General features: G+C 65.8%; 26 protein-coding genes. 14 read left to right on the top strand and 12 right to left on the bottom strand.

Going from position 1 to position 42,182, the window contains the following annotated elements:
- Positions 1-355: 355 nt before the first annotated feature.
- Together Y887_RS14790 and Y887_RS14785 are read right to left on the bottom strand one after the other, a co-directional pair.
- Entirely contained in the window at positions 356-1,741 is a 1,386-nt protein-coding gene (locus tag Y887_RS14790; protein ID WP_046965070.1) for a glutamine synthetase family protein, read from the bottom strand.
- Positions 1,742-1,747: 6 nt separating this feature from the next.
- A complete protein-coding gene (locus Y887_RS14785) occupies positions 1,748-2,503 on the bottom strand; it encodes a gamma-glutamyl-gamma-aminobutyrate hydrolase family protein (protein ID WP_046965069.1) in 756 nt (251 codons plus the stop codon).
- 148 nt (positions 2,504-2,651) lie between these two features.
- Between Y887_RS14785 and Y887_RS14780 the strand changes: the two genes are divergently transcribed.
- The 3 genes from Y887_RS14780 (at position 2,652) to Y887_RS14770 (ending at position 6,744) form a co-directional block, all read left to right on the top strand.
- The gene (locus Y887_RS14780) at positions 2,652-4,031 is read left to right on the top strand and encodes a glutamine synthetase family protein (RefSeq protein ID WP_046965068.1); all 1,380 of its coding nucleotides are present in this window, start codon (positions 2,652-2,654) and stop codon (positions 4,029-4,031) included.
- Positions 4,031-5,347, top strand: a complete 1,317-nt coding sequence (locus Y887_RS14775) for an NAD(P)/FAD-dependent oxidoreductase (RefSeq protein WP_046965067.1) — start codon at positions 4,031-4,033, stop codon at positions 5,345-5,347. The genes Y887_RS14780 and Y887_RS14775 overlap by 1 nt, the downstream gene beginning before the upstream one ends.
- Positions 5,348-5,445: 98 nt before the next feature.
- Complete coding sequence (locus tag Y887_RS14770) at positions 5,446-6,744, top strand: diguanylate cyclase (RefSeq protein WP_046965066.1); 1,299 nt, start codon at positions 5,446-5,448, stop codon at positions 6,742-6,744.
- Positions 6,745-6,899: 155 nt separating this feature from the next.
- On the opposite strand, the gene Y887_RS14765 is transcribed toward Y887_RS14770, so the two are convergent.
- The 5 genes from Y887_RS14765 to Y887_RS14745 form a co-directional block, all read right to left on the bottom strand.
- Positions 6,900-8,180: an MFS transporter gene (locus Y887_RS14765; RefSeq protein ID WP_046965065.1), complete on the bottom strand. Its 1,281-nt coding sequence runs from the start codon at positions 8,178-8,180 to the stop codon at positions 6,900-6,902.
- A gap of 809 nt (positions 8,181-8,989) precedes the next feature.
- Positions 8,990-9,268, bottom strand: coding sequence for a hypothetical protein (locus Y887_RS14760; RefSeq protein ID WP_046965064.1), 279 nt, complete (start codon positions 9,266-9,268; stop codon positions 8,990-8,992).
- Positions 9,258-11,606 carry an FdhF/YdeP family oxidoreductase gene (locus Y887_RS14755; RefSeq protein ID WP_046965063.1) on the bottom strand — a complete coding sequence of 783 codons (2,349 nt, stop codon included), beginning with the start codon at positions 11,604-11,606 and terminating at the stop codon, positions 9,258-9,260. Before Y887_RS14755 ends, Y887_RS14760 begins: the two co-directional genes overlap by 11 nt.
- A complete protein-coding gene (gene fdhD, locus Y887_RS14750) occupies positions 11,603-12,448 on the bottom strand; it encodes a formate dehydrogenase accessory sulfurtransferase FdhD (protein ID WP_046965062.1) in 846 nt (281 codons plus the stop codon). Before fdhD ends, Y887_RS14755 begins: the two co-directional genes overlap by 4 nt.
- 6 nt (positions 12,449-12,454) lie before the next feature.
- Complete coding sequence (locus Y887_RS14745; protein WP_046965061.1) at positions 12,455-14,134, bottom strand: OFA family MFS transporter; 1,680 nt, start codon at positions 14,132-14,134, stop codon at positions 12,455-12,457.
- Between the two features lie 362 nt (positions 14,135-14,496).
- Here Y887_RS14745 and aptA point away from each other — a divergent pair, with 362 nt between their 5' ends.
- From aptA to Y887_RS14715, 6 genes are all read left to right on the top strand, one after another.
- Positions 14,497-15,849 carry an omega-aminotransferase AptA gene (gene aptA, locus Y887_RS14740; RefSeq protein WP_046965060.1) on the top strand — a complete coding sequence of 451 codons (1,353 nt, stop codon included), beginning with the start codon at positions 14,497-14,499 and terminating at the stop codon, positions 15,847-15,849.
- A gap of 237 nt (positions 15,850-16,086) precedes the next feature.
- The gene (locus tag Y887_RS14735; protein WP_046965059.1) at positions 16,087-16,941 is read left to right on the top strand and encodes a plasmid replication/partition related protein; all 855 of its coding nucleotides are present in this window, start codon (positions 16,087-16,089) and stop codon (positions 16,939-16,941) included.
- Positions 16,942-17,326: 385 nt separating this feature from the next.
- A complete protein-coding gene (locus Y887_RS14730) occupies positions 17,327-18,631 on the top strand; it encodes a DUF445 domain-containing protein (protein WP_046965058.1) in 1,305 nt (434 codons plus the stop codon).
- Positions 18,632-18,782: 151 nt separating this feature from the next.
- Positions 18,783-22,877, top strand: coding sequence for a CHASE domain-containing hybrid sensor histidine kinase/response regulator (locus Y887_RS14725; protein WP_046965057.1), 4,095 nt, complete (start codon positions 18,783-18,785; stop codon positions 22,875-22,877).
- A 34-nt stretch (positions 22,878-22,911) separates the two neighbouring features.
- Positions 22,912-23,904, top strand: coding sequence for an HD-GYP domain-containing protein (locus tag Y887_RS14720; RefSeq protein ID WP_046965056.1), 993 nt, complete (start codon positions 22,912-22,914; stop codon positions 23,902-23,904).
- 689 nt (positions 23,905-24,593) lie between these two features.
- Positions 24,594-26,030 carry a DHA2 family efflux MFS transporter permease subunit gene (locus Y887_RS14715; RefSeq protein ID WP_046965055.1) on the top strand — a complete coding sequence of 479 codons (1,437 nt, stop codon included), beginning with the start codon at positions 24,594-24,596 and terminating at the stop codon, positions 26,028-26,030.
- A 171-nt stretch (positions 26,031-26,201) separates the two neighbouring features.
- On the opposite strand, the gene Y887_RS14710 is transcribed toward Y887_RS14715, so the two are convergent.
- The 4 genes from Y887_RS14710 to Y887_RS14695 form a co-directional block, all read right to left on the bottom strand.
- Positions 26,202-26,624, bottom strand: a complete 423-nt coding sequence (locus Y887_RS14710) for a hypothetical protein (protein ID WP_046965054.1) — start codon at positions 26,622-26,624, stop codon at positions 26,202-26,204.
- Entirely contained in the window at positions 26,621-27,607 is a 987-nt protein-coding gene (acuI, locus tag Y887_RS14705) for an acrylyl-CoA reductase (NADPH) (RefSeq protein WP_046965053.1), read from the bottom strand. Before acuI ends, Y887_RS14710 begins: the two co-directional genes overlap by 4 nt.
- Positions 27,608-27,722: 115 nt before the next feature.
- On the bottom strand, positions 27,723-28,577 hold the full coding sequence (locus Y887_RS14700) for an oxidoreductase (protein WP_046965052.1): 855 nt from the start codon (positions 28,575-28,577) through the stop codon (positions 27,723-27,725).
- Between the two features lie 234 nt (positions 28,578-28,811).
- The gene (locus Y887_RS14695; protein ID WP_046965051.1) at positions 28,812-29,387 is read right to left on the bottom strand and encodes a TetR/AcrR family transcriptional regulator; all 576 of its coding nucleotides are present in this window, start codon (positions 29,385-29,387) and stop codon (positions 28,812-28,814) included.
- A gap of 132 nt (positions 29,388-29,519) precedes the next feature.
- Here Y887_RS14695 and Y887_RS14690 point away from each other — a divergent pair, with 132 nt between their 5' ends.
- Together Y887_RS14690 and Y887_RS14685 are read left to right on the top strand one after the other, a co-directional pair.
- The gene (locus Y887_RS14690) at positions 29,520-30,602 is read left to right on the top strand and encodes an alkene reductase (RefSeq protein WP_046965050.1); all 1,083 of its coding nucleotides are present in this window, start codon (positions 29,520-29,522) and stop codon (positions 30,600-30,602) included.
- A 51-nt stretch (positions 30,603-30,653) separates the two neighbouring features.
- On the top strand, positions 30,654-31,442 hold the full coding sequence (locus Y887_RS14685; protein WP_046965049.1) for an SDR family NAD(P)-dependent oxidoreductase: 789 nt from the start codon (positions 30,654-30,656) through the stop codon (positions 31,440-31,442).
- A gap of 225 nt (positions 31,443-31,667) precedes the next feature.
- Here the strand turns inward: Y887_RS14685 and Y887_RS14680 are convergent, their stop codons facing one another.
- A complete protein-coding gene (locus Y887_RS14680) occupies positions 31,668-36,677 on the bottom strand; it encodes an NAD-glutamate dehydrogenase (RefSeq protein WP_046965048.1) in 5,010 nt (1,669 codons plus the stop codon).
- A 277-nt stretch (positions 36,678-36,954) separates the two neighbouring features.
- Here Y887_RS14680 and Y887_RS14675 point away from each other — a divergent pair, with 277 nt between their 5' ends.
- From Y887_RS14675 to Y887_RS14665, 3 genes are read left to right on the top strand one after another with little or no spacing between them, the layout of a single operon-like run.
- A complete protein-coding gene (locus Y887_RS14675; RefSeq protein ID WP_046965047.1) occupies positions 36,955-37,614 on the top strand; it encodes a TetR/AcrR family transcriptional regulator in 660 nt (219 codons plus the stop codon).
- A gap of 14 nt (positions 37,615-37,628) precedes the next feature.
- Complete coding sequence (locus tag Y887_RS14670) at positions 37,629-38,945, top strand: efflux RND transporter periplasmic adaptor subunit (RefSeq protein WP_046965046.1); 1,317 nt, start codon at positions 37,629-37,631, stop codon at positions 38,943-38,945.
- A gap of 12 nt (positions 38,946-38,957) precedes the next feature.
- Positions 38,958-42,128 carry a multidrug efflux RND transporter permease subunit gene (locus Y887_RS14665; protein ID WP_046965045.1) on the top strand — a complete coding sequence of 1,057 codons (3,171 nt, stop codon included), beginning with the start codon at positions 38,958-38,960 and terminating at the stop codon, positions 42,126-42,128.
- The last annotated feature ends 54 nt before the right edge of the window (positions 42,129-42,182 follow it).

The following is a 42,182-nucleotide window of genomic DNA, read 5'->3' as shown; positions in this document are numbered from 1 at the left end:
TCAGGGCGGGGGGACGTCGCCCTTACAAAAATTTCTGCCGGACTTGCGCACCCGCAGCGCCGCAGGCGCGCAGGGCGCGAGGACGGGGTGTGCTTTCTTTTGGTTACTTTCTCTTTGCACAAGCAAAGAAAAGTAACTCGCGCCCGACAGGGCGTGAAAGCTCTGCTTTGTGTTCAACTGTCCAGAACATCCCAATGGACGTGAAGCCCTGCTCTGTTTTAAACCCCAGAACCGCGCAAGCACACAAACCACGCCACGCTTCAACATCACCCAGCGCCGCACCCTCATCCGCCCTTCGGGCACCTTCACCCGGCGGGAGAAGGGAAACGCCCGGCACGGGTCTCGATCGCACAGCTCACACGTTCAACAACAGGAACTCCCGCTCCCACGAACTGATGACCCGAAAGAACGTCTCGTATTCCTTCCGCTTCACCGAGATATAGGCCCGCACAAACCGCCGCCCCAACATCGCCTGCAACGCATCGCACCTCTCCAGCCCATCCAGCGCCTCGCCCAAGGAACGCGGCAGATCGTAGCCCTGCTCCTTGCCGTTGCTGCTGATCGGGGCGGTCGGCTCCAGCTTTTCGCGGATGCCCAGTAACCCGCAGGCCAAGGTCCCCGCCATCGCCAGATACGGATTGGCATCGGAACCGGCAAACCGGCTTTCCACCCGCATGTTCTGCGGCGCGTCGATCGGCACCCGCAACCCGCAGGTACGATTGTCGAAGCCCCACAGCACATTGCTGGGCGAGACCTCGCCGAACATCAGCCGTCGGTACGAATTGACGTTGGGCGCCAGCAGCCCCATCGCCAGCGGAATGTATTTCTGCAGCCCGCCCAGATAGTGCGCGAAGGTGTCGCTGAACCCGCCCTCGCGCTTGCCGCTGAACACGTTCTTTCCAGTGCCGGCATGCAGCAGGCTCTGGTGGATATGCATCGCACTGCCCGGCTCGGTTTCCATTGGTTTTGCCAGAAACGTGGCGTACACGCCGTGTCGCAACGCGGCTTCGCGCATGGTGCGCTTGAACAGAAATACCTGGTCGGCGCGCGACAAGGCATCGGCGTGGGTGAAATTGACTTCCAGCTGCGCGGCGCCGGATTCGTGGATCAAGGTATCCACGTCCAGCTCCATCGCATCGCAATAGTCGTACATCAGATCCAGGATCGGGTCGAACTCGTTGACCGCATCGATCGAGTACGACTGCCGCGCGGTTTCCGGGCGTCCGGAGCGTCCGGCCGGCGGCAGCAAGGGGAAATCCGGATCGGTGTTCTTCTGCACCAGGAAGAACTCCAGCTCCGGCGCCACCACCGGTTGCAGCTTGACCTGCGCATACGCATCGAGCACGCGACGCAGCACATTGCGCGGTGCCAGTTCGTGCGGCTGCCCGTCCTTGGTGTAGCAATCGTGGATCACCTGCGCGGTGGGGTCGGCAGCCCACGGCACCATGCGCACGGTGGACGCGTCCGGGCGCAGATGCATGTCCGAATCCGATGGCGAGGTCAGCGCGTAGTAATCGTCCGGAAAATCGCCGGTGACGGTGGTGGCGAAGATGCCCTCGGGCAGACGGGTGCCGTAATCGTGCGAGAACTTGTCGGCCGGAATGATCTTGCCGCGCGCATTGCCGGTGATGTCCGGCACCAGGCACTCGACCTCGGTGATGTGGCGGTCCTTGAGCCAGCGGCGCAGTGCGCTTTCCGGCTGCTTGGGCGTGGATGTGCGCGAACGTGTGCGGATCGACATACAACCTCACTGACCGCGCTGAGCGGCATAACGGCGACAGGCCTCGCCGAAGGACTGAAAGATGGCACGGTAGAACGGATGCTGTGTGACACGCCATTCCGGATGCCATTGCACGGCAAGCAAAAACCCCGGCCCCGGGCCGCGAAAGGCTTCGATCAGGCCATCTGGCGCGGTCGCTTCGACCAGCAGGCCATCGGCCAGCGTGGCGATGCCCTGCCCATGCAGGGAATTGACCCACACCTCGGCCGCGTCGCTCATCCCGGCCAGCCAGCCGCCGGGCTGCAGCTGCAGCGGATGCGCGGGGCCGTATTGCACCTCCAGCGGCGCGCTGCGGTCTTCGCGATGGTCGGCCAGTCCTGGCACCGCATGCACGCGTTGATGCAGGCGCCCGCCAAGCGCGACATTGACCTCCTGCAGGCCACGGCAGATCGCCAGCACCGGCAGGCCGCGCGCCAGCGCCTGCGGAATCAGCCCAAGGCTGGTGGCATCGCGCGCCGGATCGTGCGGATTGCCCTCCCAGCTGGATTGGTCGCTGTAGTGGCGCGGTTCGATATTGCTGACCGCCCCGGTGAGCAGCACGCCGTCCAGTCGATCCAGCCACACCCCGGCATCCAGGCTGGGCTGCAGGCTCGGCAGCAGCACCGGCATGGCCCCGGCCGCGTCCACGACCGCACGGATGTATTTTTCGCCGGCCGCCAGAAACGGATGCGGCCCTTGCGCGATGCGATCGGTCGGCAATCCGACCAGCGGCACGACAGCCATGCAGACATCCCGATGCGGTGCGTTGAACGGCAGATGCGCTCGAACTTACCGCGCCGCTGCCGCCATTGCCACTGGCCGCGCCCTTGCATGGTCGCAAACGATCACGCGTGCTTTGCTAGGCTGGGCGGCGACTTCGCAGGTGGTGCCCATGGCTTCCGAGAATTCCGTCGCATCGCTGCCCGCTGCCGATGCCGCCACGCTGGCGCGCATCGCAGGCTGCCACGCCATCGACCTGCTCTTGCCCGACACCAACGGCGTGCTGCGCGGCAAGCGCGTCACTGCCGATGCGCTGCACAAGGTCTACCGGGATGGCGTGTGCCTGCCGATGTCGCTGATCGCCACCGACATCAACGGGAACACCGTGGAGGAAACCGGGCTTGGCTATGCCATCGGCGATGCAGACCGCATCTGCCGGCCGATCGAAGGCTCGCTGCGCCCGGTGCCGTGGGCGCCGCAACCGATGGCGCAGCTGCTGCTGGCGATGCACACGCCGGACGGCAACCTGTTCGAGGTCGCACCGCGCGCAGTGTTGCAGCGGGTGGTGCACGGCTTTGCCGCACTCGGGTTGACCCCGGTGGTGGCGGTGGAGCTGGAGTTCTACCTGTTCGATGCCCTGCCCGATGCGCAGGGACGCCCGCAGACCCCGCGCGACCCGGTCACAGGCATCCGCAGCGACAGCACCCAGGTGTATGCGTTGCAGGACCTGGACGACCACCGTGGCTTTACCGATGCGGTCGCTGCTGCCTGCCGCCAGCAAGGCATTCCCGCCGACACCGCCGTGGCCGAGTACGCACCGGGCCAGTTCGAGATCAACCTGCAGCATCGCGCCGATGCGGTGGCCGCCTGCGACGAGGCGATCCTGCTCAAACGCACCATCAAGGCCATTGCGCAGCAGCAGCGCATGCTGGCCAGCTTCATGGCCAAGCCCTTCCCCGGGCAGGCCGGCAGCGGCTTGCACCTGCATGTGAGCCTGCTCGATGCCGACGGGCACAACGTGCTGGCCGGCCCGGCGCAGATGCCTGCCGACCGCCTGCGCCACGCCATTGCCGGGCTGCAGCGGCATGCAGAGGCATCGTTGTTGTTGTTTGCCCCGCACGCCAACAGTTACCGACGCTTCGTCAGCAACGCCTTCGTGCCGCTGGATGCCAGCTGGGGTTTCAACAACCGCACCGTGGCGCTGCGCATCCCGCATAGCGATGCCGGCAACACCCGTATCGAACATCGCATCGCCGGCGCCGATGCCAACCCGTATCTGGCCGCGGCCGCGGTGCTGGCGGCCATCCTGGATGGCCTGCAGCAACCCGCCGAGCCCACGCCGCCGATCAGCGGCAATGCCTATGCGCAAGGGGTCTTCGAGCCACGCACCTGGCAGGGCGCGGTCGATGCGTTCGTGTCCAGCGCGTTTATCGGCACGCAGTTGGGCACCCAGTTCCGGCATGTGTTCGCACAGCAGAAGCAACGCGAGCTGCTCGACTACCAGGCGCTGGTGCCGGACCTCGATTACGCCCGGTATCTGCGGACCGTGTGATGGGCAGCCCGGCCACCGCGCTACCGCACGCCGACACTGCCGTAGGCGGCTATCCGGACAGCTGGTACGCGCACAGCGCCCCTGCCCTGCCCGCGCAGCCACGCCTGCGCGGCGCCGAACGCGCCGACGTCTGCATTCTCGGCGCCGGCTATACCGGCCTGACCGCGGCGCTTGCGCTGGCCGAAGCCGGCTACCGGGTCGTCGTGCTGGAGGCGCGGCGCATCGGCTGGGGCGCTTCCGGTCGCAACGGCGGCCAGGCCATCGTCGGCTACGGCTGCGAACAGGACACCCTGGAAGCGCTGGTCGGCGATGCAGATGCGCGGCTGCTGTTCGATTTCTCGCGCGATGGCATGCGCCTGCTGCGCCAGCGCATCGCGCGCCATGCCATCGCCTGCGATTGGCGCGATGGTCACGCCCATGTCCCGCTCAAGCCGCGCCAGGTGCGGGCGCTGCAACACGGCATCGTGCGCATGGCCGAACGCTACGACTACCCGCTGGAGTGGTGGGACCGCGCCCGCACCCGCCAGGTGCTGGACAGCCCGCTGTATCTGGGTGCGATGTTCGACCCCGCCAGCGGCCATCTGCATCCGCTGGCCTACGCATTCGGCCTGGCGCGTGCGGCACTGGCGGCCGGCGTGCGCATCTTCGAGGACGCGGCGGTGACCCGCCACGCCCCCGGCGCGCAGGTGACGATGCACACCGCCCAGGGCAGCGTGACCGCCGACTTCGGCGTGATCGCCGGCAACGCCTTGCTGCGCGGCATCGCCGCGCCGCTGGAGCAGCGCATCATGCCGGTCGGCACCTATGTCGGTGCCACGCCGCCGCTGGGCCAGGCGCGTGCGCATGCCCTGATCGGCAACGACATGGCGGTGGCCGACACCAACTGGGCGCTGGACTATTACCGGCTCAGCGCCGATCACCGGCTGCTGTTCGGCGGGCGCGCCAGTTATTCCTCGCGCCCGCCGGCAGGCCTGCAACGCCTGATGACCCGGCGCATGCACACCGTCTTTCCGCAGCTGCGCGATGTGGGGCTGGAGACCGTCTGGGGCGGCTACGTCGACATCTCGCGCAACCGCGCGCCGCACTGGGGCCGGCTCGCGCCGAACCTGTATTTCGCCCAGGGCTTCTCCGGCCACGGCGTGGCGGCCACGGGTCTGGCCGGCCAGGTGATCGCCGAGGCCATCGCTGGCCAGAGCCAACGCCTGGATGTGTTTGCGCGTATCCCGCACCGGCCGTTCCCTGGCGGGCAGCGGCTGCGCACCCCCCTGCTGGTGGCGGCCATGAGCTGGTACCGCCTGCGCGACGCGCTGTGGTGACTACGCCATCGAGGGCATCGCAAGCTGCGACGAAGCGCTCAAGTTTTGACGAGCAGGGCCGTTAGCTGATCTGACGGTTCGATCCACACGGCCAGCCGATGTCCCCAGGTACCCTACATCGCAATAGTGAAAGCGCAGTCCTGCCGCAACGCGTGTTGCTGGTGGAGAACTCGCGCACGTTCACCAGCATGCTGCGCGAAGCCATCGAGCAACGCGTGGAACTGCCGGTCACGGTCGTCTCGACCCTGGCCGAAGCGGCGCGCGTGCTCGACGAAGAGGACGGTTGGTTCCTGGTCCTGACCGGCCTGGTGCTGGTCGACGGCGACCGCGACAAGGTCGTGGAGTTCTTCCTCTCGCGCAACCTGCCGACCGTGGTGGTCAGCGGCGTGTACGACGAGGATCTGCGCCAGCGCGTGCTGCAGCAGCAGATCATCGACTACGTGCTCAAGAACGCACCGGGCAGCATCGAATATCTGGCGTGGCTGGTGCAGCGCCTGGAGCGCAATCGCCGCATCGGCGCGTTGGTGGTGGACGACTCGTTGTCTGCGCGCACCTATGCCGCCGCCCTGCTGTCGATGTACGGCTACCGCGTGGTCCTGGCTGCCGACGGCGCCGCCGGCCTGGAAGCGATCGAACGCGACCCCGGCATCCGCCTGACCATCGTCGACCAGGAAATGCCGGGCATGGAAGGCGTGGAGTTCACCCGCCGGCTGCGCGCGCTGCGCTCGCGCGACAAGGTGGCGGTGATCGGCATTTCCGGCAACAGCGACTCGTCGCTGATCCCGCGCTTCTTGAAGAACGGCGCCAACGACTTCCTGCGCAAGCCGTTCTCGCGCGAAGAATTCTTCTGCCGCGTCTCGCAGAACGTGGACCAGCTGGAATTGATCGGGACGTTGCAGGACCTGGCCACCCGCGACTTCCTCACCGGCCTGCCCAATCGGCGTTACTTCCTGGAACAGAGCCAGCGGGTGATCCCGCAGTTGCTGTCGCAGGATCAGACGGTGACCGCGGCCATGCTGGATATCGATCACTTCAAACACATCAACGACACCTGGGGCCATGAAGCCGGCGACCAGGCGTTGCGCGCGGTGGCCGCATCGGTCTCCGGGCATGCCCGCCCGCAGGACCTGGTGGCGCGTTTCGGCGGCGAAGAATTCTGCCTGCTGGTGCCGGGGCTGGATGCAGCCAATGCCACCAGCTACTTCGAAACCCTGCGCGAAAGCATCAGTGCGCTACGCGTACGCGTGGGCGACGACACGCTGAGCATGACGGTGAGCATCGGCGTGTGCATCGCGACCGAAGGCGACCAGTCGCTGCATCACCTGTTGAACGAAGCCGACAAATACCTGTATCTGGCCAAGGCCGGCGGCCGCAACCAGGTACGCCTGGCCAGCTGAGCGCGCCTGCAGCAACGCGGCAGCGGCCGGGACGCAGCCCAAGGCGCGTCTTTTGAAGCCCCGTAGGAACGCACCTGGGCGCGACCAAGCGTTAGCGATCACCCACCCTCTCACGCCAGCACCCGCGCCTGCGGCAATCGCGTACCAAAGAGCGTCTAGCGACGCGAACGCCGCGCCACCGTCAGCGCGAGCAGGCTCAGCACTGCGGCTGCGCCAAGGTAGTAACCCACCGCCTGCACCCCGTAGCGTGCCGCCAGTTGCGTGGCCACATACGGGGCCGGTGCCGCGCCCAGGATGCTGGCCAGATTGAACGACAGCGACGCGCCGGTATAGCGCACCTCGGTCGGATACAGCTCCGCCAGCAAGGTGCCGCAGGGACCGTAGGTCAGCCCCATGAAGAAGAAGCCCAGCCCAAGAAAAACCAACACCTGCAATGGGTGCTGGGCCTGGAACAACGGCGCAAACGCCAGCCCGAACGCAATGATGGCGATGCTGGCCAGCATCATCGCCAACGGTGCGCCGTGGCGATCGCCGAACTTGGCCGACAGCGGAATGCCCAGCGCAAAGAACACGATACCGGCCATCTGCAACAGCAGAAATTGTTCCTTGTCGTAGCCCAGCGTCTTTGTGCCATAGCCCAACGCGAACACGGTCATCAGATAGAACAGCACGAAGGTGGCGAATGCGCCCAACGTGCCAATGATCAGCGCCGGCCAGTGCTGCGAGATCACACTGCCCAGCGGCAGCCGCACGCGCGTGTCGCGGTCCAGGGTCTTCTGGAAATCCGGCGTTTCGGTGATGCTCAGGCGCACCCATAGGCCGGTGATCACCAACAGGGCGCTGGCCAGAAACGGCACCCGCCACCCCCACTGCATGAAGGCCGCATCGTCCAGCAATGCGCCCATCCCCAGGAAGGTGCCGGTGGACAGCAGAAAGCCCAACGGCGCACCCAGCTGCGGAAACATGCCGTACCACACGCGTTTGCCCGGCGGTGCGTTCTCGGTGGCGAGCAACACCGCTCCGCCCCACTCGCCGCCCAGACCCAACCCCTGACCGAACCGGCACAGCGCCAGCAGCAGCGGAGCCCAAACCCCGATCTGCGCATAGCCGGGCAGCAGACCAATGGCGACCGTGGACAGGCCCATGGTCAGCAACGCCGCCACCAACGTGGCCTTGCGGCCTACCCGATCGCCGAAGTGGCCGAAGACCGCCGAGCCGACCGGCCGCGCGATGAAGGCCACCGCAAAGGTCGCCAGCGACTGCAGCATCGCCGCGCTGCCGTCGCCGGCCGGAAAGAACAAGGTCGGGAACACCAGCACCGCAGCGGTGGCATAAATGTAGAAATCGAAGAATTCGATGGTGGTGCCGATCAGGCTGGCGAACAGCACGCGCGCGGGTGAATTGATGGGCGTGGCGAGCGGCGCGGCGGCAGTCATCGTTGATCGGCATCCAGACAAGACAAGACGGCCGATTCTGGCAGATCGCCGCGGCTGTTTGCGCGGACCAACCGGCCTGGAAAAAGTTACAGACGTGACCGCCTGGCGCGTGGGCCATGCCATCTTCCTCCCTGAAGGGAGCCGACAAAACGTAGCGAGCAGTCGTCAGATGAGCAGGGATGGCCTGCTAGCAATGCGTTGATCGAAAAGACGGATGATCTGCGACTTGGCTGCCGGGCCGTCGTTCGCCCACCATCGAGGGAAACGCTGCAACTACGGACTGGTCGAATAACGAAGATAGATCACTTGTAGGGCTGATGATCTTCAGCTTTGGCTGCAGGACCCTTGCCCGCCCACCATCGCAGGACACGCTGCAAGTACGTCCTTGCAAGCTCTTACGCGGCATCCATGCCGCGTAAGGTCCCGCGACGGTGGGCGGGCAAGGACCAGTCGAGATTGTCGGTGTGCATGGTGTTCAACAACGCAGCCAGCAAACTGTCTGGTGCGGTGAGGGCACCGCGCACTCGACCGACTCGGCGCCTGATCCAAGCTTCCGAGTCACCATCGACCGTGTACTGCAGTGCTTCGTTCTTCAGTAACGTCACCAGCCAACTCTCTGGTGCGGTGCCCGCATCGCTTGCGGGACCGTTGGTGGCATGGATGCCGCCGTCGAGTCCCCATTGACGGGTTCACGGCGTGTCACGCATGCGTTGAGGGCATCGTGCACTCGACCGACTCGGCACTTGATCCAAGCTTCCGACCTCAGCCAAACAGCGCCAGATGTTCAACACAGCAATCCAGAAGATTGCTTAATTGCCCTGCGGCGCCTGCACCGTTGCACGCTGCGCCTGTGCCGCCAAGCCGACTGGCGTCAGCACCGCGAATTGCCGCTCGCTGCGTTCTTCCACGTGGATCCAGCCCGGGCCGGGCTGGCCATCCAGGTTGGCACTGCCCAGCCAGGCGAGCGTGCGCAGCAGCACGCTCATGCGCACGCCCAGCTGTTTGCACAACCTTGCCAGCGACACGCCATCGGGCGTGTCGGCCAGCGCCTGCAGCAACTGCGCGGTGAGCTGCGGATCAGCGGACAAGTACCGCTCCGATATCGCGCGGCGCCGCATCGGCGGTTTCGGCGCGGTGCGGCAGCACGATCACCGGAATCGACTTGGAGGTCGGCGTGCGCGCCTCGTCGGCAAAACTCGACAATGGCACCAGCGCATTGGTTTCCGGGTAATACGCGGCCAGGCAGCCGCGCGGAATGTTGTAGTCCACCAGCAGGAAGCGCCGCGCCTCGCGGCGCACGCCATCCTCGCACAGGCTTTCCAGGTCCACCCAGTCGCCGGCCTTCATGTTCAATGCGGCAATGTCGGCGCCGTTGATGAACAGCACGCGGCGCTCGCCGAACACGCCGCGGTAGCGATCATCCAGCCCGTAGATGGTGGTGTTGTACTGATCGTGCGAGCGGGTGGTGGCCAGCGTGAACACCATTTGATCGCCGCGCGAACGACGCGCGCGATGGATCGGGTTGTCGGTGGGCACCGCGTGCGATTTGAACACCGCACGCTGCTCGGGCGTGACCCAGTTGCGGTCGCGCGCGGTATTGGACAGACGGAAGCCGCCCGGCGTACGCACCCGCTGGTTGAAATCGGCAAAGTCCGGGAACACCTGGGCGATCAGGTCGCGGATGCGGTCGTAGTCGCCCACCAGCCAGCGCCAGCGGATGGCGCTGCGCGCACCCAAGGTGGCTTCGGCCATGCGCGCCACGATCGCCGGCTCGGACAACAGGTCCGGCGAGGCCGGCGGATTGATGCCGGCCGACAGGTGCACCATGCTCATCGAATCCTCCACCGTCACGCCCTGCGAGCCGGCGTCCTGGATATCGATTTCGGTGCGCCCCAGGCAGGGCAGGATCAGCGCATCGCGTCCATGCACCAAGTGACTGCGATTGAGCTTGGTGGTGACGTGGACGGTGAGCTCGCAGTTGCGCAGCGCGCGATGGGTGGCATCGGTATCCGGCGTGGCGGCGGCAAAATTGCCGCCCATCGCGAAGAACACCTTGCCGCGCCCATCCAGCATCGCTTCGATCGCACCGACGGTGTCGAAGCCGTCTTCGCGCGGTGGCGCAAAGCCGAACACCGACTGCAGCTTGTCCAGGAACGCGGCCGGCGGTTTTTCGTAGATCATCATCGTGCGGTCGCCCTGCACGTTGCTGTGTCCGCGCACCGGGCACACGCCTGCGCCGGGACGGCCCAGATGGCCGCGCAGCAGCAGCAGGTTGGTGATCATGTGGATGGTGGCCACCGAGTGCTTGTGCTGGGTGATGCCCATGCCCCAGCACGCGATCACGCGCTCGGCCTTCAGGTAGATTTCGCCGGCCTTGCGCAGCGCCGCTTCGTCCAGACCGGACTCTTCGACGATGGTGTCCCAGCTTTCGGCATGCACATCGGCAGCGAATGCGTCGAAATTGGCGGTGTGCTCGGCGATGAAATCCAGATCCAGCAGACGCGGCGTGCCGTCGCGCTGGGCCTGCGCATCGCGCTCCAGCACGTGCTTGATGATGCCCTTCAATGCCGCCAGGTCGCCGCCGATCTTGAGCTGGAAGTAATCCGAGGCGATGCGCGTGGAGCCGTTGTGCAGCATCTCGAGCTTGTCCTGCGGGTCGGCGAACTTCTCCAGCCCGCGCTCGCGCAGCGGATTGAACGCCGCAATCGCCGCGCCGCGCTTGGAGGCCTGGCGCAGCTCGCCCAGCATGCGCGGGTGATTGGTGCCCGGATTCTGGCCGAAGATGAAGATGGCATCGGCCAGTTCGAAATCGTGCAGCGACACTGTGCCCTTGCCCACGCCGATCTGCGAACGCAGCGCGGTGCCGGACGGTTCGTGGCACATGTTGGAGCAGTCCGGGAAGTTGTTGGTGCCGAATTCGCGCACGAACAATTGATACAAAAATGCCGCTTCGTTGCTGGTACGCCCGGAGGTGTAGAAGATCGCCTCGTCCGGCGTCGCCAGGCCATTGAGATGGCCGGCGATCTGCGCAAACGCGTCGTCCCAGCTCACCGGCACGTAATGGTCGGTGGCGGCGTCGTAACGCATCGGGTGGGTCAACCGACCCTGCCCTTCCAGCCAATAGTCGCTGTACTGCGACAACAGGCTGACGCTGTGCGAGGCGAACAGTTCCGGCCCGGCGCGGCGCGCGGTGGATTCGGCGGCCACGGCCTTGGCGCCGTTTTCGCAGAATTCGAAGGTGGAGGTATGGTCGCGATCCGGCCAGGCGCAGCCCGGGCAATCGAAGCCGTCCGGCTGGTTGGCGTGCAGCAGCGTCTTGGCGCCCTGCACCGCGATGTCCTGTTCCATCAGGTGCTTGGCCACCGAGCGCAATGCGCCCCAGCCGCCTGCGGGATTGTCGTACTGCTTGATGGTTTTCTTGCTCATGCGGGCTCTCCCACGGCAACGCCCAGATCCAGGCGTTGTGGATGGCTGTAAACAACACAATCGTGATTGCGGGCAAACCCGATCAGGGTCAGTCCCGCGCTGTCGGCCAGGCTGATCGCCAGCGCAGTCGGTGCGGAAATCGCTGCCAGCAGCGGAATCCGGGCCTGCGCAGCTTTCATGGCCATTTCGTAACTGGCGCGGCTGGTGACGACCGCAAACCCTTGCGATGCATTGATGCGCGCGCGCGCCAATGCACCGATCAATTTGTCCAAGGCATTGTGGCGCCCGACGTCTTCGCGCACGAGCTGCACCACCCCGTGCGCATCCGCCCAACCGGCCGCATGCACCGCGCCGGTCTGCGCGGCAATCGGCTGCTGCGCATGCAACGCCTCCAGCGCACGCGCCAACGCATCGGCATCGATCTGCAGCGTCGACTGCAGCCGCGGCGGCACGCGCAGCACCGCCTCGATCGATTCGTTGCCGCACACGCCGCAACCGCTGCGTCCATCCAGGTTGCGCCGCCGCTGATCCAATGCGGCCGCGCGCTCGGGCGGGATCTCGATCTGCAACGAAGCGCCTTCCAGGAAAGTTTCCACCGCGACCACGCGCAGGTCCTGCGCATGGTCGACGATGCCCTCGCTCAACGAGAAGCCGAGCGCGAAATCCTCCAGGTCCTCCGGCGTGGCCATCATCACCGCGAACGGCACCTGGTTATAGATCAGGGCAACCGGCATTTCGGCCGCCACCATGTCCTGCACCGTGGCACCGCGACCGCCGCGATGGCGGACGACCGTGCGCACCACACTACCGGGGCGCACTGCGCGGGAAGACGGACTGGTCATCTCACCTCAATGGAACAGCACGAAGGCTTTCTGCAGCGTCACCCAGATACCGAACGCCATCGGGATGCCGACCGCCAGCCAAGCGAACGCGACCAGCGCGGGATTGCCGCCATGCCCGATGCGCGCCATCTGTTCCGGCGGCAGCACCGCATGCCCGCTGCGGTCGACCTTCTCGTGCGCCAGCTGCTTTTCGCGTGCCAGTTCGTCCGGCGTCATGAAATGACGCGCGGCCACCGGGCGCACCAACAGATTGCAGATCAGGCCGAGCACGAGCATGCCGGCGAGGATGTACATGGTGGTGTTGTAGACCTGTGACGGCGGGCTGCCGTGCGCCAGCTGGTACTCGCGCATATAACCCACCACCACCGGGCCCAGGATGCCGGCGGTGGCCCAGGCGGTCAGCAGACGGCCATGGATGGCGCCGACCATCTGGGTGCCGAACAGGTCGGCCAGATACGCCGGAATGGTGGCGAAGCCGCCGCCATACATCGACAGGATGATGCAGAAGATGCCCACGAACAGCGCGATGCCGCCCACGCCGCCGGCCGACGGCGCCGCCGCATACAGGCAGATGCCCAGCACGAAGAACAGCGTGTAGGTGTTCTTGCGGCCGAGCTTGTCGGACATGCTGGCCCAGAAGAAACGGCCGCCGATGTTGAACAGGCTGAGCAGGCCGGTAAAGCCGGCCGCGATCGCCGCGATGCTGGCCAGCTGGGTCGGATCCAGGCTGCCGAAGCCGATATCCACGCCGATCAACCGGCCGCCGAACACTTCCTGCAGCATCGGCGAGGACATGCCGATCACGCCGATCCCGGCCGAGACGTTCAGGCACAGCACGCCCCACAACAGCCAGAACTGCGGAATGCCCCAGACCTTTTTCACGTGCACGTGGTTGGCGGTGATCATGGCGTTGTTGCTGGCCACCGGCGCGGTCCAGCCGGCGGGCGTCCAGCCGCTCGGCGGCACGCGGTAACCGAAGGCGCCGGCCATCATGAACACGAAATACAGCGCAGCCATCACCAGGAAGGTTTCCATCACGCCCACCGAGGTGGGGGTGGCGAAGTGGCGCATCAGCGCATCGGCCAGCGGGCTGCCGATCATCGCACCGCCACCGAAGCCCATGATGGCCATGCCGGTCGCCATGCCGCGGCGGTCCGGGAACCATTTGATCAGGGTGGACACCGGCGAGATGTAGCCCAGGCCCAGACCGATGCCGCCGATCACGCCCGAGCCCAGCCACAGCATCCAGATCTGATGGAAGTGGATGCCGGCCGCCGAGATCACCAAGCCGCCGCACCAGCACAGCGCCGAGACCACGCCGGCCTTGCGCGGACCGGCGCGTTCCAGCCAGCCGCCCCAGATCGCCGCCGAACAGCCCAGCAGCACGAAGAACAGCGTGTACATCCACTGCAGCTCGCTGATCTTCCAGTCGCAAGTGGTCGCCACCATGCGCGCGAACAGGCCCATGTCGGCCGGGCAGGCGATCGATTCGGTGATGCCCAGCGCCTTGGACAACGGTAGCCAGAACACACTGAAGCCATAGGCCATGCCGATGCACAGGTGGATCGCCAGTGCAGCCGGCGGAACCAGCCAACGATTGAACCCCGGACGCGCAACGATGCGCTCCTTGGACAGCAGACCGGCGTCTGCGCCACTGGCTGTCGCCACGGTGGATCCTTGCGTCATTCCCATTTCCCCAAGATAAAAAGTGCGATGAATACGATTGACGGCTGCGATGGATGTGGCGTGCTCCGATCAGACCGGCGACGGCAATCAGACCCGACAGGGGCCGGTCTGGCGCATCATCGGCGATCCTCGCGTCTTTGCAATGCTCGGCATCGCCTCGCAGCGTTCCATCGCCCTGCCACAGCCGCGCCACGCAAGCCTTCCTTGACGTTAGCGGCAGGCATTGCGACTAATTGACTAGTTCTTAAGGACTAGATCGCGCGGCATGCCAGGCCCGGCTGGTGCGGTGCCGCGGTCGGCCAGGGTGACCGCCACCGCGCAGGCTGCCGTAGAGTCGTGCCATCCCCGTCAAGGAGCCTGCGATGCACGACCACCCTTCGCACGAGACCGCCGGCGCGCTACCGGCGACGCCGCAGCTGGATGCGTTCTGGATGCCGTTCACCGCCAACCGCCAGTTCAAGGCGCGCCCTCGCCTGCTCGCCTCGGCCGCAGGCATGCATTACCGCGATGTCGACGGCCGGCAGATCCTGGATGGCACCGCCGGCCTGTGGTGCTGCAATGCCGGACACGCGCGCGAACGCATCGTGGCGGCGATTCGCGCACAGGCCGGCACGCTGGATTTCGCCCCGACCTTCCAGATGGGTTCCCCGCTACCGTTCGAACTCGCGCAACGCCTGGCCGCCATCGCACCGCCCGGCCTGGGCCATGTGTTCTTCACCAACTCCGGCTCAGAGGCGGTCGATAGCGCGATGAAGATCGTGCTGGCCTACCACCGCCTGCGCGGCGAAGGCCAGCGCACCCGCTTCATCGGCCGCGAGAAGGCGTATCACGGGGTCGGCTTCGGCGGCATGTCGATCGGCGGGCTGCCCAACAACCGTAAATGGTTCGGCCCGCTGCTGGCCGGCACCGACCATCTGCGCCACACCCTGGATCTGCAGCGCAACGCCTATTGTCGGGGGCTGCCGGCGCACGGCGCTGAGCTGGCCGACGACCTGGAGCGGCTGATCACCCTGCACGACGCCTCCACCATCGCCGCGGTGTTCGTCGAACCGGTGTCCGGCTCGGCCGGGGTGATCCTGCCGCCGGACGGCTACCTGCAACGGCTGCGCGCCATCTGCGACCGCCACGGCATCATCCTGGTGTTCGACGAGGTGATCACCGGCTTCGGCCGCGTGGGCGAGGCGTTCGCCGCGCAGCGCTTCGGTGTCACGCCCGACATCATCACCGCCGCCAAAGGCCTGACCAGCGGCACGGTGCCGATGGGCGCGGTGCTGGTGGCCGATGCGATCCATGACGCCTTCATGCACGGGCCGCAAAACGCCATCGAGCTGTTTCATGGCTATACCTACTCCGGTCACCCGCTGGCCTGCGCGGCCGCGATTGCGACCCTGGACACCTATGCCGAGGAAGGATTGTTTTCGCGTGCGATCACGTTGGGGCCGCACTGGGAAGACGCGCTGCACAGCTTGCGCGGGCTGCCGCACGTCATCGATATCCGCAACATCGGCCTGATCGGTGCGATCGAGCTGGCGCCACGCGATGGCGCGCCCGGCGCACGCGGCTACGAGGTGTTCGAGCGCTGCTTCCATGACGGCGGCCTGCTGGTGCGCGTCACCGGCGATGTGATCGCACTGTCGCCACCGTTGATCGTCACCGCCGAGCAGATCGGGCAGATGGTCGAGACGCTGGCCGGCATCCTGCGCCAGGTGGACTAGCGGCGACAGGCAGGAGTGCGCTGCAGCCGGTGCCAGGCGGCCCATGACCGAGACCGCATGGCCGCGTCGCACTGGCTCCCGGCGCACGCGCCGACCTGCTGATGCCGGCCTACCGCGGCGCGTTGAGGCCGCGCCCGACGTCGCTCGCGTGTCACGGGCGCGGGTACCACGTCAAGCGCGCAAAGCCGGAGCAGGCTCTCTACAATGCCGGCCCCGTACTCCCCCCGCAGTTGCCCCATGAACCTCGTTGTCAAAGAAGAACTCAAGGCCTACATCGACCCGCTGACACCTGACGAGCACGAGGCGCTGGAGCGCAGCCTGCTGGCCGAGGGCTGCCGCGATGCCTTGGTGTTGTGGGGCGATGTGCTGGTGGACGGCCACAACCGCTACGGCATCTGTCAAAAGCACGGGCTGCCGTTCCAGACCGTGCAGAACCCGCGCTTTACCTCGATGCAGGATGTGCACCTGTGGATGATCGAACAGCATCTTGGCCGGCGCAGCGTGTCGGACTTCCAGCGCGGCGTGCTGGCGCTGCGCAAGCGCGAGATCCTGGCCGCACGCCAGCGCAGCCAGCGCGACGCCGATGCCGCCGCCGAGGCGCCGGTGGTGGACGACGAACAAGCCGACACCGGCCTGGATGACAGCGCCGCCCGTGCGACCGACGATACCGACAGCCCACCGTGGGAAGAAACCTCCACCCCGGTAAGCCGCGCCGAGCTGGCACGCGAAGCGCGCCTGAGCAGCAACCAGGTGGTGATGATCGAGCGCATCCACAAACAGGCTGCGCCGGAAGTGGTGCAGGCAGTGAAGGCCGGCGAGATCTCGATCAGTGCTGCGGCCGCCGTGGCCACCTTGTCGGAAGACGAGCAACGCGCCGCCGCGCAGGCCGGCAAGGCCGAACTCAAGCAGGCCGCCAAGCGCGTGCGCGACGCCAAGCGCAAACCCAAGCCCGACGAGGCCGAAGGCGGCGAAGCCGAGCGCCGCGACGTCAAGGCCCTGCAGCGCCGCGTCGCCGAACTTGAAAACGAAAACGCCGCGCTGCAGGCCAAGGTGACCGCATTGCAAGCGCAGCTGGAGCGCCTGCGCGGCTGATCGGGCGCCCGCCGGCCAACCGCATCCCGTAGGAGCGCACCCGGGCGCGACAGGCCGTCCCGACACAGCCCCTCGCGCCCGGGTGCGCTCCTACAACCGCAAGAGTCTCGTGATCGCCCCGGCACAAGCGCAGCGATGACATCTGCGCGGTTGAGGCCCCCCGCCGGCCAACCGCACCCCGTAGGAGCGCACCCGGGCGCGACAGGCCGGCCCGATACAGCCCCTCGCGCCCGGGTGCGCTCCTACAACCGCAAGAGTCTCGTGATCGCCCCGGCACAAGCGCAGCTGGAGCACAGGCACGGAACGCTCGGCCACCACCCACCGCGCGCGACGGCCCCATCTGCCGTGGACATGCCTTGGTCAAACGACTGGGTACACTTCGCGGATGGAACCCAGTCTCGGCACTCCCCGCCCCATCGATCCCCGTCGCGCCCAGCTGCAGCGCATGAAACTGCTGGCGGTGGCCTTGCTGCTGGCGATGTTCGCCGGCTTCGTGGTCAGTCACCTGATGGGCGAGCAAGGCATCTGGGCGTGGGTGTCGGCCTTCTGCGAGGCGGCCACCGTGGGCGCCCTGGCTGACTGGTTTGCGGTGGTGGCGCTGTTTCGCCGCCCGATGGGACTACCGATCCCGCATACCGCCATCCTGCCGCGCGGCAAGGAACGGCTGGCCGACGGATTGGCGGTGTTCGTGCGCGACCAGTTCCTCGCCCCGGCTGCGTTGATGGAAAAGCTGCGCGTGTTCGACCCAGCCACCCGCCTCGGCGAATGGCTGGCCAAGCCCGAGCAGGCGCGCATGCTCGCGCAGATGGCGCGCGGCTGGATGTTGCAGGCGCTGGAGCTGCTGGACGAAGCCGCGGTACGCCGCGCCATCCAGCGCTTCGTGGTCGATCGCCTGCGCAAATGGAATGCGGCCGCCACCGTCGGCGATGTGTTGGCCTTGCTGACCACCGACGGGCGCCATCAGAAGTTGCTGGACGAAGTGCTGCTGCGGTTGGGCGAATGGCTGGACCAGGAACAGGTCAAGACGCGCGCGTCCGCATTGATCGTGCGATACGCGCGCCGCGAGTGGCCCAAGCTGGTCGGCACGGTGAACTGGGTCAAGCCGATCGAGGAGATCGGCGACAGCCTGGCCGACCGCATGGCGCGTGCGGCCATCGAAGAACTGCAGGACATCCTCAAGACGCCCGAGCATCCAATCAGGCTCGACTATGAAGCGTGGCTGCAACGCTATATCGCGCGCCTGCGCGACGAGCCGGACATGGCTGCGCGCGTCGAAGAACTCAAGCAACGTGCGATCGAACATCCCGCGCTGCAGGAATACGTGCAGGGCCTGTGGGGCGAGATCCGCGATGCGCTGCGCAACGATCTGGCACGTGAGGACTCGTCGATGGCCGCGCACATGGAGCGCTCCATGCAATCGCTCGGCCAGGCCTTGGCGCAGGATCCGTCGCTGCGTGACGCACTCAACCAGCATATGCTGCAGGCAGCCGACAAACTCACCACGCGGCTGCGTGCATCGGTGACCGACCATATTGCATCGACAGTGAAAAGTTGGGACGAACGTCACCTCGTCGAACAATTGGAATTGGGTGTGGGACGCGATCTGCAATACATTCGCTTCAACGGGACCTTGGTCGGTGGATTGATCGGCCTTTCCCTTCACGCATTATCGATCTGGCTATCGTTCTGATGCATTGAAATGACGTTGATCGCCCAACAGGCCAGCATGCAGCGACCGGGGACACTGCACGCAGCCGGATGATCGTCAGGCGGTACCACGAGGTCGACGTTGCCGTCGGCCAGCACACTGGGCACGCAACAGGCAAGGCGAAGGAACGAAGATGCCGAATGGCCGCTGGGATCTGCGCAGGAAATACGGGCGCCGCGCCTTTATCAGCGCACTGCTGATCCTTACCGCAGGTTTGATTGCCGCCATCGTGACCGGTGTCTGGCTGCAGCGGCATAACGAGCTCGAGCGCGAGCAACGCTTCCAGTATGTCGTGCGAGCCCTGGCGCGCAACGTCAGCGAACGCATGTACACCTTCGAGCACGGCTTGCGCGGCGCGCGCGGTGCGGTGATCGGCGCCGGCAGCGAGGTCATCAGTCGAGAACGCTTTACCCTGTACAGCCGCTCGCGCGATTACGCACGCGAGTTTCCCGGCGTCCTGGGTTACGGCTATATCCATCGGGTCGCGCCTGCCGACGAGGAGGCGTTCCTGCAGACCGCGCGCGCCGACGGTGCGCCGGATATCCATCGCCGCCTGCTGGCACCGTGGGATGGCGAACGCTACATCGTGCTGTACTTCGAACCGGAGTCGTCGGGCAACCGCCCCATCGGTCTGGACATCGCATCCGAGCCGCGCCGTCGCGCCGCCGCATTGCAGGCCGCGCGCAGCGGCGAGCCGATCATGACCTCGCCGGTGTCGCTGTCGGGCTATCGCGTGCCCAGCGAGAGCGGCTTTCTGGTGTTGCTGCCGGTGTATCGCGAAGGTATGCCGTTGCAGACGCCACAGCAGCGCATGGCCGCCACCAACGGCTGGGTGTACGCGCCTTTCAGCGTCGAGCAGATGGTGCGAAGCGCGTTGGGCGAGCGCGACGACGTGGCGCTGGACCTGTCCGACCGCAACGAGCCCACGCATAACTTCTACCGCAGCGGCACCCCGGCCGCCGCCAGCGCGCGCTGGCGGCCGGTGGTGCAACAGTTGCCCATCTATGGGCGCACCTGGATCATCACCGCCCACCCCACCGCCAGCTTTGTGGCATCGCTCAACCAGACCTCGCCATGGCTGGTAGGCAGCCTGGTCATGGCAGCGTCCGCCTTGTTTGCCGCGTTGCTGGGGCTGTACTTCAGCAACGGGCTGCGCCGCGAAGAAGTATTGCGCAAGCAGATGGAGCTGGCCGCACTGGTCAGCCATTCCAGCGAAGCCATCGTGGCCGAAACCCCCGATGGCCGCATCACGCACTGGAACCCCGCCGCAGAAGCGATGTTCGGTTACACCGCCGAGGATGCGATCGACCAGGACCTGACCCTGCTGCTGTCGCCGCAACCGTATGCGATACCGCGCATCGACCACGCCGATGACGCATTCCCGGCCAATGCCTCGGCCGCGCAGAGCATGCGGCACCGCGATGGTCACCACGTGCATGTGCTGGCGAGCAAGGCGCCGATCATCGAACCGGATGGCACGCTCAGCGGGCACTCGCATTTTTTCCGCGACATTTCCGAGCGGGTGCGCTCGCATCAACGCATCCTCGACCTCAATGCCTCGCTCGAACATCAGGTAGCCGAGCGCACCAGCGAACTGGTGAAGTTCTCGGTCTTGCAGCGCGCGATCCTGGCGCATGCCGGGTACGCCATCATCGCCACCGATTCCAGCGGCTTTGTCACGCTGTTCAATCGCGCCGCAGAAAAGCTGCTCGGCTATCACGCAGAGGACGTGATCGGTCGGCGCAAGGCCAGCCAGTTCGTCGAACCGGAGGAACTGCAGGAACGCGCGCACCTGCTGTCCGAACAGACCGGGGTGCCGGTGGCGCACACGCTGGAAGCGGTGGCCGCCCTCACCAGCCTGGGCCGCAGCGACACCAGCGAGTGGACCTATGTCGGTCACGACGGTCGCCGCCTGCCGGTGCTGCTGACCTTGAGCACGCTGCGCGACGACAACGATCAGGTGATCGGTTACCTCGGCGTTGCGGTGGATCTCACCGAGCAGAAGATGCACGAACAACAGCTGCGTCTGGCGATGGATGCGGCCAAGAGCGCCAATCAGTCCAAGTCCGATTTCCTGGCCAACATGAGCCACGAAATCCGCACCCCGATGAACGCCATCCTGGGCATGCTGTACCTGCTTCAGCGCAGCGAGCTGCCTGGCGCGGCGCAGGACATGGTCACCAAGATCGACCGCTCCGCACGCACCTTGCTGGAAATCATCAACGACATCCTGGACTTTTCCAAGATCGAGGCCGGGCGCATCGATCTGGAACGCGCACCGTTCGATCTCAATCAATTGTTCGACAACATCGCCGACCTGATGCGCTCCTCGCTCAGCGCCAAACCGGTGGAGATGATCGTCGAGCCGTTGCCGCGCGACAGCCGCTGGCTGTTGGGCGATGCGCTGCGGATCAACCAGGTGCTGGTCAATCTGGTCGGCAACGCGATCAAGTTCACCGAGCAGGGCGAAGTGGTGCTGTCGGTACGGCGCTTCCCCAGCGGCGATCCGAACAGGATCAAGCTGTTGTTCTCGGTGCGCGATACCGGCATCGGCATTTCCAAGGAAAAGCAGAGCCTGATCTTCTCGCCGTTTCTGCAGGCCGATACCTCTACCAGCCGGCGCTATGGCGGCAGCGGGCTGGGGCTGACCATCAGCCGACGCCTGATCGAACTGATGGGCGGCGAGCTGGAAGTGGAAAGCGTGCCCGGCCGCGGCAGCGAGTTCTATTTCGTGGTGACCCTGGAAAAAGCCGCGCCACCCAACACGCAGCAGGACCTGCCTGCGCTACCGCCCGAAGCGATGCCGCGCGTGCTGATCGCCGACGACCACGATGCCGCGCTCAGCAATCTGGTGCGCATCACCACCGACCTGGGCTGGCGCGTGGACGCAGTGGCCAGCGGCCAGGCCGCGCTGGCCGCGATCGAACAGGCCAGCGAGCCCTACGACATCTTCCTGCTCGACTGGCGCATGCCCGACATCGACGGTGTGGCGATCGCCCGGCAAATCCGCGCACGTGCCGCCCCTGGCCCGCATCCGGTGATCGTGATGGTCACCGCCTACGAGCGGCGGCTGCTGGAGCAGCATCCCGAACAACAGGATCTGGACGCGGTGATGACCAAGCCGGTGACCAGCGCCGCACTGCATCGTCTGGTGGAGCAATTGGTCGACGAGCGCCCGGGCGCGCGCCCGGTCACGCCGACCTTCGTGAGCCGACGGCTGGAAGGCACGCACCTGTTGCTGGTCGACGACAGCGAAATCAACTGCGAAGTGGCGCAGCGCATTCTCGAGGGCGAAGGCGCCATGGTCACCGTCGCCCACGATGGCGAGCAGGCGGTCAACACCCTCAAGCGCGCGCCGGATCTGTTCCACCTGGTGTTGATGGATGTGCAGATGCCGGTAGTGGATGGCTACGAAGCCACCCGGCGGCTACGGCAGATCCCTGCCCTGGCCAGCCTGCCGGTGATCGCGCTGACCGCCGGCGCGTTCCGCCCGCAACAGGAAAAAGCGCTGGAAGCAGGCATGAACGGTTTCATCGCCAAGCCATTCAACGTCGAGGAACTGGTCACCGCGATTCGTCACTTCATGCATCCCGGGATCAAGCGCGTTCCCTCGCTGCCGCACGAAACCAACCTGGCCAATGGCCCGGAGTGGCAGCACGACAACCCCGAGCTGCTGGACGCTGCACGCGCGCGCAGCCTGTGGCGCGAGCGCGAGCCGTACGCGCGTTACCTGAGCAAGCTGCTGCGCGACAATCCGGACCCGGCCGAGGTCGCGGCCGAACATCTGCGCCGCAACGAACTGCCGGCCATCGGCGCCATGGCGCACAAGTTGCGCGGTGCGGCGGGTTCGCTGGCGCTGCCGGCACTGGCCGGGGCGGCAAGCGATCTGGAAACGCGCATCGAAGACGGTCACGACATCACTGCCTCGTTGATCGCGCTCAAGAACGTCATGCAACGCACCGCCGAGGCGATTGGCGCTTTTTTGCAACACGACCAAGCCACCACGGCAGCCAACGACGACGATGTCGCACTGGACGCCAACAGCCTGCAGATCCTGGAGGCCGCCCTGTCCACCGACGACGCCGACAAGATCGACCAGGCGCTGCTGACGTGCGCACCGCACCTGCCACCGACGTTGCAGGAAGAGCTGCAACGCGCCGTGGAAGATTTCGACTTCCGCCGTGCCCAGGCCACCCTGCACGACTGGCAGGCCACCCACCCACGCTGACGGCGCTCTCCCGTGCCGTCGGCAAGGACTCCCCATGCCGTCCCGTCCCCTGCTGTGTGTCGACGACGAATCCAGCAACCTGGCGACCCTGCGCCAGCTGTTGCGTGACGACTTTCCGCTGGTGTTCGCCAAGACCGGCGGCGAAGCGCTGGATGCGGTGGCAAGGCACGCGCCTGCGTTGATCCTGCTGGACGTCGAGCTACCGGACATGGATGGCTACGCGGTGGCACGCACGCTCAAGCAACACCCCTCCAGCAATGCCATCCCGATCCTGTTCGTGACCTCGCGCAACAGCGAACACGACGAGCGCGCCGGGCTGGACGCCGGCGCAGCCGATTACGTCAGCAGGCCGTACTCGCAGGCCCTGCTCAAGGCGCGCATCAACACCCAGCTCAGGCTGGCCGAAAACGCGCGCCTGGCACAGCAATACCGCGATGCGATCCATCTGCTGGGCACTGCAGGCCAGGGTCAGGACGCGGACACCGGCGCGCATATCTGGCGCATGGCGGTGTATGCACGCGTCCTGGCCGAAGCCGCCGGCTGGTCGCCGCAACAGGCACAGACACTGCAGGATGCCGCGCCGCTGCACGACGCCGGCAAGATCGCCGTACCCGGCAGCATCCTGCACAAGCCCGACGCGCTGGACGAACACGAACGCTCGGTGGTGCGGCAGCACCCGCAGGCCGGGCACGACCTGCTGCGGCACGGCCGTGGACCGGTCTTCCAGCTGGCCGCCGAAATCGCGCTGCATCACCACGAATGCTGGGACGGCAGCGGCTATCCCAGCGGCCTGGCCGGCGAGGCCATTCCGGAATCGGCCCGTATCGTCGCTGTGGCCGATGTCTTCGACGCACTGTGCGGGCGACGCGCATACAAGGCGCCGTGGACGGTAGAAGACGCCATGCGCAAGCTCGAAAGCATGTCGGGCAAGCAACTGGAACCGCGTCTGGTGCAGCATTTCCGCAATGCCCTGCCGCGCATCCTGGAGATCAAGGACGCCTGGGACAGCCGAAGCGCACAGCGCTGATCCAGCGCTTTACGCTGCTTATTGCGTAGTGCTTGCTGCTTGGCACTTGCTGCTTTGCACTTGCTGCTTTGCACTTGCTGCTTTGCACTTGCTGCTTTGCACTTGCTGCTTGGCACTTGCTGCTTGGCACTTGCTGCTTGGTACTTGGTGCTTGGTACTTGGTGCTTGGTACTTGGTGCTTGGTGCGTACTGCTGGATGCTGGGTGTTGAGTGCTGGGTGTTGAGTGCTCGCGAGCGAGGCACGATCGACATGCACATCACTTCCCTTCTCCCACCGGGAGAAGGTGGCGCGTAGCGCCGGATGAGGGTACGACGCCACCATTGCCCCCCTCGCCCCCCGACATCGCCCTCACGCAATACGCTCGCTTCGCCATACACGCTTACACACGACCGCCCGAACGCTGGCAGCTCTCTTCGCCTGAGAACAGGACCACGGCGACAAACAGCCAGCGATCCAGCGCGCCTCATCAGGCCACCAAGACCGACACACCGCGCCGACGCCACGCAGCGGCTCGCCCACCCGCCAACGCGCAACCGCACTCTCAACCGCACGCAGCGTTGCCGCCACGCGCTTGAACCGCGCGCCACACCGGCGGACAATGCGTATGTTGCGCCGCACAACACCGTGCGACGCGGGCCGATCCAGCGCCGTCAGGCGCCGTGGGCACGGCCCGGCAACCGAGAGTCCGATGTCTTCCAGCGTGTCCGAGGCCGGCGTGACGCCGCCGCGTTATCCCGACTACCGCATCATTTCACTGATTCTGGCGTGCGCCATTTTCATGGAGCAGATGGACGCCACGGTGCTGGCGACCGCGCTGCCGACGCTGGCGCGCGACTTCGGCGTCGCCGCACCTGCCATGAGCATCGCCATGACCAGCTACCTGCTGGCGCTGGCGGTGCTGATTCCGGCCAGCGGCGCGATCGCCGACCGCTTCGGCCTGCGCCGGGTGTTCAGCGCCTCGATCTGGGTGTTCGTGGGCGGCTCGATCCTGTGTTCGCTGGCCGATAGCCTGCCCACCATGGTGGCAGCGCGTGTGCTGCAAGGCGCCGGCGGCGCGATGATGGCCCCGCTGGGACGGCTGATCCTGCTGCGCACCGTGGAGCGCCGCCATCTGGTGTCGGCGATGGCCTGGACGCTCGTCCCCGCCTTCATCGGCCCGATGCTGGGCCCGCCGCTGGGCGGCTTTTTCGTGTCGTATCTGGATTGGCGCTGGATCTTCTACATCAACGTGCCGATCGGCATTGCCGGCTTTTTGCTGGTACGCCGTTTCATCCCGGAAATTCCCACCGAAACCACTCCGGCACGTTTCGACCTGCGCGGCTTCGTGTTGTGCGGCACCGCGCTGGGCTGCCTGCTGTTCGGCCTGGAAATGGTCAGCCAGCAGGACGGCCTCGGCATGGCCAGTTGGTTGCTGGCCATCGGCGCCGCCGCGTCCGTGGGATATCTGTGGCACGCACGTCACCACCCGGCGCCGCTGCTGGATCTGACCCTGCTGCGCATCGACTCGTTCCGGCTGTCGGTGATCGGTGGCGCGCTGATGCGCATCACCCAGGGCGCGCACCCGTTCCTGCTGCCGTTGCTGTTCCAGATCGGCTTCGGGTTCAGCGCCGCGCACAGCGGGCGGCTGATTCTGGCCACCGCACTCGGTGCGTTGCTGATGCGCAGCGTCACTCCGCAATTGCTGCGCCGTTTCGGCTACCGCAATAGCCTGATCGGCAACGGCATCCTGGCCAGCCTGGGGTACATGGTGTGTGCGCTGTTCCGGCCCGACTGGCCGCCGGCGCTGATGTTCGGCCTGCTGCTGTGCTGCGGCGCCTTCATGTCGTTCCAGTTCGCCGCCTACAACACCATCGCCTACGAAAACGTGCCCGGCGCGCGCATGAGCCGCGCCAGCAGCCTGTACACCACCTTGCAGCAGTTGATGCTGTCGGTGGGCGTGTGCGCCGGCGCGATGATCCTCAAGCTGGCGATGCTGGCCGGCGATCACACCCAACCGGCGCAACGCGATTTTTCGCTCGCGTTCTGCGTGGTCAGCCTGATTTCGCTCAGCGCCACCTGGTGGCATGTGCGCTTCGACAAGCATGCCGGGCAGGAAATGAGCGGACACCGGGCTTCGCGTGGCTGACACCCCTGCTGCGTCAACGGCGGGCTTGCAATGCCGTCAGCCGGGTTCCGCATTGCTCTCCGCCAGCATCCTGGGTTGCCAGGCGCCGACCACAGTGGGTCAGCCACCCATGGCACCTGTCCATGCGCCTGGATTGCATGACGGCACCCGCCGGCTGCCGTCATGCCTCGATCAACGCGCGTGCCTGGCGCGTCGCTGCGCCGCCTCGGCGCGCGTCACCAGCAAGAACGCCAGCGGAAACCCGATTTCGATGGCAACCGCCGGGAAGATACCGGCGTTGACATGCCCGGCCGCCCATTCCCACACGCCCAACACCGCCAGCAACAGGCACGCGGTGGCAAAGCCGGCAATCACCGCGCGGCGCCCCGGCGATGGCGGCGCAGCGCGCACCAGCAACAGCATCACGCCGATGGCCGCGTACATCGGCGCGGCGCGGCGGCCGACCACGCCTAGCGCATCGCTGTCGAAGGCGACGCCCCAGTTGGCGAGCATGCTTGCAGGCGCCAGCAGCCAGGCCGCGCCCAATGCAAAGAACAACAGTGCCGACAGCGTAGCCAGGTAGCGGAATGCACGCGATGCAGTTGGCGTGCTCATGCGTTCACATCCACGACCGTGCGCCCCTGCACCTTGCCATCCAGTAGCTGGGCGGCAGTCTGTGCCACCTCCGCCAGACCGATGGTCGTGGTGGTCAACGCCAGCGTGCCCAACGCCAGGTCCTGCGCCAGGCGCGACCACGCCTGCAGGCGTACTGCCTGCGGCGCGTTGACCGAATCGATGCCGGCCAGCGTGACGTTGCGCAGGATGAAAGGCAGTACCGAGGCCGGCAGTTGAACGCCTTGCGCCATGCCGAACGAGCTCACCACGCCGCGATACTGCGTCTGCGCAAGCGCATTGGCCAGCGTGTGGCTGCCCACCCCATCCACCACGCCTGCCCAGCGCTCCTTGCTGATCGGTGCGCCGGGTTCGGACAGCGTGTTGCGGTCGATGACCTCGGCAGCGCCCAGGCTGTGCAGATATGCGGCCTGTTCCAGCCGGCCGGTGGAGGCGACCACGCGATACCCCAGATCTGCCAGCAACGCGATGGCCACCGAACCGGCGCCGCCATTTGCGCCGGTGACCAGGATGTCGCCGCGTTCGGGCGTCAGCCCGCCGTGCTCCAGCGCCATCACCGCCAGCATGGCGGTATAGCCGGCCGTGCCGATCGCCATCGCATCGTGGGTGGAGAACGCCGCTGGAATCTTGATCAGCCAGTCGCCGGGCAGCCGCGCCTTTTGCGCATAGCCGCCGTGATGGGTCTGGCTCAAGCCCCATCCATTGACCAGTACCCGCTCTCCCACCGCAATCCCGGAGTGGCTGGACGCTTCGACCACACCGGCAAGATCGATACCGGGAATCAGCGGAAAGCGGCGAATGATCGGGCCACGTCCGGTGACCGCCAAGGCATCCTTGTAGTTGACGGTCGAGTACTCGACGGCAATCGTCACCTCGCCCGGCATGAGGTCGTCGTCGTCAAACTGCACAAGCTTGGTCACAACGATGTCGTTGGTTTGCGTGGCGAGCAATGCATTGAAGGTCATCGCCTTCTCCTGTTCGGATCGAGGCCGCGCGCGTTAGCGCGCCACGGCGGAATATCGACAACGGCATGCGGTCGCCGCCATCGCCCTTGCTTGTCTGAGCAACGTTTAACGACCCCTAGCTGGCATGCGTGGGCGTCTTGGCATCAACAGGCGTCTTCGCATCCAGCTGCAGATTCTTGCGAATCAGCACCTGGAACACGCCTGCCGGTGCAAACCGCCGCAAGAACTGGAGTTGTCCGGCGATCTTGCCTGCGGTGTAGCGCAGCTTGGGGTGCTGGGCGCGGGCCGCCTTGACCACCACCTCTGCCACGACGGAGGGCTCGTCTCCAATGGCCATCGCCTGCGCGACAACCTTGCCAACCTGCGAGCGGACCTGCCGATAGACTTCCAGCGGCGCGTCGGGCTCCAGAGTGTTCGCCTCGAACTGTGTCTTGGTGTAGGCCGGCTCGATGACCGTGACCCGGATCCCGTAGCTGCGCACCTCGTGGTCTACGGCTTCGGAATACCCTTCCACCGCGTGCTTGCTGGCGGCATACAGCGCCGCATACGGTGCGGGCACCAAGCCGACGATCGAGCCGATATTGATGATGCGGCCACTGCCTTGACGGCGCATCTGCGGTAACACCGCGCGAGTCATACGCACAACGCCCAGGAAATTGGTATCGACAATGGCCTTGGCATGCTCGATCGAGCTTTCCTCCGCCGCTGCGGGAGACACGCCGAAACCGGCGTTGTTGACCAGCAGGTCGATGCGCCCCTCCAGCTGCAGCAGTTCCTGGATGGCCGCATCGACTGACGCGTCGCTGGTCACATCCAGCGTCAGCAGCTTGAAGGCGTGTGATCCGGATTGCGCGCTGCGACGGCTGGTGCCATACACCGTATAGCCGCTGGCGGCCAACGCCTTGGCACTCGCTTCGCCAATACCGGAGGATGCGCCAGTCACCAGCGCAACAGGGGATTTGCTTGTCATAGGACGTCCTAAAGGGCAGTGAGTGACGAGCGCAGTTGCTTGAAGATCGAGCAACTGCGCGCAAGGAAAATCGCAGCGTGGTGGCAGATCACTGCCGATGCATCGTAGAAAATGGGTGCAAAGCTAGTGCTGGTTGCGAAGATGGAATTGATTGAGTCCGGATGACCGTGCGGCTCGACTGGTACAGCCTCAACCCGCGCGATGCAGACGCACGTGCGTCGGGATGCATGCCGGTTAGTTGGATGGTTGTAACGACGACAGGATCCTGTCGCGAGACACCGCGATGATTTCGTCGGCCAACGAAGAATCGTCCGGGCACGACCGCGACAGCACGATGGCGCCGATGGCGTGCGCCATCATGTCCAGGTTGCTGGCGCGCTCCTGCCTTGCCTCCGCAGTGCCGGGCGCAGCACCGCTGCGGTCGAGCGCAGCCAACAGGTTTTCGACCCCGACAGCAAACGCTTCGCGTACTTCCTGCGGCTGACGTGCGGCGTCGGCGCCCAGCGCAGCCATCGTGCAACCGGTGGCAGGGCTATCGCGATGCCCGCGCGACAGATAGAAGTTCACGAAATCGGTCTTGTCCACGTTCTCCGACTGCGCGGCGATGTTGGCCAGACCGCAGGCGGCCGACTCGGCCATCAGATCCGCCTTGGACCGGAACTGCTTGTAGAACCCACCGTGGGTGAACCCTGCAGCGGCCATCAAGTCGGCGATACCGATCCCTTCATAACCGCGCTCGCGAAACAGCAACGAGGCTGTTTCGACGACGTGCGCGCGATTCGCCTGTGCCTGTGCCTTGGTCACTTTCATCGTTGGACCCTCCGAGAGGTGTGCATGGTTTGAGGAGGCTGAAGCAATTAATGATGTTGGATGTCATCAAAGTGTTGACACTTTAGATTTTGATCGTAATCTTTGTCAACCACATCTTTCTGGTAACACGCAATGAGTCAGTCCCTGCTGTTCGAACCCTACGCCCTGGGCACCCTGACGCTGGCAAATCGCATCGTCATGGCCCCGCTGACGCGCAACCGGGCCGGCGCCGGCCTGGTGCCCACCGCCCTGACTGCTACCTATTACGCACAGCGCGCCTCGGCCGGCTTATTGATCACAGAGGCAACCCAGATATCGCCGCAGGCCCAGGGCTATCAGGACACCCCCGGCCTGTACACGCCCGAGCAGATCGCCGGCTGGCGCACCGTCACCGACGCCGTGCATGCCAAGGGCGGGCGCATCTTCGTTCAGCTCTGGCATGTGGGCCGCGTGTCGCATGTCGACCTGCAGCCGGGCGGCGCGGCACCGGTGGCGCCCTCGGCGATCCGCGCGGCGACCAAGGTGTTCGTCAACAACGGCTTTGCCGATGTCTCCGAACCACGCGCATTGGAGTTGCACGAACTGCCGGGCATCGTCGACGACTTCCGACAGGCAGCGGCCAATGCGATTGCCGCCGGCTTCGATGGCGTCGAGATCCACGGTGCCAACGGCTACCTGCTGGAGCAGTTCATCAAGGACGGTGCCAACCAGCGCACCGATGCCTATGGTGGTTCGATCGAAAACCGCGCACGCCTGTTGCTGGAGGTTGCCACTGCAGTGAGCAAGCAGATCGGCGCCGATCGCACCGGCGTGCGCATTTCGCCGGTGTCGCCGGCGAGCGGCATTTCCGGCAGCGACCCACAGCCGCAGTACGACTACATCGCCGAACAGCTCGATGCGCTGGGCATCGTGTATCTGCACGTGGTCGAAGGTGCGACCGGCGGCCCACGCGATGCGGCACCGTTCGACTATGCCGCGTTGCGCAGCAAGTTCACCCGCACGTACCTGGCCAACAACGGCTACGACCTGGAGTTGGCCAACACCCAGCTTGGCGCAGGCAACGCCGACCTGTTTGCCTTCGGCCGCCCGTTCATCAGCAACCCCGATCTGGTCGAACGCCTGCACACCGGCGCGGCGCTGGCGCCCTTGAACCCGGCCACGCTCTATGGCGGTGGCGCCGGGGGCTACATCGATTATCCGACTCTCACCGGCTAAGGCGTTCTCGCCTCTGCCCCCCTTCGTCACTCGCTCACCAAGGAACGTTTCATGACCACACTACCCGCTGTCCTCATCACTGGCGCCTCCACCGGTATCGGCGCGGTCTATGCCGAACGCTTCGCCCAACGCGGCCACAACCTCGTGCTGGTCGCTCGCGACAAGGAACGCCTGGACGCCCTGGCCGCGCGCCTGCGCGACAGCCACCGCGTCAGCGTCGATGTACTGCAGGCCGACCTGACCCAGCCCGCCGACCTGACTGCCGTGGAAACCCGTCTGCGCGACGATGCGCTGATCGGGATCCTGGTCAACAACGCCGGCATCGCGCAATCGGGCGGCATCGTGCAGCAGGACGCGATGGCGATCGATCGCCTGATTGCACTCAACATCACCGCGTTGACGCGTCTTTCTGCCGCCGTTGCGCCGCGCTTTGCGCAGTCCGGCAGCGGTGCCATCGTCAACCTCGGATCGGTCGTGGGGCTGGCGCCCGAATTCGGCATGAGCGTCTATGGCGCCACCAAGGCCTTCGTGCTGTTCCTGTCGCAGGGGCTGCACGTGGAGCTTGGCGGCAAGGGCGTGTACGTACAGGCAGTCCTGCCGGCCGGCACGCGCACCGAGATCTGGGAGCGTGCCGGCATCGACATCAACACGCTCAGCGACTTGATGGACGTTGGCGAACTGGTCGATGCCGCGCTGGTCGGCTTCGATCGCCGCGAGCTGGTCACCATTCCGCCGCTGCACGTGGCCGAGCGTTGGGACGCACTGGATGGCGCGCGCCAGGGGTTGTTGTCGGACATCCGGCAGGCCAATGCCGCAGCGCGTTATCAACCGGCGGCCTGAGCGACAGTGACTCAGCGCCGGTCTCAATACCCAATGCTGCGGGCCTGCGGCATTGGCCGCGCACTCGCACCACTGCACGACTAAAGGACACGCACCAGCCCGCATGCACTGACGCAAAAGGCCGCCCAAGGGCGGCCTTTTGCGTCGCAGACAACAACCTCATCCTCCGATGAGCGGCGACATGACGGTAGAGCGACCGCTCTGCCGTCATGTCGCGGCACACGATCACACCCCGTGCGCCGCCAACTGGCCAAGCCGCTGCACCGCCACCGACACGGTCGGGTAGTCCAGCGTCTTCTGCTCGGCCACGTCGGCGAGCATGGCCAGGGTGAAGCGCAGGCTGGAATCGTCGCGCGCCAGCCAGTTGGCCACCTTGTCCTCGGCAGTGCTGCCGGACATGGTCAGCACCTGACCCACCAGCGCACGCTGATGCGCGGCCAGTTCGTCGCGCAGCACGCCACGCGCCACCGCATGCCAGCGGCCGTTGACCTCCAGCGCGTCGATCTGCTCGAACAACCACGGCAGCCGCAGTGCATCGCCCAGGCGGAAATGCACCTTGGACACTTCCACCGGCTTGAGCTTGCGGGTGCGCGCGGTCTCGATGATGTCGAAGGCCGGCTCCAGGTAACGCAACTCGCACAGCTGCTGCGCCAGTTGCGGCGGCAGGCCCTTTTCCTGCCATTCCCTCACGCTGCCTTCGTACTGCGGACGCTGCGCATCCGACAACACGCCCGATGCCACGCGGATGTCGTTGAACGGGCCGTGGTAACGCTCCACCGCCGCAGTGATGCCCGGCATCTGGCCCGGACGCAGCAATAGCCAACGCACGAACGAGCGTTGCAGGCGCCAGATCACTTCCAGTGCGTCGATCTGCACCGACTCGGGCACCTTGCCGTCCAGCGCATCGATCTGCGTCCACAGCGCGCGCGCATCCAGCGTCTCGCGGCTGATGGTGTAGGCCTTGGCCACCTCGCCGATGCTGCGGCCGGTGTCTTCCTGCATGCGCATCAGGAAGGTGGCGCCCATGCGGTTGATGGTGGTGTTGGTGACCGCGGTGGCGATGATCTCGCGCTTGAGGCGATGGCGCTCCATCGCATCGGCGTACTTCTTCTGCAGCGGCTGCGGGAAGTAGCGCTGCAATTCCTTGGACAGATACGGGTCTTCGGGAATGTCCGATTCCAGCAACTGCTGGAACGCCACCAGCTTGGAATACGACAACAGCACCGACAGCTCCGGCCGGGTCAGGCCCTGCCCGCGCGCCTTGCGTGCCGACAGCTCGGCATCGGAGGGCAGGAATTCGATCTGGCGGTCCAGCAGGCCCTGCAGTTCCAGCGTGCGGATGAAGTGCTGCTTGGAACCCAGCCGCTTGACGCTCATGCGCTCCATCAAGCTGATCGCCTGGTTCTGGCGATAGTTGTCCCACAGCACCAGGTCGGCCACTTCGTCGGTCATCGACGCCAGCAGCTTGTTGCGTGCATCGTAGGTGAGCTTCTTGGCCTGCACCATGTCGTTGAGCAGGATCTTGATGTTCACCTCGTGATCGGAGGTGTCCACGCCGGCCGAGTTGTCGATGAAATCGGTGTTGAGCAACACGCCGGTCTGCGCCGCTTCGATGCGGCCGAGCTGGGTCAGACCCAGGTTGCCGCCCTCGCCCACCACCTTGCAGCGCAGCTCGCCGCCGTTGACGCGCAGGCCGTTGTTGGCGCGGTCGCCCACGTCCGCATGCGACTCGCTGGCCGCCTTGACGTAGGTGCCGATGCCGCCGTTCCAGAACAGGTCCACCGGCGCCTTGAGGATGGCGTTCATCAGCTCGTTGGGCGAGAGCTGCTTGACATTGGACTCCAGCCCGAGCGCCTCGCGCACCGGCGCGCTGATGTCGATGGATTTGAGCGTGCGCGGATAGATGCCGCCACCGGCGCTGATCAGCTTGGCCTCGTAATCGGCCCAGCTGGAACGCGGCAGCTTGAACAGGCGCTCGCGCTCGGCGAACGAGGCAGCGGCATCCGGCGACGGATCGAGGAAGATATGCCGGTGATCGAACGCGGCCAGCAGGCGGATGTGCTTCGAGAGCAGCATGCCGTTGCCGAACACGTCGCCGGACATGTCGCCGATGCCGACCACGCTGAAATCCTGGCTCTGGCAATCGCGGCCCATCGCACGGAAGTGGCGTTTGACCGACTCCCACGCGCCTCGCGCGGTGATGCCCATGCCCTTGTGGTCGTAGCCCACCGAGCCGCCGGAGGCGAACGCATCCCCGAGCCAGAAGCCGTGATCCAGCGCCAGCCCGTTGGCGATGTCGGAGAACGTGGCGGTGCCCTTGTCGGCCGCGACCACCAGGTACGGGTCGTCCTGATCGTGGCGCACCACCTGCGGCGGCGGCACGATCTTGCCGCCGACGATGTTGTCGGTGATGTCGAGCAGGCCCTGGATGAACAGCTTGTAGCAGGCGATGCCCTCGGCCTGCACCGCGTCGCGGTCGCCACCCACCGGCGAGCGCTTGACGTAGAAACCGCCCTTGGCGCCGACCGGCACGATCACCGTGTTCTTGACCATCTGCGCCTTGACCAGCCCCAGCACCTCGGTGCGGAAATCCTCGCGACGGTCCGACCAGCGCAGGCCGCCACGGGCCACCGCGCCGAAGCGCAGGTGCACGCCTTCTACGCGCGGGCCGTAGACGAAGATTTCGCGATACGGACGCGGCTTGGGCAGGTCGGGCACGATCGACGAATCCAGCTTGAAGCTGATGCAATGGCCGTACTTGCCCTGCTTGTCGGTCTGGTAGTAGTTGGTGCGCAGCGTGGCGTCGATCACATCGATGAAGCTGCGCAGGATGCGGTCTTCGTCCAGGCTGGACACGCGGTCCATCAGCTTGAGCAAGGTGGCGCGGGTGGCCTCCTGCTGCGCAGTGCGGTCGCCGCCGCGTGCCTCGAGTACCGGTTCCAGGGCCTTGAGCGTGGCTTCGTCGCTGCCCGCCAGCGCGGAGAGTTCCTCGCGCAGACGTTCCTGGCCGGCAAAGATCTGTGCCTTTGTTTCGCTGCCGGTGGACGGGTCGAAGCGCGCTTCGAACAGTTCCACCAACAGGCGCGCCAGCAACGGATAACGGGTGAACGTGGCTTCCACATAGGCCTGCGAGAACGGCACCGCGGTCTGCAGCAGGTACTTGCAGTAACCGCGCAGCAACGCGACCTGACGCCAGTGCAGGCCGGCGGCCAGGATCAGACGGTTGAAACCGTCGTTTTCGGCATCGCCATTCCAGATGCGCTCGAACGCTTCGCCGAAGCCGGCATCGGCATGCGCGGCATTGATCTTGCCCGCGGTCGATTCGACTTCGAAATCCTGGATATAGACCGGCGTCTCGCCCACCTGCAGCCGATACGGCCGCTCGGAGATCACGCGCAGGCCCATGTTTTCCATCATCGGCATCGCATCCGACAACGGGATGTCGTCGAGCTGGCGGTACAGCTTCAAGCGCAGGCCCTCGCCCGCATCCAGCCGCACACCGTCGTCGCGGCGGATTTCCTGCAGGCTCAGATGCAGATCGTCCGGGCCATCCAGGGTTGCCAGGTGTTCGACGTCGGACACCGCCGATTCGATCGACGAATCTTCGATGTAACCGGCCGGCAACGCGCGGCCGAAATTGGCCGCCATGCGCAGCCCGTTGGCCTCGCCGTGACGCGCCACCAGCGCTTCGCGCAGGGCATCGCGCCAGTTGCGCAGCAGATGCGCCAGGCGCGATTCGAGTTCGGTGGTATTGAATTCCAGCGCTTCGCCGCTCTTGGGCCGCACGATCAGATGCAGCTGCGCCAGCGGCGATTCGCCCAGCACCACCGACGAGTCGATGTATTCGCCATGCAAGGCGTCTTTGAGCAGCGCCTCGATGCGCAGGCGCACATCGGTGTTGAAGCGCTCGCGCGGGATGTACACCAGCGCAGAAATGAAACGGCTGTACTTGTCGCGGCGCAGGAACATGCGGCTACGCACGCGCTCCTGCAACCCCAGGATGCCGATCGCGGTGCGGTACAGCTCTTCTTCGTTGGACTGGAACAGTTCCTCGCGCGGCAGCGTCTCCAGGATATGCCGCAGGGCCTTGCCGCTATGGCTGCTCGGGGTCAGCCCGGACTTGCTCATCACGTACTCGTGGCGCTGGCGCACCAGCGGGATTTCCCACGGCCGGCGGTTGTAGGCGCTGGAGGTGAACAGGCCCAGGAAGCGCTGCTCGCCGACGATGCGGCCCTTGGCATCGAATTCCAGGATGCCGATGTAATCCATGTAGCCAACCCGATGCACGCGCGAACGTGCATTGGTCTTGGTCAGGATCAACGCGTCCTTGAGCTTGGACGAGGCGTTCAGGCCATGCGCCGCCAGCGTGGTCACCGGGCGCGCCGGCGAGGTGTCGTGGCCGCGCATCAGGCCCAGGCCGGTTTCCTCTACCGGTGCCAGCACGTCCTGCCCAGCCTGTTTCTCCACGCGGTATTCGCGGTAGCCGAAGAAGGTGAAATGGTCGGCAGCGGCCCAGCGCAGGAACTCCTGCGCTTCGTGACGGCTGATGTCGTCGATCGGCAGGCGGCGGGTGGCCAGGTCGTCGGCCAGCATCACCATCTTTTCGCGCATCGCTGCCCAGTCGTGCACGATGGCGCGCACTTCGCCCAGCACCTTGCGCACCGCCGCTTCCACCTTGGCCATCTCATCGGCGGGCTGACGGTCGATCTCCAGCACCATCAGCGACTCGCTCTTGCCCTCGCCCACGGCGGTCAGCTTGCCGGCCTTGTCGCGCGCGATGCGCAGCACCGGGTGGCCGAGCACATGCACGCCGATGCCCAGGTCCGACAGGGTCATGCTCACCGAATCCACCAGGAACGGCATGTCGTCATTGACGATCTGCAGCAGCGTGTGCGGCGACTCGTAGCCGTGGCTCTTCAGGGTGGGGTTGAACACCCGTACATTGACCGTCCCGGCCTTGCGCACGCGCGCAAATTCCAGCATGTCGGCCGCCAGCGCCGCCCACTGCTCGGGCGGATGGTTCGGGAACTCGTCCTCTTCCATCCGGCGATAGAAGTCGGCCGCGAACGACTGGACCTCGGACTGTCGGGCCGCCGGGTAGCGCTTGCGCAACGCAGCAAACACCGGCTCCAGGGTGACCGCCTGCGGTTCGGTGGCGAGCACGGGGACGGCACGTTCGGCGACCGGTTTGACCGACGTCGTGGACGATTTCGAAGCGGCTTTCTTGGCTGTCATGAGAGAGCTGGGATGCTCGGTGGAAAACCTGAATTGTACCGATGCACCGCGACAACGCCTTGCTGCATAGCGCAAATGCCGAGCCTCCAGCAGACGCGACAGCGGCGCCAAAGCATTATGGCTCTGTAGTTTCCACACGCTTGGCCGGCTGGCGGATCGCTGGATCGCCAGATCCGGCAAAGTCCGGCCCAATGCTTGGCACACAAGGCGTTGCGCAGACCAAACTGCGATCGTCAAGGCTGTTTAAAAACTAAACTGGACGGTATAGTCTACCGCCATGACCCCTCGTTCCCCCCGTGCTGCCCGGCGTTCGGACTGCGATCGCCGCATCCATGCTGCCGTGCATACCTTGCTTGCCGAGCGCGGAATGCGGCTGAGCATGGACGCGGTGGCCGAGCGCGCCGGCTGTTCCAAGCAGACGCTCTACAGTTATTACGGCTGCAAGGAAAACCTGCTGCGCGATGTGCTGCAGGACCACGTCCACCTGGCCACGGTGCCGCTGGGCGCGGTGTCCGGCGATCTGCGCGAGGATCTGCTGGCCTTTGCGCTGGCCCATCTTGACCGCCTCAACAGCCCGGATGTGTTACAGACCTGTCGTTTGGTGGAGGCCGAGTCGCACCGGTTCCCCGATCAGTCGCAACAGATCTTCCATGAGGGCGTCGTCGGCATGCAGCAACGCCTGGCGCATCGCTTCGAGCAAGCGATGGCCGCCGGCCAGCTGCGCCATGACGATCCGCACTTCATGGCCGAACTGCTGCTCAGCATGATCGTCGGGCTGGATTTCGATCGCCAACGCTTCCAGGTACCCCACCGCGCCGGCCTCGCCGCCAGGCAGCAGTGGGCGCAGTTCGCCGTCGAGACCTTTTTGCGGGCGTTTGCCGCGGCCACTGCCGCGCCCGCGCCGGCCCCGCTTGCCCTTTTCTCTTCAAGACCCTAACGGAGTTCCTCCTGATGATTGCCCCGCTCCGCACCTTCGGCCTGGCCTTGGCCATCACCGTGGCGCTCGCTGCCTGCAGCAAGCCCGAACAACAGCAGGCGCCCCCGCCGCCGGAAGTGTCGGTGCTGGAAATGAAACCGCAGACGCTGCCGCTGGAACGCGACCTGGTGGGCCGCCTGTCGGCGTTCCGTTCGGCCGACGTGCGTGCCCGCGTGGACGGCGTCCTGCTCAAGCGCCTGTACACCGAAGGCACCGACGTCAAGGAAGGCCAGCCGCTGTTCGAGATCGACCCGATGCCGCTGCGCGCCTCGTTGCTGCAGGCTCAGGGCCAGCTGGCCGCCGCCGAGGCGACCTATGCCAATGCCCAGATCGCCGCCAAGCGCGCGCGCAGCCTGGCGCCGCAGCAGTACGTCTCGCGTGCCGACATCGATAACGCCGAAGCCACCGAGCGCTCCTCCGGCGCCAGCGTGCAGCAGGCGCGCGGCGCGGTGCAGGCCGCCCGGATCCAGCTCAGCTTCGCCAGCGTCACCTCGCCGATCACCGGCCGCGCCGGCATCCAGCGGGTGACCGAAGGCGCGCTGGTCGGCGCCGGCGAAGCGACCCTGCTGACCACGGTGGACCAGATCGACCCGTTGTACGTCAACTTTGCGATGAGCAGCGAAGAACTCGCCGCGCTGCGCCAGGCGCAGAGCAGCGGCAACGTGCAGCTCAGCGGTGACGGCAAGTCCACCATCAACGTGGAACTGGGCAACGGCGCCCTGTACCCGCACCCCGGTACGCTGGACGTGTCGGCGGTGACGGTGGACCCGAGCACCGGCGCGGTGTCGCTGCGCGCGACCCTGCCCAACCCGGAACTGGCATTGCTGCCGGGCGCGTTCGTGACCTTCAAGGCCAGCCTGGGCCAGCGCAACAACGCCTACCTGCTGCCGCAGCAGGCGCTGCAGCGCGATGCGACCGGCGCCTATGCGCTGGTGCTGGGCAAGGACGGCAAGGTGGTGCGCAAGAACCTCACCGTCGACGGCCAGCAGAAGGGCCAGTGGATCGTGACCGGCGGCGTGACCCCGGGCGACCAGGTCATCGTCGATGGCGTGCAGAAGGCCAAGGAAGGTCAGCCCGCCAAGGGCGTGCCGTGGGATCCGAACAAGCCGGCCGCCGGCGCTCAGCCGGGTCAGCCCGGTGCACCTGGCGCGGCGCCTGCCGCAGGCCAGGCCGGCGATGCCAAGGCCGCACCGGCTACCAACGCCGCCGATGCCGCGGCACCGGCGGCGCAGGAGCAGCCCAAGCAGGATGCGGCGGCGCAGCCGGCCGACTCCCAGTCCAAGCAGCAGTGACGGAACCCGGACATGCCTAAGTTTTTTATCGAACACCCGATCTTTGCCTGGGTGGTGGCGATCCTGATCTCGCTTGCGGGCGTGATCTCGATCCTGAATCTGGGTATCGAGTCGTACCCCACGATCGCCCCGCCGCAGGTCACCGTCACCGCCAACTTCCCCGGTGCCAGTGCCGATACCGCCGAAAAGGCGGTGACGCAGGTCATCGAGCAGCAGCTCACCGGTATCGACCACCTGCTGTACTTCAACTCCTCGTCGGCCTCCAACGGCCGCGTCACCATCACGCTGACCTTCGAAACCGGCACCGACGCGGATATCGCGCAGGTGCAGGTGCAGAACAAGGTGTCGCTGGCCACGCCCCGCCTGCCGTCCGAAGTGACCCAGCAGGGTGTGGTGGTGGCCAAGGCCAATGCCGGCTTCCTGATGGTGGCCGCGCTGCGTTCGGACAACCCGTCGATCAACCGCGATGCGCTCAACGACATCGTCGGCTCGCGCGTGCTCGAGCAGATCTCGCGTGTTCCCGGCGTCGGCAGCACCAACCAGTTCGGCGCCGAGTACGCGATGAACATCTGGTTGAACCCGGAAAAGCTGCAGGGCTACAACCTGTCGGCCACCCAGGTGCTGACCGCGGTGCGTAACCAGAACGTGCAGTTCGCGGCCGGTTCGGTCGGTGCCGACCCCACGCCGGAGGGCATCAGCTTCACCGCCACGGTGTCGGCCGAAGGGCGTTTCAGCTCGCCGGAAGAGTTCGAGAACATCATCCTGCGCACCGACAACAACGGTGCGACCGTGCGCCTGAAGGACGTCGCGCGCGTCACCGTGGGGCCGAGCAACTACGGCTTCGACACCCAGTACAACGGCAAGCCCACCGGTGCCTTCGGTATCCAGCTGCTGCCGGGCGCCAACGCACTGAACGTGTCCGAGGCGGTCGGGGCCAAGCTCGACGAGCTGCAGCCCACCTTCCCGCAGGGCGTGACCTGGTTTGCACCGTACGAGTCGACCACCTTCGTGCGCATCTCCATCGAGGAAGTGGTGCACACGCTGGTGGAAGCCATCGTGCTGGTGTTCCTGGTGATGCTGCTGTTCCTGCAGAACTTCCGCGCCACGGTCATCCCGACCCTGGTGATCCCGGTGGCGCTGCTGGGCACGTTCTTCGGCATGTACGCCATCGGCTTCACCATCAACCAGCTGACGCTGTTTGCGATGGTGCTGGCGATCGGCATCGTGGTGGACGACGCGATCGTGGTGATCGAGAACGTCGAACGCATCATGAGCGAGGAGCATCTGGAGCCGAAGGCCGCCACGCAGAAGGCGATGACCCAGATCACCGGCGCGGTGGTGGCCATCACCGTGGTGCTGGCGGCGGTGTTCATCCCCTCCTCGCTGCAGCCCGGCGCCTCCGGTGCGATCTACAAGCAGTTCGCGCTGACCATCGCCATGTCGATGGGCTTCTCCGCGTTCCTGGCGCTGACCTTCACCCCGGCGCTGTGCGCCAGCTTCCTCAAGCCCACCCATTCAGACAAGAAGAACTGGGTCTACCGTACCTTCGACAAGTACTACGACAAGCTGGCGCATCGCTATGTCGGCGTGGTGGGTCACACGCTGAAGCGCTCGCCGCCGTGGATGATCGTGTTCGTGGTGCTGGTGGTGCTGTGCGGCTTCCTGTTCACCCGCATGCCGGGCAGCTTCCTGCCGGAAGAAGACCAGGGCTTTGCGGTGGCCATCGTGCAGCTGCCGCCGGGCGCCACCAAGATCCGCACCAACGAAGCGTTTGCGCAGATGCGTGCGGTGCTGGAAAAGCAGCCGGCCGTGGAAGGCATGCTGCAGATCGCCGGTTTCAGCTTCCTCGGGTCGGGCGAAAACGTCGGCATGGGCTTCATCCGGCTCAAGCCGTGGGAAGAGCGTGACGTCACTGCCGAACAGTTGATCCAGCAACTCAACGGCGCCTTCTACGGCATCAAGGGCGCGCAGATCTTCGTGGTCAACCTGCCCACCGTGCAGGGCCTTGGCCAGTTCGGCGGCTTCGACATGTGGCTGCAGGACCGTTCCGGCGCAGGTCAGGAAGCATTGACCCAGGCGCGCAACATCGTGCTGGGCAAGGCAGCGCAAAAGGCCGACACCATGGTGGGCGTGCGTCCGAACGGCCTGGAAAATTCGCCGCAGCTGCAGTTGCATGTGGACCGCGTGCAGGCGCAGTCGATGGGTCTGGAAGTCAGCGACATCTACAGCTCGATCCAGCTGATGCTGGCGCCGGTCTATGTCAACGACTACTTCTCCGAAGGCCGCATCAAGCGCGTCAACATCCGTGCCGACGATCAGTTCCGTACCGGCCCCGAGTCGTTGCGCAACTTCTTCACTCCCAGCAGCACCGCCACCGGTGCCGACGGGCAGCCCGGCATGATTCCGCTGAGCAATGTGGTCAAGGCCGAATGGACCTACGCCTCGCCGGCGCTGAATCGCTACAACGGCTATTCGGCGGTGAACATCGTCGGCAACCCGGCCCCGGGCGGTAGCTCCGGCCAGGCGATGACGGCGATGGAAGAGATCGTCAACAACGATCTGCCGCCAGGCTTCGGTTTCGACTGGAGCGGCATGTCGTACCAGGAAATCATTGCCGGTAACGCGGCGACGCTGCTGCTGGCGTTGTCGGTGGTGGTGGTGTTCCTGTGCCTGGCCGCGCTCTACGAGAGCTGGTCGATTCCGGTGGCGGTGCTGATGGTGGTGCCGATCGGCGTGCTGGGGGCGATCACCTTCTCGATGCTGCGTGGCCTGCCGAACGATCTGTACTTCAAGATCGGCATGATCACGGTGATCGGTCTGGCAGCGAAGAACGCGATCCTGATCGTGGAATTTGCGGTGGAGCAGCGTGCGGCGGGCAAGACCCTGCGCGAGGCGACCCTGGAAGCGGCGCATCTGCGTTTCCGCCCGATCCTGATGACTTCGTTCGCCTTCATCCTGGGCGTGTTGCCGCTGGCGATCTCCACCGGTGCCGGCGCCAACTCGCGCCACTCCATCGGTACCGGCGTGATCGGCGGCATGGTGTTCGCCACCGTGCTCGGCGTGATCTTCATCCCGCTGTTCTTCGTGGTGGTGCGGCGCATGCTGGGCGACAAGCTGGACGAACAGTCCAAGGAATACCTGACCGCGCAGAACGACTCGGGTACGCATCGTCCGGATCGTTGATCGATCGGTTGGTCGCAAGACGAAAGCCCCGGCAATGCCGGCAATGCTGTTCAC

Source organism: Xanthomonas pisi DSM 18956 (genome assembly GCF_001010415.1).
GTDB lineage: Bacteria > Pseudomonadota > Gammaproteobacteria > Xanthomonadales > Xanthomonadaceae > Xanthomonas > Xanthomonas pisi.
The sequence above is the reverse complement of the archived record's forward strand: the minus strand, read 5'-3'. Positions and strand labels throughout refer to the sequence as shown.

Excerpts from the sequence above, each read along its gene's own strand:
- Y887_RS14790 (WP_046965070.1), bottom strand. The coding sequence starts at position 1,741 with ATGTCGATCCGCACACGTTCGCGCACATCCACGCCCAAGCAGCCGGAA.
- Y887_RS14785 (WP_046965069.1), bottom strand. The coding sequence starts at position 2,503 with ATGGCTGTCGTGCCGCTGGTCGGATTGCCGACCGATCGCATCGCGCAA.
- Y887_RS14780 (WP_046965068.1), top strand. The coding sequence starts at position 2,652 with ATGGCTTCCGAGAATTCCGTCGCATCGCTGCCCGCTGCCGATGCCGCC.
- Y887_RS14775 (WP_046965067.1), top strand. The coding sequence starts at position 4,031 with ATGGGCAGCCCGGCCACCGCGCTACCGCACGCCGACACTGCCGTAGGC.
- Y887_RS14770 (WP_046965066.1), top strand. The coding sequence starts at position 5,446 with ATGTCCCCAGGTACCCTACATCGCAATAGTGAAAGCGCAGTCCTGCCG.
- Y887_RS14765 (WP_046965065.1), bottom strand. The coding sequence starts at position 8,180 with ATGACTGCCGCCGCGCCGCTCGCCACGCCCATCAATTCACCCGCGCGC.
- Y887_RS14755 (WP_046965063.1), bottom strand. The coding sequence starts at position 11,606 with ATGAGCAAGAAAACCATCAAGCAGTACGACAATCCCGCAGGCGGCTGG.
- fdhD (WP_046965062.1), bottom strand. The coding sequence starts at position 12,448 with ATGACCAGTCCGTCTTCCCGCGCAGTGCGCCCCGGTAGTGTGGTGCGC.
- Y887_RS14745 (WP_046965061.1), bottom strand. The coding sequence starts at position 14,134 with ATGACGCAAGGATCCACCGTGGCGACAGCCAGTGGCGCAGACGCCGGT.
- aptA (WP_046965060.1), top strand. The coding sequence starts at position 14,497 with ATGCACGACCACCCTTCGCACGAGACCGCCGGCGCGCTACCGGCGACG.
- Y887_RS14735 (WP_046965059.1), top strand. The coding sequence starts at position 16,087 with ATGAACCTCGTTGTCAAAGAAGAACTCAAGGCCTACATCGACCCGCTG.
- Y887_RS14730 (WP_046965058.1), top strand. The coding sequence starts at position 17,327 with ATGGAACCCAGTCTCGGCACTCCCCGCCCCATCGATCCCCGTCGCGCC.
- Y887_RS14725 (WP_046965057.1), top strand. The coding sequence starts at position 18,783 with ATGCCGAATGGCCGCTGGGATCTGCGCAGGAAATACGGGCGCCGCGCC.
- Y887_RS14720 (WP_046965056.1), top strand. The coding sequence starts at position 22,912 with ATGCCGTCCCGTCCCCTGCTGTGTGTCGACGACGAATCCAGCAACCTG.
- Y887_RS14715 (WP_046965055.1), top strand. The coding sequence starts at position 24,594 with ATGTCTTCCAGCGTGTCCGAGGCCGGCGTGACGCCGCCGCGTTATCCC.
- Y887_RS14710 (WP_046965054.1), bottom strand. The coding sequence starts at position 26,624 with ATGAGCACGCCAACTGCATCGCGTGCATTCCGCTACCTGGCTACGCTG.
- acuI (WP_046965053.1), bottom strand. The coding sequence starts at position 27,607 with ATGACCTTCAATGCATTGCTCGCCACGCAAACCAACGACATCGTTGTG.
- Y887_RS14700 (WP_046965052.1), bottom strand. The coding sequence starts at position 28,577 with ATGACAAGCAAATCCCCTGTTGCGCTGGTGACTGGCGCATCCTCCGGT.
- Y887_RS14695 (WP_046965051.1), bottom strand. The coding sequence starts at position 29,387 with ATGAAAGTGACCAAGGCACAGGCACAGGCGAATCGCGCGCACGTCGTC.
- Y887_RS14690 (WP_046965050.1), top strand. The coding sequence starts at position 29,520 with ATGAGTCAGTCCCTGCTGTTCGAACCCTACGCCCTGGGCACCCTGACG.
- Y887_RS14685 (WP_046965049.1), top strand. The coding sequence starts at position 30,654 with ATGACCACACTACCCGCTGTCCTCATCACTGGCGCCTCCACCGGTATC.
- Y887_RS14680 (WP_046965048.1), bottom strand. The coding sequence starts at position 36,677 with ATGACAGCCAAGAAAGCCGCTTCGAAATCGTCCACGACGTCGGTCAAA.
- Y887_RS14675 (WP_046965047.1), top strand. The coding sequence starts at position 36,955 with ATGACCCCTCGTTCCCCCCGTGCTGCCCGGCGTTCGGACTGCGATCGC.
- Y887_RS14670 (WP_046965046.1), top strand. The coding sequence starts at position 37,629 with ATGATTGCCCCGCTCCGCACCTTCGGCCTGGCCTTGGCCATCACCGTG.
- Y887_RS14665 (WP_046965045.1), top strand. The coding sequence starts at position 38,958 with ATGCCTAAGTTTTTTATCGAACACCCGATCTTTGCCTGGGTGGTGGCG.